This is a genomic window from Vibrio sp. THAF190c (genome assembly GCF_009363355.1).
In the GTDB taxonomy this organism is placed as follows: Bacteria; Pseudomonadota; Gammaproteobacteria; order Enterobacterales; family Vibrionaceae; genus Vibrio; species Vibrio fortis_A.
On the sequence record NZ_CP045339.1, the window covers coordinates 1,325,949 to 1,383,619 of the forward strand.

The 57,671-nt window shown below is 44.7% G+C and carries 50 protein-coding genes (2 of these 50 cut by a window edge); 27 read left to right on the top strand and 23 right to left on the bottom strand.

Going from position 1 to position 57,671, the window contains the following annotated elements; translation table 11 throughout:
- The 5 genes from FIV04_RS20965 to FIV04_RS20985 all read right to left on the bottom strand — a co-directional run.
- Positions 1-1,605 carry the 5' portion of a TonB-dependent receptor gene (locus FIV04_RS20965; protein WP_152470390.1) on the bottom strand. The gene continues 315 nt to the left of window position 1, outside the view, so the window shows 1,605 of its 1,920 coding nt (coding positions 1-1,605); it begins with the start codon at positions 1,603-1,605; its stop codon lies off the left edge, out of view.
- A 151-nt stretch (positions 1,606-1,756) separates the two neighbouring features.
- Positions 1,757-3,091 (bottom strand): sensor histidine kinase, encoded by a 1,335-nt coding sequence (locus FIV04_RS20970; protein WP_152470391.1) that lies wholly within the window; start codon positions 3,089-3,091, stop codon positions 1,757-1,759.
- Positions 3,088-3,834, bottom strand: a complete 747-nt coding sequence (locus FIV04_RS20975) for a response regulator transcription factor (protein WP_152470392.1) — start codon at positions 3,832-3,834, stop codon at positions 3,088-3,090. Before FIV04_RS20975 ends, FIV04_RS20970 begins: the two co-directional genes overlap by 4 nt.
- A 165-nt stretch (positions 3,835-3,999) precedes the next feature.
- Entirely contained in the window at positions 4,000-5,640 is a 1,641-nt protein-coding gene (locus FIV04_RS20980) for a VRR-NUC domain-containing protein (protein ID WP_152470393.1), read from the bottom strand.
- 129 nt (positions 5,641-5,769) lie between these two features.
- Positions 5,770-7,005, bottom strand: a complete 1,236-nt coding sequence (locus tag FIV04_RS20985) for an OFA family MFS transporter (RefSeq protein ID WP_032552300.1) — start codon at positions 7,003-7,005, stop codon at positions 5,770-5,772.
- 593 nt (positions 7,006-7,598) lie between these two features.
- On the opposite strand from FIV04_RS20985, the gene FIV04_RS20990 reads away from it, so the two are divergent.
- The gene (locus FIV04_RS20990; protein WP_150897323.1) at positions 7,599-7,976 is read left to right on the top strand and encodes an NADH:ubiquinone oxidoreductase; all 378 of its coding nucleotides are present in this window, start codon (positions 7,599-7,601) and stop codon (positions 7,974-7,976) included.
- 124 nt (positions 7,977-8,100) lie between these two features.
- Here the strand turns inward: FIV04_RS20990 and FIV04_RS20995 are convergent, their stop codons facing one another.
- The gene (locus tag FIV04_RS20995; protein WP_032552302.1) at positions 8,101-8,445 is read right to left on the bottom strand and encodes a YajD family HNH nuclease; all 345 of its coding nucleotides are present in this window, start codon (positions 8,443-8,445) and stop codon (positions 8,101-8,103) included.
- 311 nt (positions 8,446-8,756) lie between these two features.
- On the opposite strand from FIV04_RS20995, the gene yghU reads away from it, so the two are divergent.
- Together yghU and FIV04_RS21005 are read left to right on the top strand one after the other, a co-directional pair.
- On the top strand, positions 8,757-9,617 hold the full coding sequence (gene yghU, locus FIV04_RS21000; protein ID WP_152470394.1) for a glutathione-dependent disulfide-bond oxidoreductase: 861 nt from the start codon (positions 8,757-8,759) through the stop codon (positions 9,615-9,617).
- A gap of 151 nt (positions 9,618-9,768) precedes the next feature.
- Positions 9,769-10,092, top strand: coding sequence for a DOPA 4,5-dioxygenase family protein (locus FIV04_RS21005; protein ID WP_150868771.1), 324 nt, complete (start codon positions 9,769-9,771; stop codon positions 10,090-10,092).
- A gap of 136 nt (positions 10,093-10,228) precedes the next feature.
- Here the strand turns inward: FIV04_RS21005 and FIV04_RS27005 are convergent, their stop codons facing one another.
- From FIV04_RS27005 to FIV04_RS21025, 5 genes are all read right to left on the bottom strand, one after another.
- Positions 10,229-10,381, bottom strand: coding sequence for a hypothetical protein (locus FIV04_RS27005; protein ID WP_167332352.1), 153 nt, complete (start codon positions 10,379-10,381; stop codon positions 10,229-10,231).
- 91 nt (positions 10,382-10,472) lie between these two features.
- The gene (locus FIV04_RS21010; RefSeq protein WP_152470395.1) at positions 10,473-11,768 is read right to left on the bottom strand and encodes a HAMP domain-containing sensor histidine kinase; all 1,296 of its coding nucleotides are present in this window, start codon (positions 11,766-11,768) and stop codon (positions 10,473-10,475) included.
- Positions 11,765-12,439 carry a response regulator transcription factor gene (locus FIV04_RS21015; protein ID WP_152470396.1) on the bottom strand — a complete coding sequence of 225 codons (675 nt, stop codon included), beginning with the start codon at positions 12,437-12,439 and terminating at the stop codon, positions 11,765-11,767. Before FIV04_RS21015 ends, FIV04_RS21010 begins: the two co-directional genes overlap by 4 nt.
- Entirely contained in the window at positions 12,414-13,334 is a 921-nt protein-coding gene (locus tag FIV04_RS21020) for a sterol desaturase family protein (protein WP_152470397.1), read from the bottom strand. Before FIV04_RS21020 ends, FIV04_RS21015 begins: the two co-directional genes overlap by 26 nt.
- A 20-nt stretch (positions 13,335-13,354) precedes the next feature.
- The gene (locus tag FIV04_RS21025; protein ID WP_152470398.1) at positions 13,355-13,948 is read right to left on the bottom strand and encodes a hypothetical protein; all 594 of its coding nucleotides are present in this window, start codon (positions 13,946-13,948) and stop codon (positions 13,355-13,357) included.
- A gap of 221 nt (positions 13,949-14,169) precedes the next feature.
- Between FIV04_RS21025 and FIV04_RS21030 the strand changes: the two genes are divergently transcribed.
- From FIV04_RS21030 to FIV04_RS21045, 4 genes are all read left to right on the top strand, one after another.
- Positions 14,170-15,057 (top strand): ABC transporter six-transmembrane domain-containing protein, encoded by an 888-nt coding sequence (locus FIV04_RS21030; protein WP_152470399.1) that lies wholly within the window; start codon positions 14,170-14,172, stop codon positions 15,055-15,057.
- A complete protein-coding gene (locus FIV04_RS21035; RefSeq protein ID WP_152470400.1) occupies positions 15,047-16,237 on the top strand; it encodes an efflux RND transporter periplasmic adaptor subunit in 1,191 nt (396 codons plus the stop codon). Before FIV04_RS21030 ends, FIV04_RS21035 begins: the two co-directional genes overlap by 11 nt.
- The gene (locus FIV04_RS21040; protein WP_152470401.1) at positions 16,234-19,338 is read left to right on the top strand and encodes an efflux RND transporter permease subunit; all 3,105 of its coding nucleotides are present in this window, start codon (positions 16,234-16,236) and stop codon (positions 19,336-19,338) included. The genes FIV04_RS21035 and FIV04_RS21040 overlap by 4 nt, the downstream gene beginning before the upstream one ends.
- A 62-nt stretch (positions 19,339-19,400) precedes the next feature.
- A complete protein-coding gene (locus tag FIV04_RS21045) occupies positions 19,401-20,357 on the top strand; it encodes a helix-turn-helix transcriptional regulator (RefSeq protein ID WP_253895551.1) in 957 nt (318 codons plus the stop codon).
- Positions 20,358-20,430: 73 nt separating this feature from the next.
- Here FIV04_RS21045 and fruA read toward each other — a convergent pair whose 3' ends face one another.
- The 3 genes from fruA to fruB are packed head-to-tail and all read right to left on the bottom strand — an operon-like array spanning position 20,431 to position 24,305.
- The gene (gene fruA / locus FIV04_RS21050; protein WP_152470403.1) at positions 20,431-22,167 is read right to left on the bottom strand and encodes a PTS fructose transporter subunit IIBC; all 1,737 of its coding nucleotides are present in this window, start codon (positions 22,165-22,167) and stop codon (positions 20,431-20,433) included.
- 14 nt (positions 22,168-22,181) lie between these two features.
- Positions 22,182-23,162, bottom strand: coding sequence for a 1-phosphofructokinase (pfkB, locus tag FIV04_RS21055; RefSeq protein ID WP_152470404.1), 981 nt, complete (start codon positions 23,160-23,162; stop codon positions 22,182-22,184).
- Between the two features lie 9 nt (positions 23,163-23,171).
- The gene (gene fruB, locus FIV04_RS21060; RefSeq protein ID WP_152470405.1) at positions 23,172-24,305 is read right to left on the bottom strand and encodes a fused PTS fructose transporter subunit IIA/HPr protein; all 1,134 of its coding nucleotides are present in this window, start codon (positions 24,303-24,305) and stop codon (positions 23,172-23,174) included.
- 386 nt (positions 24,306-24,691) lie between these two features.
- On the opposite strand from fruB, the gene cra reads away from it, so the two are divergent.
- Positions 24,692-25,696 carry a catabolite repressor/activator gene (gene cra / locus FIV04_RS21065; protein WP_152470406.1) on the top strand — a complete coding sequence of 335 codons (1,005 nt, stop codon included), beginning with the start codon at positions 24,692-24,694 and terminating at the stop codon, positions 25,694-25,696.
- A 73-nt stretch (positions 25,697-25,769) separates the two neighbouring features.
- On the opposite strand, the gene FIV04_RS21070 is transcribed toward cra, so the two are convergent.
- The 4 genes from FIV04_RS21070 to nirB all read right to left on the bottom strand — a co-directional run bounded on the left by FIV04_RS21070 (position 25,770) and on the right by nirB (position 32,376).
- Positions 25,770-27,575: a bifunctional protein-serine/threonine kinase/phosphatase gene (locus tag FIV04_RS21070; protein WP_152470407.1), complete on the bottom strand. Its 1,806-nt coding sequence runs from the start codon at positions 27,573-27,575 to the stop codon at positions 25,770-25,772.
- A gap of 138 nt (positions 27,576-27,713) precedes the next feature.
- Entirely contained in the window at positions 27,714-29,183 is a 1,470-nt protein-coding gene (locus FIV04_RS21075) for a NarK family nitrate/nitrite MFS transporter (protein WP_152470408.1), read from the bottom strand.
- Positions 29,184-29,323: 140 nt separating this feature from the next.
- Positions 29,324-29,668, bottom strand: coding sequence for a nitrite reductase small subunit NirD (gene nirD / locus FIV04_RS21080; RefSeq protein WP_032552319.1), 345 nt, complete (start codon positions 29,666-29,668; stop codon positions 29,324-29,326).
- Between the two features lie 125 nt (positions 29,669-29,793).
- On the bottom strand, positions 29,794-32,376 hold the full coding sequence (gene nirB, locus FIV04_RS21085; RefSeq protein ID WP_152470409.1) for a nitrite reductase large subunit NirB: 2,583 nt from the start codon (positions 32,374-32,376) through the stop codon (positions 29,794-29,796).
- Positions 32,377-32,887: 511 nt separating this feature from the next.
- On the opposite strand from nirB, the gene FIV04_RS21090 reads away from it, so the two are divergent.
- The 18 genes from FIV04_RS21090 to FIV04_RS21185 all read left to right on the top strand — a co-directional run bounded on the left by FIV04_RS21090 (position 32,888) and on the right by FIV04_RS21185 (position 49,296).
- Positions 32,888-35,470, top strand: coding sequence for a molybdopterin oxidoreductase family protein (locus FIV04_RS21090; RefSeq protein WP_152470410.1), 2,583 nt, complete (start codon positions 32,888-32,890; stop codon positions 35,468-35,470).
- Positions 35,471-35,819: 349 nt separating this feature from the next.
- The gene (gene rarD, locus FIV04_RS21095) at positions 35,820-36,779 is read left to right on the top strand and encodes an EamA family transporter RarD (RefSeq protein WP_152470411.1); all 960 of its coding nucleotides are present in this window, start codon (positions 35,820-35,822) and stop codon (positions 36,777-36,779) included.
- A gap of 371 nt (positions 36,780-37,150) precedes the next feature.
- Positions 37,151-38,062, top strand: a complete 912-nt coding sequence (locus tag FIV04_RS21100; RefSeq protein ID WP_152470412.1) for an SIR2 family protein — start codon at positions 37,151-37,153, stop codon at positions 38,060-38,062.
- 258 nt (positions 38,063-38,320) lie between these two features.
- The gene (locus FIV04_RS21105) at positions 38,321-39,973 is read left to right on the top strand and encodes a TIGR04141 family sporadically distributed protein (RefSeq protein WP_152470413.1); all 1,653 of its coding nucleotides are present in this window, start codon (positions 38,321-38,323) and stop codon (positions 39,971-39,973) included.
- A gap of 303 nt (positions 39,974-40,276) precedes the next feature.
- Positions 40,277-40,525 (top strand): hypothetical protein, encoded by a 249-nt coding sequence (locus FIV04_RS27215; RefSeq protein WP_253895575.1) that lies wholly within the window; start codon positions 40,277-40,279, stop codon positions 40,523-40,525.
- 150 nt (positions 40,526-40,675) lie between these two features.
- On the top strand, positions 40,676-41,218 hold the full coding sequence (locus FIV04_RS21125; protein WP_152470414.1) for a hypothetical protein: 543 nt from the start codon (positions 40,676-40,678) through the stop codon (positions 41,216-41,218).
- Between the two features lie 110 nt (positions 41,219-41,328).
- Entirely contained in the window at positions 41,329-41,988 is a 660-nt protein-coding gene (locus FIV04_RS21130) for a Bax inhibitor-1 family protein (protein ID WP_152470415.1), read from the top strand.
- Positions 41,989-42,223: 235 nt separating this feature from the next.
- Positions 42,224-42,730: a hypothetical protein gene (locus tag FIV04_RS21135; RefSeq protein WP_152470416.1), complete on the top strand. Its 507-nt coding sequence runs from the start codon at positions 42,224-42,226 to the stop codon at positions 42,728-42,730.
- 82 nt (positions 42,731-42,812) lie between these two features.
- Positions 42,813-43,193, top strand: coding sequence for a nuclear transport factor 2 family protein (locus FIV04_RS21140; protein ID WP_172974295.1), 381 nt, complete (start codon positions 42,813-42,815; stop codon positions 43,191-43,193).
- A gap of 673 nt (positions 43,194-43,866) precedes the next feature.
- The gene (locus FIV04_RS21145; protein WP_152470418.1) at positions 43,867-44,238 is read left to right on the top strand and encodes a DUF4440 domain-containing protein; all 372 of its coding nucleotides are present in this window, start codon (positions 43,867-43,869) and stop codon (positions 44,236-44,238) included.
- A gap of 15 nt (positions 44,239-44,253) precedes the next feature.
- Entirely contained in the window at positions 44,254-44,550 is a 297-nt protein-coding gene (locus tag FIV04_RS21150; RefSeq protein WP_152470419.1) for an antibiotic biosynthesis monooxygenase, read from the top strand.
- Positions 44,551-44,698: 148 nt separating this feature from the next.
- Complete coding sequence (locus FIV04_RS21155) at positions 44,699-45,154, top strand: N-acetyltransferase (RefSeq protein WP_152470420.1); 456 nt, start codon at positions 44,699-44,701, stop codon at positions 45,152-45,154.
- Between the two features lie 80 nt (positions 45,155-45,234).
- Positions 45,235-45,864, top strand: a complete 630-nt coding sequence (locus FIV04_RS21160) for a DUF1349 domain-containing protein (RefSeq protein WP_152470421.1) — start codon at positions 45,235-45,237, stop codon at positions 45,862-45,864.
- 472 nt (positions 45,865-46,336) lie between these two features.
- A complete protein-coding gene (locus FIV04_RS21165) occupies positions 46,337-46,744 on the top strand; it encodes a hypothetical protein (protein ID WP_152470422.1) in 408 nt (135 codons plus the stop codon).
- Between the two features lie 220 nt (positions 46,745-46,964).
- Positions 46,965-47,231 carry a TonB family protein gene (locus FIV04_RS21170; RefSeq protein ID WP_253895459.1) on the top strand — a complete coding sequence of 89 codons (267 nt, stop codon included), beginning with the start codon at positions 46,965-46,967 and terminating at the stop codon, positions 47,229-47,231.
- Between the two features lie 142 nt (positions 47,232-47,373).
- Positions 47,374-47,625, top strand: a complete 252-nt coding sequence (locus tag FIV04_RS21175) for a hypothetical protein (protein ID WP_152470423.1) — start codon at positions 47,374-47,376, stop codon at positions 47,623-47,625.
- A gap of 10 nt (positions 47,626-47,635) precedes the next feature.
- A complete protein-coding gene (locus FIV04_RS21180; protein WP_152470424.1) occupies positions 47,636-48,097 on the top strand; it encodes a GNAT family N-acetyltransferase in 462 nt (153 codons plus the stop codon).
- A 236-nt stretch (positions 48,098-48,333) separates the two neighbouring features.
- Positions 48,334-49,296: a DUF2860 domain-containing protein gene (locus FIV04_RS21185; RefSeq protein WP_152470425.1), complete on the top strand. Its 963-nt coding sequence runs from the start codon at positions 48,334-48,336 to the stop codon at positions 49,294-49,296.
- Positions 49,297-49,334: 38 nt separating this feature from the next.
- Here the strand turns inward: FIV04_RS21185 and FIV04_RS21190 are convergent, their stop codons facing one another.
- The 5 genes from FIV04_RS21190 to FIV04_RS21210 are packed head-to-tail and all read right to left on the bottom strand — an operon-like array spanning position 49,335 to position 56,978.
- Positions 49,335-50,630, bottom strand: a complete 1,296-nt coding sequence (locus FIV04_RS21190; RefSeq protein ID WP_152470426.1) for a HAMP domain-containing sensor histidine kinase — start codon at positions 50,628-50,630, stop codon at positions 49,335-49,337.
- Positions 50,627-51,313, bottom strand: coding sequence for a response regulator transcription factor (locus FIV04_RS21195; protein ID WP_152470427.1), 687 nt, complete (start codon positions 51,311-51,313; stop codon positions 50,627-50,629). The genes FIV04_RS21190 and FIV04_RS21195 overlap by 4 nt, the downstream gene beginning before the upstream one ends.
- The gene (locus FIV04_RS21200) at positions 51,303-54,458 is read right to left on the bottom strand and encodes an efflux RND transporter permease subunit (RefSeq protein WP_152470428.1); all 3,156 of its coding nucleotides are present in this window, start codon (positions 54,456-54,458) and stop codon (positions 51,303-51,305) included. The genes FIV04_RS21195 and FIV04_RS21200 overlap by 11 nt, the downstream gene beginning before the upstream one ends.
- Entirely contained in the window at positions 54,451-55,608 is a 1,158-nt protein-coding gene (locus FIV04_RS21205; protein WP_152470429.1) for an efflux RND transporter periplasmic adaptor subunit, read from the bottom strand. Before FIV04_RS21205 ends, FIV04_RS21200 begins: the two co-directional genes overlap by 8 nt.
- A 2-nt stretch (positions 55,609-55,610) precedes the next feature.
- Positions 55,611-56,978 carry a TolC family protein gene (locus FIV04_RS21210; protein ID WP_253895462.1) on the bottom strand — a complete coding sequence of 456 codons (1,368 nt, stop codon included), beginning with the start codon at positions 56,976-56,978 and terminating at the stop codon, positions 55,611-55,613.
- 309 nt (positions 56,979-57,287) lie between these two features.
- Here FIV04_RS21210 and FIV04_RS21215 point away from each other — a divergent pair, with 309 nt between their 5' ends.
- Positions 57,288-57,671, top strand: the 5' portion of a protein-coding gene (locus FIV04_RS21215) for a LysE family translocator (RefSeq protein ID WP_152470430.1). It continues 231 nt past the right edge of the window; the window shows 384 of its 615 coding nt (coding positions 1-384); its start codon is at positions 57,288-57,290; its stop codon lies beyond the right edge, outside the window.

Genomic DNA, 57,671 nt, shown 5'->3' on the forward strand with positions numbered 1-57,671 from the left:
GGTATCACCAACTGATGTACCAATGTTCATGCTATCGTCTGATAGTGGTTCACCGTTGAGTTCCGGTCGTGACTGACTGTAGCTTAGACGAGTGCGTAGTTGCTCGAACTGATAACTGATGTACGCGTTAATGCCTTTGTTTTTCAAGTCACCAACATTGGTAATGGTGCCGTTATCACCGACAACATCTTCGATTTCGCTATAGAAAAAGGTGGCACCAATGGCGAGATCTTGTGCTTGATAAGCCATACCAAACTCGGTGTTTTGCGCTTTCTCTGGTTTGCGGTTTGGATCGTTTTCTTTGTAATCAATAATAAACAGCTCTTTGATCTGTTGGCCGCGAAACGCTTCCGCGTAGCTTGCAAATACATTGATAGAAGGGCTGAGCTTATAATCTAAACCTGCGTTTGGACTAAAGCCGCTAGAATCAAATTTCTGGTTTTTATTGTCTTCCAGTTCATACCAGTCATAACGAGCACCCGCAGTGAGTGTTAAGTCTTGGGTAATACGCCAGTCGTCTTGAACAAATAAACCATAAACCTTGCCTTTCTCTTTGCTGTTCTGCGCGCCAGAGCCTGTGTCAAAGTCTGCAGTATCATTTTTGTAGTCGATACCATAGATGACAGTATTTTCTGTCCAGTTAGAGGTGTTACTGAATTTCGCACCATAGGTATCAATTGATCCGTCGCTGGTGCCCCATGTCGGATGATTCTTGTGCGCGATGCGATTGCTCGTATTGTAGAGCGTACTCTCAACATTCAGCATATCGCTGCCAGTGTACTTATGAGACGCAGTGATTGTATGGCGGTCGGCCTCTTGGTCTAGCGGGTCGTTTTTGAAGCTTGGTTGAAAGTGTGGTCGATTTAAACGGCGGCCATCGTCTTGGCGGAAGTCGTAGCTCAAGGAGAAGTACTGACTCTCAGCAACTTGACCTGAGAGTTTAAGTAGCGCCACAGTTTGTTCTAAAGCCGTGTAAGGTTGACTATCACCGTTTCCATCTTTGATATTTTGGCCATCAACGTAACCAAATGAGGCAAGTAACCCTAAGCCTTCTGTAACCTCTCCGTACAAGCTCGTAGAAACTTTGTAGCCATCGTTGTTGGTGTAATAGCCACCTTTGACTTGCGCGCCAAAGCTATCGTTTGGATGGAGCAAATCATGTGCGTCTTTGGTCTTAAATTGAATTGCACCACCTAGTGCTCCAGGACCATTAGTCGCGCGACCAGCACCCGCACTGACATCGACCTGTTTGAGCAACTCTGGCTCAATCGAAAGTCGACCTTGGTGATGGAAAAGGCTGCCCGATTGCTCTGCACCATCAACAGAAATATTCAGCATAGTGTCTTCAAGACCACGCACATAGATCTTTTGAGATATGCCTGAAGAGCCACCCACGCTTACTTCAGCATCACCACGGAAAATGTCGTTGAGATCTTGAGCCTGACGTTTGTCCAGGTCGTCTGCGGTGATGGTCACATCGCCAGTATGAATTTGATGACCGGTTACTTCGATTACTTCAGTATCGTCTGAAGAAAAGGCGCTATGAGAAGTGAGAAGCAGAGATAAAGCAATGGGGCTTAATTTAAAAGTGGCTGGTAAATTCACCGAAACCTCCGATGTTAATGAGAATTATTATCGAGTTGGATTTTGGTGTGATTTGAGTATTGAGTAAATCAATTTTACAAATGTTACATATCGACAATTGGTATGCAGAAGAGCCGCTTCACCTTGATAACAAGTACAGGTAGCGGCCCAACTAAATCGGGAGCTCGATACTCATGCGTAAACCTTTGCCTGGAGCGTTGCGAGCGCTCACGGAGCCTTGAACCGCTTCAATGTGACGTTTGGCGAGTGCTAGTCCCACCCCAAATCCTTTTCGAGTGCCAACTTGGTTATGTGCTTTGAAGAAGGGAGTAAACATCTTGTCGTAAAGTTGCGGATCAATACCCGGTCCACTGTCGGTGAGTATGATGAAAACTTTCGATTTTTCACACTTTATATCGATTAAAAGCGGTTCACCATCTGGCGTATAACGAAGACCGTTGCGTAAGATGTTCTCTATCGCATGCCCCAAAGCTCTCTGATTAGAATTGTCGAGCGATAATGTCTCTGGAGAGTTAAGTACTATCTGTTTGTCCGTGAATTCAAATCGAGCATCCTCGACGATTGTTTCAACCAGTTCAATCAGATCGAAAGATTCTTGGCGAAGGTCGGGGTTCTCGTTCTCTAACCAAGCTAAGGTCAAAGTATCTTCAGCCAACTCACGCATGTTTTTGGTTTCGCCTTTGATTCGCTGCATCATGGCGTCAGGCTTGATGTTCTGTTCCATACAATCAATCGCGGTTTCGACACGTGCAATGGGGGTTCTGATCTCATGAGACATGTCTGAGATTAGGTTTCGATTGTGAGTGATGACGTCCGACGTTTTCTCAGCCATCGCGTTGAACGTACGTGCAATCTGGCTAAATTCGTCGTTACCTCGCGTGAGTTTTGTCGGAATGCGCGCAGAATATTTGCCCTTACTGAACTCTTGGGTAGCGCGATGAAACTGTTGCAACGGGCGCATTACGTAACGATACAAATAGATAGTCAATGCGAGAAGCATGGCAAACGGGATGATAAAGCGAAATAGCCAGAATGCGTGGGACATATAGGTTCCAGGACGCATTCTATCAGGAAGAAGAACCAAAAAATGATAGTTAGAAGGGCTGAGCGCGACCTCCATGATTGGGTTGTCAGGAAAGTCTAGATGTATTTTCCACGCAACATTGCGGCCAATTCCGTAGCCCTCCCAGAAGCGCTGATTGAGTTCATTACCTGCGACAACATCAATTCTAGACTGAACCACTGTTACCCAAGTGCTTTCCGTTTCAGAGAGTTGATCAAGCCAGATATCAAGTTCTGAAAACTGCTGATTGGCTAGGAAGTTTTGAGCAGTCTGTCCCCAAGCGAGGATCTCCTGTTGATGGTTCTTCTTGATGTAACTCATTTTCTCATTTGAGAGTATCGCGGCACTGTGCAGCAGAGAGAAGAAGATCACAACCCCACACGACAGCACGATAAACAAACGCCAAAACAGTAATCGACTCATTTTACGATGTAACCCTTGCCATGGACGGTTTGAATGCGGTCGTTGGACATACCAAATGAGAGTAGCTTTTTTCTGACTCTGGAAAGGTGCATATCTAAGCTGCGGTCATATTGGCTAAACTCCCGTTCGAGAACCGCTTGATACAAAAATGGCTTGGTCTGCACCGTACCAGCGTTTTGAACCAATACCCAAAGAAGCTTGAATTGAGTCGGAGTCAATTCAGTCGTTTGTTGTTGGCTATCGATCGTTACACTTGCGGTGTGAGCGAGTCTATCTAGGGTGAGCTCGTGATGCTGAAGACGATGTGATGGCGTGTGGCTAATGGGTTCAGGCTTGGTACGTCTTAAGACAGCCTCTACCCGTAAGCTGATTTCTGTAAAGCTACATGGCTTAGAGATATAGTCATCGGCGCCCGATTTAAAGCCTCGAATACGATGCTCCTCTGCACCATAGGCGGTCAGCATGATTACCGGTGTTTGCGAGTTTTCATGAACAAATTTGAGAATGCTGAAACCATCCACCTTAGGTAAATCAACATCCAGTAATACCAAGTCGAAGTTTTCCAGTCTTAGAAGCTCTAGTGCTTTTTCGCCACAAGCCGTGTTAGACACTTGATAACCACGATTACTCAGCAGATCGGTCAGGTGTTCATTAAGCGTGATGTCGTCCTCAACGACGAGTAGGCGCCCTAACGTCGGAGCTTTTGCTTTAGTGGGGGTAGAAGAGTAATCGAAAGACAACATAAGACACACCAATTATTGATAATGAAAACTATTATCAATAATTGGTGTGATGAATGCAACGAGCATAATGATGCCTTTGTAACCAAATGCATCAAATTGGACGCACTACGAGTTTTCATTTGGGTATCGCTTTAAAATCGCTAGTGTTGTTAGCTTTGATGAGTGTTAATGATTCACCCAGCAGACAGAGAAAGGTATGTTTAACTTCTCGAACTCTTTAATCCAGCGCCACTGATTGTCTTGGAGTTTATCGCCTGGTCCTTTCACTTCTATCCAACGAAAGCCGTTCTCATTGAAGGCAATAAGATCGGGCATGCCAGTTCGATAAATTTTGAGATCTTTAAGTAACACTCTAAACAGATCACAAAGCACGGGCAGGGGAATATGTTCTATCGCTTGCTCTAACAGATCTTTGGAAAAGTAGGCCCATTGAACAAACGGGTTGGCGACACCTTGTTTAGCCTTAAATGTATCCAATAAGATTCTCATGCCTTTGTCGTTGAGGTCATTAAAGGTTTGGTCGATCAACTCTTGTCTCTTGCCGACAAAGTCGTCATGGTAAAGGTCAAGAGGGCGATATTGATATTGGTTGATAAAGGCACCGTCAACTTCCGCAAATATTACCTTCCAAAACGCCAATCCAAACAAACCATTCAGGAAAGTATTCTCACTGAAGTAGCAATGCCAACCTTGTGTTTCCATATGTGCGCGTACGGCCTCTTCAACACGTACTTTACTCAGGTCTAATTCAAGATGTTCATTCTCGCAGGTCGGCTTTTTGGGGCGTGGTACTTTATGACCTTGAAGCCTTTGTACTCTCTGCTCTAGCTTGTACGCCACTTCTAACTCTGCAATGTCAATCGGATGTTGAATTATTTCGGTGACAACGTCACTCATTATCTCAACTTGGTTTAACTTATCATGAATACGCGCTTGTCGTTCACGACTAGGCGGTAGGTGCGATTGAGCAAAATAGTGTAGGGCGAGTTGATACTCTTCTAATCGTTCAAGATCTCTGGCAATTAAGTTGATCAGTTTCGATCGGCGACGAACTAACGCGGTGTGGTCGCTATTGGTTGGTATGCTACTCAGTAGAGTCGTGAGAGATTCCGAGTCTTTGGTCGTGAGCTCATAATATTGATGCTGGATCTTATGCAATGACAGCAGCTCATTCACCTGTTCGCGGCTTTGAAAGAATCGTGTCTCGAGAGAAATTTTCACAGGTTCGAAGGTGTTCAGCCCTAAATCACTTAAGACAAACTGGCTTAGATCTTGGTGAGTATTACCAAAAAAAAGTACGAGCAGTAGATCGATCAGTTCAGGTTGCAGCAGTTCAATACAGACAAACGGAAGTTGCTTAAAATCGTAGAACATCTCGTCTGGCAACTGTTGCAACAAAACATCCTTGCGAGCGGAACGATTTGATACGAGATCAGGGAATACTTGAAACAGCTCAGGCTTCGTTAGTAGATCTCGAGCTAGCTCTGAGCAGGAGATGCTAGGTCGCGTTTCGTTAGCCCCATTGCTTGAACGAATAAAGCCTTGTTCAGAGAGGCGTTCTATCTGCAGAGGAAAATCATCGATTTCTTGATAGTTGAGTTTATCGCTTCGAAACCAATGCCCTTTGCGGCTGAACAATCTGACAAGTGCGCAGCGAGCGGGGAAAGGGAGAGCCATAAAGCGTTGAAGCCATTCTTGCTCATGGGGATGAAGTAGGTCTAGGTACCACTGTTGAGCGTGTTCGATAAGGCGTTGAAAGTTATCGAGGTAATAAGTCGGTGGTAGTACTGGTGTGTTTTCTAGCAAGTCTTTCTCTCATCAATCCGTTATTTGAAAAGGCTTCCTTCTAACTCAACCAGTTGATAGGACGCAGATACAAAAAGAGCCTAACCCTAAGGTTAAGCTCTTTCTTTTCAAATTCAATCTTTTATCAGATTAAGCTTGAGATGCTTTTAGCTCAGCAACTTTTGCTTCAGACATTGGCTTAGTGATGATTGCAAGAACAATACATACTGCCATCATTGCTGCAGAGATAGTGTAAGCAAGGCCGTAGCTGTCGCCGTTAGTCATTGAGTAACCAACAACCGCTGTACCGATTGCACCACCGATACCCCATGCCGTGTATAGCACGCCGTAGTTTGTACCGTAGTTCTTAAGGCCGTAGAACTCTGCAGTTAGAGTTGGGAATACAGCAAGTAGAGTACCGTAACCAACCGCTGCAACCGCTGTACCGATGATTAGCGTGAACTCAGTGTTAAACGTAGCGAATAGAGCCATGTTTGCGCCTTGCAGGATGAATGCAAGTAGAAGAGTACGAACGCCACCGATCTTGTCAGCAAGCATACCAGCAGCAACACGACCGCCTGAGTTGAATACAGCAAGGATAGAAGCAAGGTAAACCGCGTTTGGTAGGTTAGCTTGTGCGCTTGCGATACTTGTGATGTTACCGATGATCATTAGACCAACAGAAGCTGCGAATGCGTACATGATCCATAGAGAGTAGAACTGAGGAGTCTTCAGCATTACTTTCCAAGATAGGTCTTCGCTCTTCTTAACAGCTTTTGGGGCTTGGCCAGCTTTTACTTTTGGTTCAGCTGGTGAGTAACCCGCTGGTGGGTTGTTGATAGTTGCTGCTAGAGGTACTGCAATCGCTAGTACACCAGCACCAAGAATCTTAAAGCTTGTTTGGATGCCCATGCTCTCGATAAGAGCCGCTGTTACTGGAGCAAGGTAAATTGCTGCTAGACCGAAGCCTGCTGCGATTAGACCGTTAACCATACCTTTCTTAGAAGGGTGGAACCACTTCATTGCAGAAGGAGAAAGACAAGCGTAACCGAAGCCGATACCAGCACCTGCTACAACACCAAATGTGATGTTTAGCATCAGTGGAGATGTCGCGAAGCCAGACGCGATCATACCAAGACCAGTTAGTGCAGTACCAAGGATAAGGATCTTACGTGGACCCATGCGGTCTTGCAGGATACCAGCAACTAGAAGACAGATAGAGAATGTGATTGTTGCAGTCGCGTATGGTGCTGATGCTTCAGCTGCAGACCATCCTTCACCTTGCAGGGCTTTGTTAAATACACTCCAAGCATACAGGATGCCAAGACAAAGGTTGATACAGAAGCCTGCTAGCAGGATACGTGTAGCTTTATCAATCTTGCTCATTTTTATTCTCGTTTCTGTCATCCATTGAGTGAAGCACTCAAAAGAAAACGGGTTATTGTGATGGTTTATTCAAAATTAGTTTGCGTTTATCAACAGATAGCGCAAAAGAGCGCGGATTATAACCAATAAAAATGTGATTGGAATCTCTTTTTACCTTTTTATCAAAATAAAACTTGAGTTGTTAAAGAACTGTTTTTTATAGGTGTTGTAGTTGTTGTTAACACCTTTCTTTTTTGTACAAAATGGTCATTCATTCCTCACTATTCATAGCCTTGAGCTAAGCCTTCTCGGTAGCACCCCTACAAAGCGTGCGATCATCACATCATTGCAATTAATTTTAAATTATTTCGATGGTTAATTTTGTGTAACAAAATAAATCAATTTGGCCAATATTCGCCACAAAGCCAGAGGGGACTTAGTTTCTTAAAAACCATAATGTTAAGTTATTGTTAACGGCTAATTTCTATGACTGTCTCGGTTACAATTTGTTCAATTCTTGGGCTTGTTTTGTGCGAAAAAAGTGGGAAAATAGTACGCAAACTGAGATTCCAAATTTGAAAGGATGCGTTTCTAGTCTACATGAGGCGAGTATTATGAAACTATTTTTAATTCTATTGATGTCGATTACGGGTGGTGTTGCAGCTGCTGATCATATTCATTCTTTCTTGTTCGGCTTCTATATTGCGGCTTTGGCTGTAGGTAGTTGCTACTGGCTGGCATTTCGCAGCACGCGTTTCCCACAATTGGCTCTAGTGCTACTGTTGTGTGGCTTCTTCGCAAAAATTGCGGTTACGGTTATCGGTGTTTCTTGGGGTATTTCGAATGATATTATCCAGTCACCGTTTATCTTCTCGTTGTCTTACTTGTTCTTCCTAGTGGTTGTGTCTTACGTATGGTTCTCTTACCGCGATAAGCTAACGCTAAAGAAACGTGAGAAGCAGATTGAAGAGGCTCGCAAGCAAGCGGCATAATTCAAAACAGATTCTAAAAAGCCTTCTTCGGAAGGCTTTTTTACGTCTGGAATAAATGAAAATACCCCCAAGAGATGAGAGTCTGTTGGGGGTATTTGCTTATCCGAGGTATTTGAAGATTAGGCTATTTCTTCATCATCTTTGCAAGATCAGCAAATGGGTTATGCGTCGCATGCTGGTGGTTATCGAGTTCTGCTTTCGCATCCACGCCATAACGTTCATGGTCAGTGTACTTAGAATGTTCGTGATCATGACAGTACAGGCATAACAGTTCCCAATTACTGCCGTCTTCGGGGTTATTGGTATGGTCGTGATCAACGTGGTGGACCGTTAACTCACGCAGGTTTGAATAAACAAACTCTCGTGCGCACTTTCCACAAACCCAAGGGTAGAGTTTCAGTGCTTTTTCACGGTAGCCACTCTCTTTTCGTGCATACGCGGCACTTGAACCATTGTAATCAGACGACATTGCTAAATTCCTAGTTATTGTATTGGCGTGATTTTATCACAGCTATCTTCAAGTCGTTGTTGAGTCACCGCAAATCATCTTTCAATTTTCAACGATGTGTTTCAAGTTCACTGGTGTAGCTCTATGTTCACTGTTGTAACTACTAGTTCATTGGTGTAGCAACCGGCTTCTCTAGATTTGGTGAACTCGGTTATTTCTTTCTGGAATAAGCCATGCTTAACAGTTTGAAAATAAATCGTATTCGGGGGTTTTAACCGAGAGTATGTGACCTAATATCAGTTTGTGAGACCCTATATCAATAAGGAAATACTATGTCAGAACAATACACTCCACCGAAAGTTTGGGTAAACAATACCGACGGCGGAAATAAATGGGCAAACATCAACAGCCCTGAATCTGGCGCGAGATTCGAACGCGAACTGCCAGTTGGCGAACACGCATTTCAGCTTTACTCGCTAGGCACTCCGAACGGTCAAAAAGTTACGATTATGCTTGAAGAGCTATTGGCACAAGGCGTGAAAGAAGCCGAGTACGATGCTTATCTGATCAACATCGGTGAGTCGGATCAATTCTCTTCTGGTTTTGTGGGTGTGAACCCGAACTCTAAGATTCCAGCATTAGTTGATAAGTCTGGCGACGAAGCGGTTAATATTTTTGAGTCGGCTTCGATTCTGATGCATTTAGCAGAGAAATTTGGTCACTTCTTACCAAAAGAGGGTGCTGCGCGTACTCAAGCGATCAACTGGTTGTTCTGGGCACAAGGCTCAGCCCCATTCTTAGGTGGCGGTTTTGGTCACTTCTACGCTTACGCTGACGAAAAGCAAGAGTACCCAATCAACCGCTTTGCGATGGAAGCAAAACGTCAGTTGGATGTACTAGATAAACAGCTAGCAAACAACGAGTTTGTCTCTGGTGACGAACTGACCATTGCTGACATCGCGATTTGGCCATGGTACGGCAATCTAGTGCTTGGCAACCTGTACGATGCGGCAGAGTTCCTACAAGTGGAGTCGTACACTAATGTTGTGCGCTGGGCGAAGCAGCTTGAAACGCGTGAAGGCTTCCAACGCGGTCGTATTATCAATCGTTCATGGGGCGAAGAGTGGGAACAAGTACCAGAGCGTCACTCGGCGGAAGATATCGATAAAGTTTTGAGACTAAAGCCTGAGTAATGCTGGCTTTGTGATCGCAGAGAAGCTTATTGAGGATGAAAGCTTTTGGTGGATTATCTTCGAAAAGTCGAACTATCAAGCGGTAAGCTTCTTTGTTCAGTCACTCAAACTTATGTAAACTACCGCCATCATATTGTTTAAGGATGGTTTTATGTACCACGGTCATGTGTATTTTGCTCTGCGAAACGCTGAACAAGCTGAAGCGCTTCGTCAGAAGATCATTACAGAGCGAAAAGATGTTCTTGAAGTTTTCCCGTTGGTTCAACGTCTTGTAGGCCCACATAAAATGCCTATGTTCGAGATGCATTTTGCTAATAAAGATTCAGGCATTGTTGAATGGCTTGAACAGGAGCGCGGCGATATGTCAGTGCTTATCCACCCTGTGACTGGCGGTGAAGAAACACTGGATCATACGGTTCGTGCTATTTGGCTTGGTCGAGAGCTGGGTGTCTTTGAAGAGACATTATCCAGCTAGTGCGTATGCCAATCTAGCTTGAAAAACACAAAACCCCGATACTCATTGAGCGTCGGGTTTTTCTTTTATGCGTTCATGGTTTGCTTTTGTCTGTTCCGAGTTTGCTAAAGCAATCAAGGTAATACAAATGATTAAGCTAACTACGCCAGCTATTACCCAACAACAAAGACACAGCAACTGAGGCGCCCAATGCAATGAGTATGTTGGTCATATTCAATCCCCAAATCGCAACACAAACCGCGACAGTCACGATTGCCCATAATAAGGTTTCTAGTATCCAAGTGCCCATTTGTTGACTCCTCTATTTCGATATAGATTTAGGATATCAGCGAGAAGGTAACCACTTGGTAACCGGGTTTCGAAAACGAATGCAGTGGTCGTTATTCCTTGCTGTCAGTGAATTGGACGCAAACTGTAAATTTATCTTGATGTTGTTGATGACTAAGCTGCCAACCTTGACTGTGACAGACGCGTTCAACCAGTTCTAGACCAATACCAAAGGATGTATCGCGGGATCCTTTACCTGACATATTAGGATCTGGTGTGGTGTTACTGATTTCAAACCCTTCTTTACCCAGCAACATAGCCACATTACCTTGACCACCATGTTGAAATGCATTGCGGACCAGATTGGTGAGCACCACTTCGACGAGCTCTTTAGGTTGGTAAATTTCGCCACAACTGACGTTTGTTTCTACCTCGACCTGTTTTTGGGAAAGCAAATATCGCTGCCCATCGACGATTTTATCGAGTAAAGCCTCTGTCTCTATTGATTCATATTGAGTGTCTAGATTGTTGTTGCGGCTCATCCATAAAAGAGTGATAACCAGGCTTTGCATACTTTGCACAGAGCGTTGGATGCGCGCCACGGCTCGTTGCGCACTTCCTGGAATTTGTTCAGATAAACGTTCCAACATGTCACCACTGGCTGAGATAGTGGTGATCGGTGTACGCAGTTCATGGCTGGCCGCACGAAGGAAAAACCTTTCTCGGTCGTTCGCACTTCGCTCTCCCTCAACACTGCGAATGAGTTGTTCGGATAGTGTATGGATCTCGTTGTAACGAACGTTCTTTAGTTTACTGACATCTTCAAGGTCGAGAGTCTGTGACCAACTGGAGAGTGCCATAATGGGTTTGGTTAATCGGTAGACCAGCAACCTTATTACCAAGAACACCAATAGAAGGAGTGCGCCAATCACCAAGAAAGCGGAGTTGAACTGGGTGACAGACTCTGGAGGACTCAACTCAAACAGAGTCAGGTAAAGCGCTTCATCGTATTCCGACACGATATATAAGATCTCGGAACTGCCGGGAACAGGGTGCTTCGCGGCATACAGATATTTGCCGTAACCTTGTTCGGAATTAGACGGTAAATACGCCTCATATATTTCATCCGCTTGGAAATCTCGCCAAACAAAGGCTTGTTGGAATTTAAGTGGGATTTGTGAAGGCTCTAAGAACACCTGAAAGGTAGGGTTGTCACTGCGAGGTGCTTCTCCTGTCGTCACGAAGTGTTGCTCAGCTGCTTTTAGTTCATAGAGGAAACCGTATTTAGCACTCTCATTGATCCCGATATGGTAGCTTTGCGAGACCATCAGCGCGTAGGCCCCGGTGAGTAGCAACAATAGCCCAAATAGATAGAGGTAGATGTCTCTTCTGATGCTGACTCGCTTCATGACTCTTCCTTTCGCAATGCTACACCAACGCCGTGAACGGTATGGATAAGTTTGGAGTCAAATGGTGCATCGACCACTTTTCTCAGCTTGAACAGTTGAGCTTTAAAGCTATCAGATGTTGGAAATTCGTCTTCCCATGCTTCCTCTAACTTCGCTCGCGTAACCACGTTGGGGCTAGTTCTAACGAGTGTCACCAACATGCGCCAGCAGACAGGAGAGAGCTTTAATGGTTTGCCGTCGCGAGTTGCTTGGTGTGTATTGAGGTCAACGGAAATGCCGTTAGCAGCAAGGGTAGAAACTCCGCCTTGCGCACGACGTATGAGTGCCATCAAACGTACTTTAAGCTCTTCCATCGCAAAAGGTTTGACGAGATAGTCATCTGACCCTACATCAAACCCTGCGATTTTGTCTTCGAGCGTATCACGCGCAGTAAGCATGAGGATTGGCGTTGTAATGCCTTGGGCTCGTAGCGATTGGCATACATCAAGTCCATCCATTTTCGGCATGTTAATGTCGGTCAGGATCAAATCATAATTGCCATCGAGGGCGAGGTTTAACCCCGCCGCACCGTTATAAGCAAAATCAAACTCGAAGCCATCGAGTTCCATATAGTCGGCGATGGCTTCAGCGAGATCACTGTCATCTTCAATTAAAAGTGCGTGAATGCTCATGGGTCTCCTTTTTTGATTCTCGTTCCCTTCTCCAAGCCCATATTGGCGGTTGTACTAAGAGTTGAAATCGATACGGCCAGTTGGGTGCATTCCATAGTTGGCTCAAGAGCTTAGCATATCCGTGGAAGTATACTTTAAGTGGATTCACAGAGTTGATTCTAGGGAATACACCATATCGCACGGTCTCTTCTTCTCTGGCGAAGGTTCCAAACATGCGATCCCAAATGATCAAAATGCCTGCGTAGTTCTTGTCGAGATACTGCTTATTGGTCGCATGGTGAACCCTATGATGTGATGGTGTATTGAACACCGCTTCGATAGGGCGCGGAAATTTCTTCACCGTTTCAGTATGTAGCAGCGTTTGATACAGCTGAACAAAAGTCTCACACATCAATACCACGAACGGATTGAACCCAAGAAGGATCAACGGCAGGTGGAAGAAGAATGGGAAAAACCAATCTAACGGCCCGAATCGGTACGCAACGGAAATGTTGAAATACGGCGAACTGTGGTGAACAGAGTGTGTACCCCATGCAAACCCATTGCTGTGAAGGAAGCGGTGCTCCCAGTAGTAAGCGAGGTCCGCCAATATCAGACAGCCGATAATTGTCCATCCAGTGATTGGCAGTTGAGTCAGGCTAAAGTTGTCGTACGCGAAGACAAACGCACCGACATATGCGAGACCAACAAAAAACACGGTCACCAACAGGAAAAACAGCGTAACAAAGTTGGTCAGGCTATCTCCTAACATGTTCCAAGATAACTTCTTCTTGAATGCGTAGCGGACGAGTTCAATGATAAACAGAGCTAAAGCAACGAGGACGAAATTGTCGTCCACCCATGTTTCGCTGAATATGATTTGGCCTTCACTGAAGACCTGAGACAGAAATTCCATGACGATTATCCTTATCGGTTCTATTTATAGTAGACATAAAGTTCGCTGGAATCGGGCAATCCATGCTGATTGAGGTAGTGGCGTTCGAGTACAGCCTCTACGTCACGTCGATAATCGATCATCTCCCAAGCGCTGGTTAGCTCCGTATCGTCATGTTTTCCTTTGTTGAGCAATGTGACCGCTTTATTAAGGCTTGAGAAGCGAGCGCTGGGTTTAACATCTGAGCTTGCCTTTTGTCGGAAACCAACCGTAACTTTTGCTTCACTGAAATCACGTGCTATCTCTTGGTAGAGAACGATCACTTCGTCGCTAACCACATTCTCGGAACTGAGATTCTTGTTTTTCCCTAATTCTACTTGTTCATAAAAGCTCGCCCAAACTTGCGGGACGGACTGCAATGTGACGGCTTGGGTAACGCCAATCACGGCACCCGGTTGGGTCATATCGAATCCTGCATCTGAGGAGGAATCTCTGGCTAAGGAAGCTTCAGCTGAAGATGTATCTGTTTTCGAGGCTAATGGTCCAATCTTTGCGATTGCAGGTTGCACTTGCAAGGCTCCCCAAATCGAAGCCGTGATAGCGGTTGTAGTGAGTAACGAAGCGAGCAATTTCATAATTTCTCTCCCTGTAGATGGTAAACCATGGACAAATTGGCCATGGGAATTGGTTAAGCACCAGTGCAAATTTGGGTGCGTTCCTGTGTTGAAACAGAAGATAACCAAGGGGAGGTAATCAAAAGGTAACCAAGGAGAAAAACGTCAATACAGCAATCTGGGACACTTTTTTCAACGTCGAATTGGTAATACTGGCGCCATAATTATTCGTGGGGTCAATAATGAGTCTCAAACAACCCATATCCTTAATCACCATTATCCAATTGAATTTGTGGAAGGTTCTGCTGACTTGGCTGATGGTACTTGTCGAAAACGTCATGCTGATCTTATTGCCACTGTTTATTGGTTTCGCTATCGACGGTGTGCTTGAACAAGATCTTCAACCGCTTTTGATGTTGGCTTTATGTCTCTTCGCGTTAGTGATCGTCAGTGTGGTTCGACGCTTCTACGACACCCGTGTTTATGGAGCTATTCGAGTAAAACTCGCTAATTTAGTTGAGCGCAACCTGCGTGGGTTAGAGCTGTCGGCTAAAGATGCGCGCTTAACCATGTCTCGTGAGCTGGTGGACTTTCTAGAAGAAGATTTACCGTCATTGATGACTGCCGTGGTGCAGTTGATTGCGACTGTGGTGATTTTGGCGACGTTCGATCAAACACTGGCGCTTTCTATGTTGGGGGCAGGTGTCGGCATGCTCATTATCTACGGCCTGTTCCATCGCACTTTCACTCGTTTAAACGGTGAGTTTAACGATCAAATCGAGCAACAAGTCTCGCTGCTTGGCGCTGCGAAGCTTTCAGCGATCAGACGTCACTTCGAACGTTTAAAGCGCTGTGAAGTAAAGCTTTCTGACACCGAAGCCATCGTCTACGGGCTGATCTTTGCGTTGCTGTTTTCAGCAGTGCTCGGAAATCTATGGTTGGTGAGCTACATGGATTCACCAACGCCGGGGCAGGTGTTCTCTATCGTGACCTATTCATTGGAGTTCGTTGAGACTGCGGTTCTGCTACCTATCACCCTACAAACCCTCTCTCGACTTGGCGAAATAAGCCAACGTCTAAATCAGAAAAATAATCGACAGGTTATCAAGGAGAAGCCTTATGAAGTTTAAAAAGTCGCTTTCCATTGTCCTCGGCTGCGTGGCGATACTCGCGGCTTTAATTCTCGTGGACGAGTTAGAACCCGATCCGGTGCTCCCAGAGTCCAAAGAGGTTGTTCTTGCGCCTGTATCCATTATTGAAGTTGAACCGAAATCCTACGAGGCGTCTCTGACCTTGTTGGCTGTGACTCAATCGCGCTGGCCAATACAGTTGAAAGCGTCAAGCAGTGCTCAATTAGCTTGGGTTAATTTGGAAAGGGAACCCGGTACTTTAGTGAAAAAGGGCGATGTGCTAGCCAAATTAGATAATAGCGCTTTGCGTTCCAATGTGGCGATGACACTGAGTCAGGTCAAACAAGCTGAGCTGAATCTTAAGCAGATAGAGCATGAACAAACTGTGGCACTCAAAATGCTCAACCCTAGTAAAAGCTCAGCGTTTGCGCGCAAAGAGCCGCAAGTAGCCGCGGCTAAAGCAGAGTTAACACAAGCAAAACAGGCTTACCAAAGTGCAACAAAACTATTGGAAGAGTCGACCATTGTTGCTCCCTTTGATGCAGTGATTATGAGCCGTCATGTGAGCCCTGGTGAATGGATAGAAGCGGGGCAAGCTACCTTTGACTTAGCAGCTAGTGATTCGATTGATGTTGCTCTTCCTGTGTCGGAATTGCATTGGGCAAGAGTGCAGCAAGCGGTGATTACTGGGCAAGAAGCTTCTCAATCAGAGATTACCGTGGTTGGTCGCTCTGGGCAGCAATGGTCTGCAGAAGTGCGTTACGTGTCTCCAAACGTTGATAGCGTTACTCGCCAAAGACAAGTGGTGCTCTCGGTTCAAAATCCGTATCAGGTGCCTCGTTTGTTCCCTAATCAACAGGTTGAGGTGAAAGTGAATCTAGGTGAGCAGAGCAATGTTAGCTCGCTTCCTATGAGCAGTTTAACGCGTGATGGTTATGTCTGGACGCTAGATAGTCATGACCAACTACAAAAAGAGCGAGTGACCTTGGTAGAAGAGACTCAAGATCAAGTGCACGTGAAGTTTGCTCACCACCAAAACAAAACTCGTTCTGTAGTTAAGTATCCGCTGTCTTCAATGTTAGCAGGTAAGCAAGTTGCGCCGATTCGTGCGGTAGATAGCTTTGAAAGTAACACGGCTATTGCTTCTAAAGCACCTCAACAAGTGGAGGTAACCCCATGAGTTGGTTAACCAAGTGGTTTATTCATAACCCTGTTGCCGCCAACCTGCTCATGATGGCGATTGTGGTGAGCGGAGTGCTCTCATTTGGGCACTTAAGAGTAGAGTCTTTTCCGCAGGTCGCTCCTTCTTCTGTGGTCATCAACGTCGCGTATCCGGGCGGTACAGCGAAGCAGATTGATGAGAGTGTTACGCAGCGAATCGAAGAATCGATAAGTGGGATTGCGGGTATTAAGCAGATCACCAGTCAATCCAGCGCTGGTGAGTCTCAAGTTGTGGTGCGTAAGACCAGTTCGACCGATCTTGATAAGTTGTTGGATGATGTGCGTAACCAAGTGAATGCCATCAACGGTTTTCCAGTTCAGGCTGAAAAACCGCAAGTCGTGCGCAATGAATTTACCAACCTAGCAGCGTTTGTGATTGTGTCTGGACCAAGGTCGGACGCTGAACTTCAGCCTATTGCTAGGCAAGTCGAGCAGGCATTAAAAAAGCATCCACAGATCTCAAAAGTATCGAACTGGGGATCTCGTAGTCCTCAATTGATTATTGAGCCTAAGCCACAAGAGCTAGAGAACTTAGGGATTACCCTAGAAGATCTCGCCGGGATGATTGAGCAGCGCTCATTTGAGTCCCGCACTGGGGAGCTGTTGAGCAGTAAAGGGCGAGTGATCATTCGTGGTGACGGCTACGCCGATGACTTACAGAAGCTTAATGATTTGGTTGTAATCGCCAATGCGAACGGCAAGGTGCGATTGGGCGATATTGCAACGCTTAGCCGAGGCTATGAGCAGAGCGGATCGATCGTGCGTAACAACGGTTCCAACGCGATTGCCTTGCTGATCAGTACCAGTCAAAGCGACAACCTATTAAAGGTAAGCGAAGCCGTACAATCGGTACTCGATGAACAGCGAGCAGTGCTACCTTCAGACATTACGCTCGACACCATGGCGGACATGGCACCCTACATTGAAGATCAGCTATTTCGTCTAGGTGATAATGCTTGGCAGGGCTTGCTGATTGTTATCGTCTTGCTCGGCTTATTTTTGGAGCTTAAGCTTGCATTCTGGGTTGCTGTTGGGATTCCAGTGGCATTAGCCGGAACTTTGGTCGCGATGCAACTTGCCAACTACAGCGTCAATGACATTACCTTGTTTGGTTTTATCTTAGTACTCGGGATCTTAGTGGATGACGCTGTGGTTGTGGGGGAAGCAATACATGAAAAACGCGCGTCAACACCAGCGGGGAAACCTATCGACCCTAAGCTCGCCGCTTGGCAAGGCGTACATTCTGTTTCGATTGCAACGGTGTTTGGTGTGCTGACGACTATAGCAGCGTTCTCACCGATGCTTTGGATTAATAATGAGTTAGCTAAAGTGCTGGCGGGTTTCTCTGCGGTGGTGATCTTTGCTCTGCTTTTCTCATTGGTAGAGAGTAAATTCATATTGCCATCGCATCTGGCGCATATCTCGGCTAAGCCAAAAGAGAACTGGATAAGTCGAATTCAGGGTATGGCTCAGAATGGCTTACAAGCGTTCAACCTCAAAGTGTACAAGCCAATTCTAGAGCATGCGTTGAAGTATAAACTGGCTTCACTGATGGGTTTCGTCGCGATGATCACCTTGGCTTACGGCATGTGGTCGAATGGCGCGATACGCAGCTCACTGTTTCCTGAAATTCCAGGGCGCTACATCACCGCCAAAATCGAATTGGAAGATGGCGCGCCAATTCCATTGCAACAACAGGCTTTGTCTCAAGTTGAGTCTGCGATGGAAAAGGTAGAGAAAAGCCTACTCGAAGACTACCCATTGAGTGAATCACCTGTCGTTAACTTGCTTGCATGGTCGGACGGGTATGGTGAGGTTGAGGTAACGGCGGAGCTTACCACCGAATCACTGACCGTTTTACCGAGCAATTTGCTGATCAACCGTTGGCGAGAAACGACGGGTGTGATTGAAGGCGCTTACTCAACCCAATTTAGCGCAGCCGAAGAGCCTGCTGGTGGAACCTTCATTACGGTGTCCGCTGATGATAGAGCACTGGCTAAGTTGGTGAGCAACCAGCTCGCACAAACGCTGGTGAACTTAAATGGTGTTTCAGATGTGTATGATGATGGGCAAGCTGGATCGCCTCAGGTTCGAATTGTAGTAAACCAATTTGGTGAGCAGTTAGGCCTGACTCAGGAGAAGCTCGCTAAACTTGTGGGGCAGGCTTACGGTGAACGTGAAGTCCATCGCCTACTTGAGAAAGGGCAGGAAACCAAAGTACTACTGCAATATGCTCGAGAGCAGCGTCAGACTCTGTCTCAACTTGAACAAGCCTTGATTCGCTTACCCGATGGAGGCTCGGTATTGCTAGGTGATGTGGCGGCCCTGCAATATGAGCAAGAACCAGAAGTGGTTTATCGCCGTAACCGTGAACAGGTGCTTAACCTATACTGGAAGCAAAACCGAGATATTCAGTCGCCAGAGCAGACGTTGAAGCAGTTAGATGAAGCTATTGCGGCGTTGGAGGTTCAATACCCAGAGGTGACGATAAAAGCTGGTGGCGAGTTTGAAGAGATTGGCGAGGTATCATCTGGCTTCAAAACCGCAATGATTCTGACCCTGCTACTGATCTATATTTTGTTGGCAGTACCTCTTAAATCTTACTGGCAACCCTTTATCATTATGGCGGTGATACCGTTTGGGTTTGCTGGTGCGATCTTCGGTCACTACATTATGGGTTTGCCAATCAGCTTGCTCTCGATGTTCGGTATGATGGCGATGACAGGCATTGTAATTAATGACTCACTGGTATTGATCACGCGCTTCAATAGTGAGTACCGAAGTGGCGTTCCTCTGCAGCAAGCTTTGGTGACGGCAGGAACGAGTCGTTTAAGGGCGATATTCCTAACCACAATTACGACAGTTTGTGGTTTGTTGCCGCTACTAAGTGAAACTGCTGAGCAAGCCCAGTACTTGAAGCCTGCGGCGGTATCCTTGGTGTTTGGTGAATTGTTCGCGACAGCTGTCACTTTGATTCTGATTCCGGTGTTACTGGGGCGGTTTTGCCGCAAAGCACCTAAAGTCGAGCGAACTGAGTTGGTATTGGAGGGGGCTTCATGAAAGTTGAAGCGCAAACAAAGCAATATAACTTAAAGAACCACATACGCCGCAACGGGAAAGATATGAGTCGTAAGGAAGAGAATGAGTTAGACAATTCGACAAGGCAGCCAGCATTTCAGTTAGTGCCGGAGGTAGCTTTGTTGAAGTCGCTTCCTGAGCACTTGCAAAAGCGCTTTACGCAAGCACTAACCATGATGCATGAAGAGTGGGCAGAGCGACGCTCGTGGGAAGAAATCGCGACCGAATCCGCAATCTCGCCTTACCATTTTCATCGCCAGTTTTCTGAGCTGTTCAATGAAACGCCAGGGCAATATCTAGCGCGAATTCGCCTGCAAACGGCGGTAGGGTTACTGCTGAATGATGAACCTTGGAGCACCATGGAAATCGCGCAATATTGCGGCTTTTCATCGTCCCAAGCTTTAGGCAAAGCGCTAAAAAGAGATCTTGGCGTGACGGCAAAACAGATCCGAAAAATGGGCTACGAAGCGACGCCACGAGAGACGGCGGATTTCCTTAAGCAGCTTGCTCACCCAAGTGGCGAGGAGTCAATGGAGAGCGAATTAGCTAAAACGATTCCGACTGAATTGAAGTGGTTTCCAGAGCGAGGTATGAAAGACCTCAAGCTGGATGATCCGGATTGGGACACGGTATTTGAACTGTATGGTAAGAAGTCGACCAAGTTGATGAGCATTACACCGCTGCATCAAATGCGAAAAACATGGGATGAAATCGACTTGTGTGTGGGGAATTGGGATGTCGCTCCTGCGCTCTATGATGTGGTGATTCCTGAAGGGCACTACTTATGTAGCGAGGTCTATTTGGTATCGGATGTCGGTTACAGCGCCGCGTTGGAATCTTTGTTTGACTGCGTTGAGCAGCAAGGGCTAGAGCTAGATCCGGAGCGCCACTTAGTTGAAATGATCTTAGGTATAGATACGACAGGAGTGGAGGGGGTGACCTTTTCTTTCCAGCTACCAGTTTTAGGTCAACACAATCTAACCGCCCAAGATAATGAGTAATAAAAAGGCTCCTCAAATGAGGAGCCTTTGTTCTGCTAACGAGCAGCTTTATAGGAGCTTAATGGAGTGGGGGTTAAGCTTCTGCAGTTACCTTTGAATCGCTCATCTTTTTAAGCGCTGCGTAACCGAAACCAGTTACCGCTGTACCCGCTGCAATCGCCACTAGGTACATAAGTACAGGAGAGATAGCACCTGGAATCAGTAGAACGAATAGACCACCGTGTGGAGCCATCAGTTGTGCGCCAAACAGCATTGATAGAGCACCAGTCAGAGCACCACCTGCCATACATGCTGGGATAACACGCATTGGGTCTTTCGCTGCGAATGGAATAGCACCTTCAGAGATGAAACATAGACCAAGAACGAATGACGCTTTACCTGCTTCACGCTCGCCCGCTTCAAACTTGTCTTTCACTAGGAAAGTCGCAAGGCCCATACCTAGAGCTGGAACCATACCTGCTGCCATGATAGCTGCCATTGGTGCGTAAGTTTGAGAAGCCAGTAGACCAACACCGAATGTGTAAGCTGCTTTGTTTACTGGACCACCAAGGTCGAAACACATCATTGCGCCTAGAATCACACCCAGAAGAATCGCGTTAGACGTACCCATGTTGTTTAGGAAGTCTGTCATCGCGCTCATTACGCCAGAAACAGGGCCACCTACGATGTACACCATCACAAGGCCAGTGAACAAGCTCGCGATAAATGGAATGATAAGAATTGGCTTCAGTGCTTCCATAGATTGTGGAAGTTGAACCTTGTCAGCAATGAATTTCGCTGAGTAACCTGCAATGAAACCTGCCGCGATACCACCTAGGAAGCCAGCGCCTGTTGAGCTAGCCAGCATACCGCCGATTAGACCCGGAGCCAGACCCGGACGGTCAGCAATTGAGAATGCAATGAAGCCAGCAAGAACCGGGATCATCAGTGCGAATGCTGAACCACCACCGATAGTCATCAGTGCTGCAGCTAGCGTACCTTCTTCTTTAAACGCTTCGATACCGAATACGAAAGAGAGTGCGATGATCAAACCACCCGCTACAACAACAGGTAGCATGTGAGATACACCTGTCATTAGGTGCTTGTATACGCCTTTCTTCTCGTCAGCAGGTGCTGCTTGTGAAGAAGAAGCTGTGTGTTGATATGGTTTTGCTTCAGCGAACGCTTTTTCAAACTCTTGAGTTGTCTTTTTAAGCGCAGGACCCGTTGTTGTTTTGTACAGTGGCTTACCATCAAAACGGTCGAGTGGGACGTCGATATCCGCAGCGATGATGACAAGATCCGCCTCTGCAATCTCTTGATCCGTCAGTTGGTTCTTAGCACCTACAGAGCCACGAGTTTCCACCTTGATTTGGTGACCAAGACGCTGGCCTTCGTTCTCTAGTGCTTCAGCCGCCATGAAAGTGTGAGCTACACCCGTCGGACATGCCGTAATCGCAACAATCTTCTTAGCGCCGCTTGCTACTACTTCAGTTGCAGCGGTCGTTACTTGTGAAGCGTCCAACCCAGTTGCGTTTGCTACTGCGCTTTCAAGAAATGCTTTTGCGTCTGCAGTACACTCAGAGATTGGCGCTTGGTAAACCTTCTTGCCAACAAAGCGCTGTGTGTCTACGTCCGTGTTTGCGGCAATAACGACAGCGTCGCTGTTTGCAATCGTTTCTTTTGAAACGGCTTCACTTGGAAGAACGCTTGACTGGCACTCAATATTGGCACTCCAACCTAGCTCTTTTGCGGCTTTCTCAAGCAGACCTGCTGCGATGATGCTGTTTGCAACGCCACTTGGGCATGCGGTGATAATGGTAATATTCATAGTAAACCTTTGTCCTATTTGCTTGACTCAAACTGGTCAGTTGGAGTGGTAAGCGCCTGTAATTGGATATTTTGTAGTACTGAGTCCAGCTCTTTTTGGCTAGTTAAACCCACGCCGACTTGAGACACAGCAAGTGCCGAAAGGGCGGTGGCAAATTTGATTAATTCTGGTTTAGGCATCTGTTGCATGTGACCCCAACATAGGCCAGCGACTAAGGTGTCGCCCGCACCAACTGTGCTCACGACTTGCATACGTGGTGGTTGTGAGTGAATCCACTCACCATTGTTTAGCCACATCACGCCATCTGCTCCCAGAGAAACAACAATGTTCTCAATGCCTTTCTCGCTCAATGCTTGGCCTGCAAGTTGGCATTGGTCACGGCTCGTTAGCTCCGCGTTGAACAGTTGAGACAGCTCTTCGTCGTTCGGCTTGATAAGCCAAGGCTGAGCATTGATACCGGCTTTTAGCGCATCGCGGCTGCTGTCGAATAATACCTTCTTACCTAGGTCGCGTAGGCGTTGTACCCAAGAAGCACAAAGTTCTGGAGATACGCCTTGAGGTAAGCTACCTGCAATTACGAAGTACTCGTGGTCTTCTGCAAGCTCTAGCAGTGTTTTTTCAAATGCGCTGATCGCATCTTGATCAACTGGTACACCTGGGAAGTTAATGTCACTAACTTGGCCGGAGGTTTCCACTAGCTTAACGTTGATGCGCGTTGCGCCGTCGACACGGATGAAGCGGTCGGTTGCACCCATTTCTGCAAACAGTTGGCAAAATGCCTCTTCATTGTTGCGACCCAAGAAACCTGTAACGGTTACTTTTGCGCCCAGCTCAGACAGCACTTTTGCTACGTTTACGCCTTTGCCCGCGGCGTGTAGCGAACCTTGGTTTACCAAGCTCACTGAACCTACGTTTAGCGTATCAACGCTACCTGTCAGGTCTAATGCTGGGTTCAGCGTTACCGTAACGGCTTTGATTTGCTTTAATTCAGTCATTGCTAATCCTTAACCTTCACCAAGGCCAGAAGCGATAGCTTTACCAATTGATTCAATAGCTTGTGCTGCATCGTCACCTTCAGCCGTGAATTGCAGCTGGTGGCCATGTTTCACGCCAAGCGCGATAACTTTCATTAGGCTTTTCGCGTTCACTTCTTTGCCGTCGCCGTCTAGGTTGGATACGCGAATTGCTGCATCGAATTTCTTCGCTTCTGCAACCAGCATTGCGCCAGGGCGAGCGTGTAAGCCGTGTGCGTTTTTGATCTTAAAGATTGCTTGGTTGTCTGAGCCTTCAGCAGCAGTGCTTGGTGCTTCACCTTTTAGTTGAGCAATCACGCCTTCGATGTCTGAATCGATCAGAGCGTTTTGCTTACCTTCAAAAACCAGTTGGCTTAGGTTTGCTAGGATGTTTTGGTGTGCGCTATTACATGCTGCGAATGCGACAAGCGCTTTCACTTGAGTGCCTTCAAACTCACAATCATTGGCTGTTGAAACGAATGACACCGCAGTGCGAGTCACGCCTTTGTCACTACCGATAAGCCACAAACCTTGGCCCAAGTGAGTTGGTGTTTTAGTCACTAGATCAGCAACGAATGCATTATCTGCACAACCTGTGTTTTTCAGTAGGCCACCTGCAACGGCAGACATTTGTACCATGTCGCTTGCTGGGAATTTAAGTTGAACCAAAGAAGCGTCTAGGTCTGATTCAAGCTGAACTTCACCGTGAAGTAGGGCGATGATTTCGTCTTCTGTTTTCGCTTGTTGCAGCTTTTGCTCAACGCCGTCAGCAGAAAGAACTTTGGTTAGCTGCTTTAGAATACCTAAGTGTTCGTCTGATTTTGCTGCAATACCGATTGCTACGTAAACACGGTTGCCATCTGCCCAGTCGATGCCTTCAGGGAAGTGGTGTACTGCAACGCCAGTCTCTTTTACTAAACCACGAGTGTCTGTTGTGCCATGAGGGATAGCGATACCGTTACCAAGGAAAGTTGAGTTTTGGTTCTCACGGTTCAGCATTCCTTCTACGTAACCTTTATCAACCAGACCTTTCTCAGTCAGTTTGCCAGCGATGTTACGAATAGCTTGGAACTTATCTTGCGCAGATTGACCAAGCGAAATGTCAGATTTAGTTAGTTTAAGCATGTTGCCTCTTTAGCTTATTGCTTTGTTTGAGCGTGTCGCTTCATTGTTGCTGTTATCCCGATTCAGGTTCTGCTTATTGAGTGCTGAACACCTTGCTGAATGTTAAGCTGAATCGGTTCAGCAAAAAGAGTAAAAAAATTCAGCAAAGCCCAGTTCTCTTGATAAAACTGATATTGCTGCTCACCGTGCCTCGTTTCCTTTTAAAGATAGTCTTAAAAGATAGTCATCAATCTCAAAGTCGCTAAAAAAAGATGATTGGAGTCACTTTTCGGATTTTGCTGAATCCTTTCAGCTTTCATACTGAATCGATTCAGCATATAATTCAACTATTCCGAGGATCAGAACTTTGGTTATATGATCCTACGCACAAAATACAGGCCCTTGATATGACACTTGATGAAATAGCGAAACTGGCGGGTGTATCTAAAACCACCGCAAGCTATGTGATTAATGGTAAAGCTCAGAAGTACCGCATCAGCGAGAAAACGCAGCAGAAGGTGATGGCCGTGGTGAACGAGCACAACTACCGTCCAGACCACGCAGCATCGTCATTGAGGGCAGGTAACAGCCGTTCATTTGGTTTGATTATTCCAGACCTAGAGAACAGCAGTTATGCACGTTTAGCTAAGTTGATTGAGCAAAACTCTCGCAAAGTGGGTTATCAGATCTTAATTGGCTGTTCGGACGACGACGCTGAAACCGAGCGAAAAGTAGCGGAAGCCCTTGTGAGTCGCCGTATTGATGCTTTGCTTGTCGCAAGCTCGATGCCGGACGCTAACGAGTTCTATCTGCAACTTCAAAAGTCAGGAACGCCAGTTATCGCCATTGACCGTCCGTTAGACGATGAGCACTTTGCCTGTGTGATCAGTGAAGATTTCGAAGCGGCGTTTGAACTGACGCACTCTATTCTTGATGACAATATTCAAAGCATTGGCTTAATTGGTGCCTTACCTGACCTAAACATCTCGCGTGAGCGTCAGTTGGGGTTTGAAGCGGCCAATAAAGCGCATACCCAACAAAACGGGCTGAAAGAGAACAAACTTACGGTTGTCGGTTATGGTGAACACTTCGATAGAGAATCAGGACGCGAAATCTTTGAAGAGTGGATTGTGAAAGGCACGATACCTGATGCGATCGTCACTATGTCCTACACCTTGTTAGAAGGGGTACTGGATGTGATGGTTGAAAAGCCTGAGTTGGTTAATCAAGTTAAGCTAGCGACTTTTGGTGACAACCGTTTGTTGGATTTCCTACCATTTAAAGTCCATTCACTGCCACAACAGTTTGAGGTTATTGCAGACAGCGCATTCGCGTTGGCATTGAACGCTTCAGCAAAACGCTACCAGTCAGGCATTGAACTGGTGCCGCGAAGCCTTGTAAAGCGTAGCTAACCTAGCCAATGCCGTTAGTGTAAGCTCTAATTTCTTATCCAAGCCTCAGCGCCATTAAAGTGCTGAGGCTTTTTTATTGAATCAACAAACCGAATTCGACCAGCGCGACAATACCTAACAATAGGGCCAGTACCTTCCAAAACTGGATTGGGTTTCTATTGAGTAGTGGTTGCTGGGTTTTACGTTTCACTAGTTTAGAGTTTGGTGTGTAGAGATCAGAGATAAAGTCACCGAGCACGGAGTAACGCTCAGTTGGCTGCTCAGCACACGCCTTTTGTAACACCAAGTCAAACCAAGCGGGTAAGTCTGAACGAAGGCGCGTAATAGGCTGATAGTGCCATTGATGATGACGAGATTGAGCCAAAGATCGCGGCGTCATTTCAGGATAAGGGAGTTGTCCTGTCAGCATTTCATAACCAATTACCGCTACCGAGAACAGATCAGAGCGCGTGGTCGCAATATTCTGCTTAATGGTTTCCGGAGCGATGTAGTTGACGGCGCCAAGCGGAACCGCATCTTCTTCAACGGGTAAACCTTCTTCGATGCCGCGAATCAATACTGCGCCAAGGTCGATGAGCTTAATATCGCCATTCGGTAGTAACATGATGTTTTCGGGCTTCAGATCGCGATGAACCATGTCAGCACGTTGAAGTACACGAATGCCCTGAATGATCTTTTCTAGAATCGTGCGCACTTCTGGCAAGCTTGGTTTGGGGTTGTCGTACATCCACTGCCTTAAGGTTACGCCCTCAACCATCTCACACACTTGATAAAGAAACTGCGAACGTTCATCAGTCGGGTAGACCTTCATAATGCGTTTGTTGTTAAGCAGCATGCCTGCCCACTGTTCGTTGTAAAACGCTTTGAGCTGCGCTGGATCGTCGTGATATTGCATTGAAGGTACTTTAATCACGAATTCAGTTTGGGTCTGGGTTTGCATCACACGATATACGTGGCTGCGGGTGCCAGAGTAGAGCACTTCCAACACCTGAAACTGGTCGATCATCTGCCCAAGTTTTAATACCGGAGGAATGACACGCGTCGCGAGCTTTTCATGAAACTCAATCAATGAGGGCTTAGGCAGTTGCGTTACCTCTATCATCAAGCAGCTGACGTTATCCTTACTGTGCATTGCTAGGGCTTTGTTGCAGATCGCCTGAGTTGCCAGTTCAAAGTCATTCTGGTTATTGCTTCCTTCGATCAGGTCTTCTTCATCAACAAACTCATGCACACCATCGGTTGTCAGAATGAAACGGTCCTTTGCCTTAATAGGCAGGGCTTGGTAATCAACGTTCAGTTGGCTATCCATACCGAGAGCGCGCGTGAGGTAGTGGGTATTCACCAAGTTTTTGCGAGTATGATCGCGGGTTAGCTGCTGAATTTTGCCATCACGCAGTAAGTAGATACGGCTGTCACCAACATGGAAGATATGAGCCGTATTAGATTTGATGATCACCGCGCTGAATGTCGAGACCATGGTGTTGTGTGCGAGCTGCTTATCGTCATCCAGTTCAGAGAAGGAGGCGTTGAACAGCCAAGAGTTCAGAGACGTCAGCACCTTCTGGGCCGAGCGTTGAATGCTCCAGCTCTCCGGTGTTGCGTAGTAGTCAGTGATAAACTGCATCACACTGGTGTGACTGGCTTTTTGCCCCTGTTCACTGCAACTCACACCATCGGCAATACATGCCACGCTGCCCTTGAACTCTTGTTCGGCACGGGTTTTAGGGTGCTTAACGATAATCGCATCCTGATTTTCGTTTCTTACTCCTTGATGTGAGTAACCACCATAGTTTAGCTTGAGTTGGTTGCTTGCCTGCGGGTGAATGCCTTGTCCCGTGTCCGGCGCTGCTGTTTGGCTTTGGCTAAATGAGAGAGTCATAACGTCCTTGCTCCTATCTACTCATTGTTTGAAAAGGAAGGGAAAGAACAAAAGCTCCGGTCATAAACAAGAGCTTTTGAACGAAGTAACCGAGTGTCGCATTCCCGGTTACTTCTCCCGATATCATTCAATGAGTGGTTAGCTCGATACGTTAATCAGCGTCACACTACCATCGTCATTTACTTCAGCAATTTGACCATTTGGCTCTTCCATAAACATCAGAGTCAGGAAGCCAAGTACCGCCGTTGCTGCAATCACAAGGAAGAACGTTTGGTAGCTCACAAATGAAAGCACTGTTAGGTAAACTACCGCACCCACGTTACCGTAAGCACCTGTCATACCCGCGATTTGACCCGTCATACGACGCTTAATCAGAGGTACTGTCGCAAATACAGCACCTTCACCTGCTTGTACGAAGAAAGAACACGCCATTGCTGCAACAACCGCTAGCCATACTGGCCATGTGCTGTCGACTTGACCCATTGCGAAGTAACCCACAGCTAGACCTGCAGTTAGGATAAGCAGCGTTGGTTTACGGCCGAATTTATCTGAAATCCAACCACCACCTGGGCGAGACATTAGGTTCATAAAGGCGTAGGCCGAAGCCACCATACCTGCAAGTACCGGCGTTAGTTCGAAGGTTTCAGAGAAGAACAGTGGCAGCATAGAAACAACAGCCAGCTCTGAACCAAATGTCGCGAAGTAAAGAACGTTAAGTACCGCAACCTGCTTAAATTTGTACTGGTGAATCTCTGGCACTTCTTCCTTGAAGACGTTCTTATTCACTTTCCAAACTTGAGATACTTCATACACATATAGTGCAGCTAGTACCGCATACACACCGTATACTGCTGAGTCTGACAGCATGCCGATACCTGATGGAGACAGTTTCCAAGCCAGTAGCGCAAGAGCCGCGTACATAGGGATCTTCATGATGAGTAGAAAGAAAAAGTCACCCTTAGACGTTACTTCCATCGCTGTAATTTGTGCAGGTTTGAAGTAAGTAGAGCCTTTTGGTGTATCCGATACGTTTTTGTAAAAGATAACTGAGAACAGAAGGCTCATTGCACCTGTCACACCTACTGCATAACGCCAGCCATCTTCGCCACCGAATACTAGTGCTAATGTAGGAAGTGTAAATGCCGCAGCTGCTGAGCCAAAGTTACCCCAACCACCGTAGATACCTTCTGCTGTACCTAGCTCGTTATGTGGGAACCACTCAGACACCAAGCGAATACCTACTACGAAACCAGCACCGATGAAGCCGAGTAGGAAACGTGCGATAGCTGCTTGCATGAACGAATCAGCGAGCGCGAACATGAAACACGGAATCGAACAGATTGCGAGTAGAGCAGAGTAGACCAATCTTGGACCATAGCGGTCGGTCAGCATACCGATGGCGACACGCGCCGGAATGGTCAACGCAACGTTTAAGATTAAGAGAGTTTTGATCTCTTCAGTGGTTAAGCCTAAAGAGGTTTTTACCATTTGCAGTAGTGGCGCAAAGTTGAACCAAACTACAAAGGTGATGAAAAAGGCAATCCAGCTAAGGTGTAAGATTTTCATCTTACCTGTAAATGAGAGCAGCGAAAATTTTGAGTTATCCATGTATTAAATCCTTTAAATATGGAAAGTGTCTAGAGTTCTTCTAGCCGTTCACATGCCAACTCCGTAGCGAGCCTAAATACTTAATTATAGGCGGCTAAGGCATGAGTTTGGGTGATTCTGAAATACGACCTAATGCGTGATTAGCTTGCTAACGCTTCGGGTGCCAGTACTTGAATATCGTTACCTTGTCTGCGCACTTCAAAGCGAGTCAGAGCGTGTTCAGGCTCTTCCAAGCAAGCTCCTGTCTCTAGATGGTAATGCTGCTTGTAAAGGGGAGAAGCGACGTACGGCTCTCCACTTAACGAGCCAATAATACCACGTGACATGACATTGGCTTTACCAATTGGGTCGAAATTTGAAAGGCCATAAATCTTGTCACTGCGCTTGCAGTAAAAGATCGCGACTTGATGATCAGCCACTTTGGCACACACACCCGCGTTGGGCGTTAGATCCTCTTGGGAGCAAACAGTGGTCCAGTTTTCCATGACAGTCTCCTTGTCAATTTGTTGAGTCTTAGATTTTGTTCAATTTCCTAAAAATGAAGGTCGTAAAGAAAGAAGGTCGCTAGCAGAGTATTGCGTAGTGAAGGGCCTGCTAACGACCAAACTGGCTACGAGACTTCCGTAATTTCAATCTGTTTAGAGCTATTCAATGCTTGAGTGCGCTCGGCATCGTGGTCAGTGTTGATACTTGGTTTCGGGAAGCGCTGTTCGCGTTCGGTAATGAACGACAGGCTCTTATCCATCTCGTCACTGTTGATGTAGTGTTGGAAGCGTTTCATCTTCACTGGATTCTCGATGGTGGTCTTCCACTCACATTGGTACTTCTCGATGTTGAGCGCGATGTCCGCTTCCAGTTCAGCCGCGACATTGAGCTTGTCTTCAATCACCACTTCTTTGAGGTAGTCCAAGCCGCCCTCTAGGTTCTCCATCCAAACAGAGGTACGTTGTAAGCGGTCAGCAGTACGGGTGTAGAACATCAATACGCGGTCGATGTATTGAATCAGTGTTTTCTCATCGAGGTCGGTTGCGAATAGGTCGGCGTGACGTGGACGCATACCGCCGTTACCACACACGTATAGGTTCCAGCCTTTGTCGGTAGCGATAACGCCAATGTCTTTTGATTGTGCTTCGGCACACTCACGAGTACAGCCAGATACGGCGAATTTGATCTTATGAGGTGAACGTAGGCCCTTGTAGCGGTTCTCGAGTTTGATTGCGAGGCCGACACTGTCGTTAACGCCGTAGCGACACCAAGTGCTGCCGACACAAGACTTCACTGTACGAACCGATTTACCGTAGGCATGGCCGGTTTCAAAGCCTGCATCAATCAGCCTTTTCCAAATAGCGGGTAGTTCGTTTAGCTGTGCCCCGAATAGGTCGACACGCTGACCGCCGGTAATTTTGGTGTAGAGGTTGTACTCTTTCGCCACTTCACCGAGCACAATCAGTCTGTCTGGGGTGATTTCTCCACCTGCGATACGTGGTACGACGGAGTAGGTGCCATCTTTTTGCATGTTACCAAGGTAGATATCGTTGGTGTCTTGTAGCTCGATGTGCTCATCTTCAAGGATGTAGTCGTTCCAGTAAGAGGCGAGAATAGAGCCAATCGCAGGCTTACACACGGTACAACCTAAGCCTTGGCCATGAGACTCCAACAGTTCATCGAAGGTCTTGATCTTGTTGACACGGATAATGTCGGTCAGCTCTTGGCGAGAGTAGGCAAAGTGCTCACAGATATCGTTAGAAACCTCAACACCTAGGTTGCTTAGTTCGCTGTCTAATACTTGTTTGGCAAGAGCAGAACAGCCACCACAACCCGTCGAAGCATTGGTCGACTCTTTCAGTGCTGCCATTGTTGTACAGCCAGCTGAAACCGCTTCTTTGATATCGCCTTTGGTTACGTCGAAACATGAACAGATCACGGCGCTGTCTGGAAGGGCTTCGACACCCATCGCGCTGCCAGAATCATCAGCGAGGTTCGGGAGAATCAGTACCGATGGGTTTTCTGGCAGTGGCATATCGTTTTGCTTGATTTGCAGCAGTGAACCGTAAGCTTCGGCATCACCCACCAACACCGCACCAACGATCTTCTTACCATCAGCTGAGATGATTAGTCGTTTGTAAACCTGTTCGATTTCATCGTTATAAGTGTAAGATTGCGCACCTTCTGTTTGACCGTGTACTTCACCGATACTGGCTACATCCACGCCTAGCAGTTTAAGTTTGGTGCTCATGTCTGCACCGGTGAAGCTGCTTTCATCTTCACCATCAGAAAGGATGTGGCTAGCCGCAACCTTCGCCATAGAGTAGCCCGGAGCCACTAAGCCGAAGATCTTGTTATCCCACAGTGCACACTCACCAATCGCGTAGACATCATCGATGTTGGTTTGGCAGTAATCATCAATCACGATACCGCCACGCTCTCCAATCGCGATATCAGAACTACGAGCCAATGCGTCTTGAGGGCGAATACCGGCAGAGAATACAATCATGTCGGTTTCAAGGTGTGTGCCGTCTGCAAAGTTCATACGGTAGCGAGCGGTTTCACCTGCCACAATCTCAGAGGTCGCTTTCTCGGTGTGAACCTGTACGCCTAAGTCTTCAATCTTACGGCGTAGTAGGGCACCGCCGCCCTCATCGAGTTGAACCGCCATTAAGCGAGGCGCGAACTCGACCACATGCGTCTCTAAGCCAAGGTTTTTCACTGCGTTAGCCGCTTCTAAACCGAGCAGGCCACCGCCGATTACCACGCCCGATTTACTTTGCTTACTCGACAGCTCAATCGCATCTAAGTCTTCAATGGTGCGGTAGACGTGACAGTGTTCTTGGTCGTTACCCGGGATTGGTGGAACGAATGGGAATGAGCCAGTAGCAAGAATCAGTTTGTCGTAGCTTTCACGATGTCCGCTGTCGGTGACTACTGCTTTGTTTTCGGTATCAAGCTCAGTCACCTTGGCATTCACTAAGTACTTAACGCCATTCTCTTGATAGTAAGCTTCGCTGGTGAGGGCTAAGTCGTCTGCTGACTTGCCGTTGAAGTAAGCAGTGAGCTGAACACGGTCGTAGGCAAGACGCGATTCCTCACTAAAGGTGATGACTTCATATTGGTCTGAGTCAGCTTGAATGATGTTGTCGATAAATTTGTGGCCAACCATGCCATTACCAACGACGACAATTTTCTTTTTGCTCATAGTAAATTCCTTTTTTGCTGGCTTCCTAGCGTTTCTAAAAACAGTCCACTCTCAATGGTGGGTAATTTGCTGTTCTTCCAATGAACTTAAAAACTGTGAATTTTGGGTTGTTGGTATTTAGGGCAGCAAGTAGGGTGCCAGATAAAAAAGGGGATCGTAAAAAATAATATTAATTAATATATTCAATGGCTTAACTAAATAACAAACGACTCAATTACCCCTAAAGTGGTAGGTTTGAAAAGTAAGAGATTTATGAAAATGAGCCTTTGTGGTGCAAAATTGATCAACATGGTGCAAATATCTCAATATTTCTTCGGTTGGATTTAATTAACCTCAAGCTTTGTAATTGTATTGATTTTAAGTTGTTGTAATTTAATTAGTTTTTTATTGTCTTGCGTTAGGTTAAATAGTGGTGCGCAAATTGCTTTATTAAAAAAGAGAAATTTTCACTACTGAGAGAGAGCTGAAAATGGCTTTCTGAATACTCTGGTGGAAGAGATAAAAAAGAACATTGCACGAGGGAAGAGTGATGAGTTCAAACAAGGATTGGATCAAATCAACGTGTGCTTACTGTGGCGTAGGTTGTGGCATTGAAGTAAGGCCGACTGCTTCAGGTAAATTGGAAGTGCGTGGCGACAAAGAGCACCCATCGAACTATGGCAAGCTATGTACTAAAGGCGCAGCACTGGGCGATACCGTCACGCCGATAGGCCGCTTAACCCAACCGATGAAAAGAGTCGCAAGCGGACAGCAGCTGTTACCCTGGGGCGAAGCGTCGCAGCTGGTGGCAGACAAGTTCAAACAAGCCATAGAAGAGCACGGCCCAGACTCGGTCGCCTTTTATGTATCAGGCCAACTTCTGACTGAAGATTATTATGTTGCCAACAAACTGATGAAAGGCTTTATTGGTAGCGCCAACATCGACAGTAACTCACGCCTTTGTATGGCTTCGAGTGTGGTAGGGCATAAACGTGCATTCGGCAGCGATACCGTTCCAGTCTGTTATGAAGATCTTGAACAAGCGGAAGTGGTGGTGATCACCGGCTCAAACCTCGCTTGGTGTCATCCTGTTCTCTTTCAACGCCTGCGTGCGGCTAAGCAAGCTAACCCAGCAATGAAAGTGATCGTGATTGACCCGCGCTATACCGACACCTGTGAAATTGCCGACATCCACTTGGCATTAGAATCGGGCTCTGACGTTGCACTGTTTAATGGCTTGTTAGCTTATCTCGATGACCACGATAACCTCGACCAAGACTACATTGATAAGCACACCCAAGGCTTTACCGAAGCGATTCGAGCAGCGACGCGATATCGCTATACCGAAAATGGTTGGGGTGACAAGAGCGTTTCAGAGCTGACAGGATTAACTGAAGTGCAGCTCACGCAGTTCTACTCTCTGTTTGCATCCAACGACAAGGTGCTCACCATCTATTCTCAAGGTGTAAACCAATCTACCCAAGGGTGCGACAAGGTCAACGCGATTCTCAACTGCCATTTGGCGACAGGCAAAATCGGTAAGGCAGGTATGGGGCCATTTTCGGTAACAGGCCAGCCGAACGCCATGGGTGGTCGTGAAGTAGGTGGCTTAGCCAATACCTTAGCGGCGCACTTTGAATTTGGCGATCCGCAATCACACCAAACCGTGAGCGAGTTTTGGCAGACCGACAACTTAGCAACCCATGCGGGTTTAAAGGCCATTGACCTATTCGATGCAATGAACGACGGCAAGATCAAAGCGGTATGGGTCATGGCGACCAACCCTGTGGTGAGCCTGCCTGATAGCGAAAAAATCAAAACCGCATTAGAGAAGTGCCCATTTGTTGTGGTGTCGGACTGCATTGCCGATACAGAAACTACACGCTTGGCTGATGTGGTGTTGCCTGCCCAAGGTTGGAGCGAAAAGTCGGGTACCGTAACCAACTCTGAACGCAGAATTTCGCGCCAGCGCCGAATATTGCCAAGCCCAGGGGAAGCCAAGCCAGACTGGTGGATACTAAAGGAAGTGGCGCAAAAGATGGGATTCCAAGACCAGTTTGATTACCGACACGAAGGTGAGATCTTCAAAGAGTATTGCGAGATGACTGCACTCGGTAATGAAACGGGCAAAGCGCGCGACTTGTGCTTAATTGGATTAACCAAACTCGATGAGAAGGGCTATGGCGAACTCACCCCGCAGCAGTGGCCGGTACTTGAGTACCAACCAGAGATCATCGAGCAACGCATGTTCACCGACGGCGAGTTCTTTACCGAATCGGGCAAAGCGCAGTTTATCGCGGTGGAGCACGACAAACCCATTGCTGATACCAGTGTCGAGTTCCCTCTTATCATGAACACTGGCCGTATCCGCGACCAGTGGCACACGATGAGCCGCACGGGTTTGGCTGCTGGCTTGGGCGAACACACACCAGAGCCGTTTGTTGCCATGCACCCAGACACGGTTGCTGAATTGAACCTTGATGAGTTTGGCTTAGATGCTTTCAACCACGCGACCGTCAATCCAGTGGTGAAAGTACGTAGCGCACAAGGAGAATGTCAAGCGCGTTTAGTGGTCACCAAAGAGATGCGCCGCGAACAAGTGTTTATGCCTATTCACTGGAACGCGCCAACCGCCAAAGACAGCAAGCCGTGCGATCTGATTCTGCCTCATACCGATGCCGCATCTGGTCAGCCGGAATTCAAACATACGCCAGTCATGGTAGAAGCGTGTGGCTATCGCAGTGAAGCTGCCTTGGTGAGTGACAAGGTAATGGATTGCAGCGGGTTTGATTACTGGGTAAGACAAAGAGTGGAGGGCGGCTTTTTGTATCGCATATCTTCATCTAAGAACCCAATGGAGCTGGTGATTCAGCTAGCTAACACCCTTGATGCACTACCAGAACCTGACGCCGATTCGATTAAGTCGCTTCACTACCACGGCAATAAATCATTCAAGAACTATGGCTCTGCCAAGTTGGATCAATTCGGCGTGAAGCAGGCTTTTGTGGTCAACAGCAAGCTCGACCATGACAGTATCGACTGGCTGGTGGCGTGCTTAACTCGTGAAGCTGATGAAGAATTTGAAGCAGAGTTCTTGAGTACGTTAGCCAAATAGTCGATGCGATGAATGATCTCTAGCACGTAATATTGGCCTGATAAATCAATGATTAGTGAGCTTTTACAACGGAAAATATTGATTATTAACTTACTAATGAGTTGAAAAGTAGAGGAATCTTCTATTTGTAGTGATCTTGTGAACAACCTTTGTTAAATCTTAGGCAGTTAGATATCTAATGATTGCATTCTTTAATGAGCGGTGATATTCAATGCGCTGAACCAATTAAAGAATCAGACTTATCCTAAACTGATATTGATTGGATACTGAGAAGCGCTGTTGAACCATGACAGCGCTTTTTTTGTTGTTGTCTTGCTGCTTGTAAGCGCAGTTACGATAGGTAGAGTTCATGAGTCAGTTAAAGGCTTTATTCCATAAATACACCCACTTGATGTCTGATCAATCAAAAGGGGTGGCAGCATCGATACTTTGTTCAATGCTGTTTGCTTGCATTCCTGCCTATGTACAAATCCAACCGGATATGGGGCCAAGTTTAATTTCAGGTGGCGAGAGTCATTGGCTGGCTACGCAGCGTATTATTTGGAGTACGATGCTGTTCTTTATCTTGCTGTTCTTCACCAAGCGACTGCCGCTGTTGTGGAATGCATTGAAGCAGTGGCGTAAGTGGCCAAAATACATAACTTCAGCTGTGCTTGTCGCGCCGCAGTATTGGATATTCGTCTGGGCTCCGGCCAATGGAGAAACCCTCAACCTAGCGCTAGGCTATTTCACCATGCCTATCGTGATGGTGCTGATTGGTTGCTTCTATTACAAAGACAGCCTCACAAAGCTACAAAAAGTGGCGTGTTACTTCGCTTTGGCAGGGACTATTTATACCTATGTGTTGGCATCGGGCCTGTCTTGGGTGGTACTGGTAGTTGCGCTCGGCTATCCGGTCTACTTTATGTTTCGTAAAACCAACCCAATGCCGACTGATATCGGTTTGACCGTAGACCACATTATGATGCTCCCTTTGGCTATCTTTGGAATGTTCTATCTCTACCCAGCCGATTATTTTATGAACCTGCCAGCCACGTCATACTTGTATTACCTTGGCCTAGCGGTAGTATCGGTTACACCAATGCTTCTCTACCTATTCGCCTACTCAAAGTTACCAGTGTCTCTGTTCGGTTTAATGGGTTACGTAGAGCCAACCTTCATTTTTATTGTCGGGCTACTCATTGGCGACAACATTGCGTTGCACGAAGTACCAACCTACCTGTTAATCTCGTTCGCCTTAATCGCCCTAGTGATGGATGGCTACAAACGAATGAAAGCCAGCAGACTCGCCAAACAAGAGCGTTCTTAACCAGCTAGCTCTTAACAACGGAGCTGAAACCCTTCTACACATTAACGCCGACGATCCTGTCGGCGTTTTTCTTTTTAAGTATCAAATACTGATTCGTAAACCACTATTTTACCAACTGGTATCTAGCCTAAATGCCTAGGTTGTGGCGAGCAAACAAGCCAAAAGTATGATAAGTAACCGGTATATTTATAATTTTTCTGTATTTTTATGAAACCATATGAAATATTTCTGATTTTCGTCACATTAGGGACAGGGAGAAGTAGGTAAGGTTCTGTTATTAAAGAGGTTAGTTAGACAGAGCTTGAACTGTTTCAAGGACAAAAATACAGAATTATTCTGTTTAAAAGAGCTGTTAAGTGTATAGAGGAAATATGAGAGATTATGTTGTACTAGTCGGCAATGACATTAATAACATTGTCGCTGGAAAATCTTGGGAAGATTTGCTCAATGAACTTACAAGTCATTTGTCGATCTCAGTAGATTTTCCTCAAGATAAGCCCTTTCCTTTGGCTTATGAAGAAATTTATTTCAAAGGTTTAGATACTAGCGGCTCATTTGACGAACGCGCAGTCAAAAAATTTGTTGCTACCCATGTTAGTGATATCGAATATAGCAGCATCCATGAACGTTTGATGACATTAGGTTGTGAGAATATCCTCACGACTAACTACGACTTGTCCCTTGAATCTACAGAGTCCTCAAACACTAAGTCGCTCAAGAATAGTGGTTTCATAAAAGAATCGCTATATAGTATGTTTCGCTACCACGAAGTTGGGCATAAGAAAGTTTGGCATATTCATGGTTCTGCCAATGCTTATCAATCTATAACATTAGGCTATGAGCACTATAGCGGATACCTACAGCATATGCGTAGCTATGTTGTAACGGGAACTAAAGACACATACAAGCGTCGGTCTTTCCCTCCTTTAACTAAACGGTTCAAAGACGATAAAGTTGAGCACTTATCGTGGGTAGATATGTTCTTTACTAAAGACGTTCACATTCTTGGGTTATCTTTGGATTTTAATGAGACTGATCTATGGTGGTTGCTCACTTTCAGGCAGAAATCTAAGCACACTAAGCGGTTACTGATATTTAACCAAATTTATTATTATATCCCCAAAACCTATGTTGAGAGCTCGAAAAGTAAATTAGACTTGCTCCAAAGTGTTGGTGTTCAAATCGTAGAAATAGATGATAGTCAATTAGATAAACTTGGTTACTACAACTGTGTTATTGACCAGATCTCTGAAAAATACACTCAACAAGCTGTTCATGGTTGATTCATAACGCGTGGCATTTTAAATATGTATTGGTTTGAGTAATTAACGTTTTATGCGGCGGTTCCGGAATTACGTTGCTCACCCCTTAACAGAGTGTTATGCCACCCGCTCTAAATCAGCTTGTGATCGATAGTGGATAATGAAATTAAGTAATAATTCACGAATTGAACAACTTTATTTACATCGATACTGAAAGTTAGCGCTATTTATGTTCTTTTCAAAATAATCAACTTCGAGTCAAATTTATTAAGGTTTCCAATGCCTGACACTGCTAAATACCAACACTTGAATGTGTTCTTAGTTCATGAAGATCATAAATCTTCATCATTTCATAAGCTATTGAAAGCTAATGCTGACTATGAAACTTATGAGCTAAAACCTTCGCTAGAGATATCAGGAGTTTTGTACGTCAAGACTCCGAAAGCTAAGCCACCTAGCTGGGCTAAGTTTGCTGAGTCTTTAACAACAATATCTATTGATGAGCTACAAAATAGGTCTAGCTCTGCAGTTTTAATGATCAGAGCAAGTGAAGCAACGATGGCAATCACTTTTGGTTATGGTAGACATTTATTAGACATGGGATGCTTTGTTACAGATTTTGGTATTAAAACCGCTCTTAATACACTAAATCACGACACGCTCCGCAGTATTGATGTCGTTACACTTGACGAGCAAGGCGTTCAGAAGAAATCCCAAGCCTCACGTTCGACTAGTGTCGATGTGTTTGGCATTGATATTTCCAAGGATTTACTAAGAGGTGTTACAGGGGCGCCTAAAGTTAATGTTGGACTATTTAATATATCAGGGAGTGGAACCACATTTTCTTTTGGCAAAGAAATTGAAATCAAAGATATGCCTTCTTTGGTAAATAAAATTTATACTTATTACAAAAGCTCAGACTACAAAGACTCATTTGCTTGGGTGGACAACATTAGGCGCTTAGAAGAGAAAAAAGATATTGAGCCTTTGAACCAAAAGTTGATTGATGAGCTTAAGAAACCTTGTCCAAATGTAGTAATTTCGATACCTGAAATGTTGGACTGGGACTTAATTAGTGGTTTTAGCTTTACTCGGTGTAAAGCAAATGTTAAGCCAACCATTGAGAGTGGAAATTATTTCGAAAATTTAGATACTGTAAACCTGTCAATCGACTCTCTAAAAAGAGACCGATTATTTGTCTTTGACTCGAAAGAAGAAGATACAGAATATAAAGTTTATGATTGTGTTTATTTTGAAATCAAAGATTCGAAGAAAACATATATATTATTTTCTGGTGTATGGTACGAAATCGCGGATAGTTTTGTAGATTCAATTGATAAGACTCTTGCAAATATTAAAACAACATCTCTTGATTTTCCCAAAGTTTATACTTGGGAAGAAACCCCTACAAAAGGCAAGAACAAAGGTAAGGTTGTTGAAAAAATTGAGACAGAGGGTGACTACAATGAACGGGCTGCAAGTGAAAAAGGGTATTTTGTGTTAGATAAGAAGTTGGTTAAAAGTGGAAGAACTACTACCTCGATTGAGCTATGTGACTTACTCACAGAAGACAGCCAATTTATTCATGTAAAACACCGAAAAGGCGGCTCCGCAGGTTTAAGTCATTTATTTGCACAAGGCAATGTTGCAGCAGAAATAATGTTAGGGGACCGTGAGTTCAGGAAAGCTGCTCGTTCTGTTATCCGGAATAAAGTCTCTCCAAAAGTTGTTGAGACAGTACCTTTGGAAAAATTAGAAAGTTCAGGTGTTGAAGTTGTATTTTTAATCCTAGGTGAAGACTCTAGTGGTTTGAAAGAAAACTTGCCATTCTTTAGTAAAGTCAATCTTACGAAAACTTTTGAAAATCTATCTCAGAAAGGTTTTAAAGTTACTGTCGCCGGAGTAGATAAAGAGGCAAAGCCAACCTCGTAACTGCATAATAAATGCTTGAAAATCGATTCGCAATGCGTGGCACTTTTACTACCCGTCGAATTTGATGATCAAGATCGTATACATTGGCATTAGTATTGCGTTGCTCTCACCTTAACAGGCCGTTAGTTGGCAGGAGGTCATATGGAAATTAATACTGACTTTGAGAAGATGAACTTTCATGATGTATCTATCGAAGATGTTTACAGAACGAAATCCAAGATTGTCATCGTTCTTAGCGGTATTTTTATTAGCAAAGAGCACCCAAGTACAAATTGAAGCATTCTAATTGTTCAAAATGGGGTGATGACTCTATACAACCTATCCAATGAAAAAAGTATTACTTGGTTAAATAATGGTGCAGTAGTCAGCCACAAAACACCAGAGTACCCGATTGATGAAATCATGAACGCGAAGTTTGATGGAAGCATATTTCACTTTAATTGCTTTAAGGAAACGATGCCTTGGCATGAGTGGTTTATTCAGGCAACAAGTTTAAATTTGGTCGCTTTCGGTGTTGTAGAGGTAACCAGCAAACAAATTTTTCAAAAGTAATTAGCAACGCGTGGCATTTTTACTATGCGTTGGTTTTAGCGTTTAAGGCGGCTATGTGGCGGCTTTTTTATAGTGCTGCTCACCCCTGAACAGGGCACTAGCTTTTACGAATTTTAATCGACCACTGGTCATAATTAAGGAAACAAAAATATGAAAATTAGGACACTAAGTGCAATTGGAGTAGCGGTAATACTTACAGGGTGTTCAAGTGCACCTATTACTCTAAATTACGCGCCTAGTAGTACAATGAGTGTGGAGGGAGAGGTTAAAGTAGGTGATTTCAAATACTTGCCAGGAGAAAATAACAAGAACATAAAACCTAATCAAATTAGAAATACCGCAATGGGTTCAATTTTATTAGAAAAAAACGTTGATGAGTACTTTGAAACGGCACTTTTTACTGAATCTAGATTTGTTGGTCTCGATGTCAAAGAGTCCGAAAATCAACTTACAGGAGAGATCATTGAATTTTTAATTGATGATCTTGGTTATAGCATTGATTGGACTCTAGAAGTCAATTACGTTTTGAAAAAATCTGATGGCAGTGATTGTTATAATAAAATACACACAATAGCAAAAAATACGGCAAAATTTGCGAACCCTTTTGGTACGCTGAATGAAGTTATGAAACTTAATATTGAAGAAGCTCTTAAGGATGAAGAATTTGTTGGTTGTATAGCTAAAAAAAGCTAACAAGGCGCTCGAGTAGGGAAATACAGTTGGTTTGCGCTTCGCGCGGTTTAGCCAACTGTATTTTTCCCTCATAGATTGGTGTTGTGTGAATAAGGAGAGGAGTACGAAGTATGATGGAATCGAATGTTTTTGAACGCACTAACAACGGAGAACAAGAAGTAAGCTCTCGACTGTATAATTTCACTATTGGAGCTGTGCTGTGCTGGGGTTTTTGGATTAATTGGTTAATGGTTGGGAACATTCCGGTTGAGTCAATTACAGCTATTAATCCTTGGGTCTTTTTCATCGCCTATTTTGCGAGCTGCTTCTTTGGAGTCTACTTATTCAGTAAATCTTCGAACCCATTGGTTAGTTTTGTTGGCTACAACTTTGTAGTTGTCCCTTTTGGATTAATCATCAACTTGGTTGTATCACACTATGACCCATCTTTGGTTCTAAGTGCCATTAAGGTTACAGGTCTAGTGACTGGCATGATGATGCTACTGGGAACAATTTTCCCTGCATTTTTTCAAAGAATCGTTGGTGCATTAACTATTGCGTTAGTAGTTGTACTAGTGGTCGAGCTCTTTCAAATATTTGTACTTGGAATCCATCAAGAATGGATAGACTGGGCTGTTGTTATCCTTTTCTGTGGTTACATTGGTTATGACTGGGGACGAGCAAATCAAATTCCCAAAACAATAGACAATGCAGTAGATAGCGCAGCAGCGCTATACATGGATATCATTAACCTGTTCTTGAGAATACTTAGAATTATGGGACGCAAATAATAGAAGTCAGATAGCAAGTATTAAAGTTGATTCTCAACACTTGGCATCTTCGGGGGCATAGAGCTTGAGTGCGCTGGTATTCACCCTGAGCTAGATGCATAACAAACTGATTGAGGTTGATTCATAAAGCGTGGCATTTTTAATGTGTGTCCTGTTTAGAGGTTAAGGTCGCATGGGAATATAAGTGTTACGTTGCTCATTACTTAACGGGCCTCTAACTCATGGAAGGTTTTCAATGAAGAGAGTTTTATTAGGTTTACTACTTTTGGTGTTGAGTGTTTATACAAATGCGCAGGAATTGGAAAGTACAGGCATAAAATTTGAACTGCCGGATGGATATGTTCTATTAAGCAAGAATGAAATAGAGCGGAACTGGCGCTTTGTGAATGGGATCATGAAGGCCTATGGTAATAAAGATTCAAATTCGGCAATATCTATGAAGTTGGAAAGTATTGATCTTTCTAATTTCAAGCTTGAAGAGGTACGAGAGGCATATCAGGAATATTATGATTCTATGATGCCATATATCGACTGGAAAGAAAGTTCGGTTAAAGACATTAACGGAGTGCAATGGGTATACCTGGAGCTTCTTTTCAATTACGAAAATACAAATGTACTCAACGCATTTTTGATCCGTCCATACGAGAAATCCGTCGCAGTCATTAACTTCAATTCGACTAGTGAAACGACGGTTCCAAATGCAGATGATTTCACTAAGTTTATGAGCTCTGTAAGACAATGAGTTAACAAGTGTTTGAGCTATAACTATTCGGTTCGGTGGTTCGTTTACACACCCTCCATCATGACAACTCATGGAAGATACAATGAATTCAAAAGAAGTCGTCCTAGCTTTCTGGGATGCGATGAAAACTAATGATTTTGCCAAAGCCAGCGAATGGCTTAGTCCTGATTTTGAGGGTTTTTGGCCGCAATCAGGTGAACTTACAGTTGGTCGAGCAAACTTCACAGCGATTAATTCCTATTATCCTGCAAATGGTGTTTGGGAATTTGAAATTCATTCGCTGGTCTGTGATGGAACAACGGTTGTAACGGATGTTTCAATAACAGATAGTGTACAAAAAGCTCGTGCCATTACCTTTCATACCGTTGAAAATGGTTTAATCGTGAAGCAAAAGGAATTCTGGCCTGACCCTATGGAAGCGCAGGAGTGGCGAGCCAAGTGGGTAAAAGTCGTCTCTGAATAAGATATACGCCTCGCAACTTGTGAATGATTCATGTTAGCGTCGGCGCCACTGATTATTTTTGTTCTCGGTACATTTAATCCATCAGCTATAAGTGAGCCTCGGAAGGCTCAATCTATCTAGTTTATAAGCATAAAGGACACATTTAATGAGACTAAAATACGAGACGATAATCCCAGTGATAATGGGTTTACTATCGTTTCCCATTTTTTATGTAAGGGCTGCAACAAACGCGTTAGACGACAGTGACTTTGTCGGACTAACAGCGTTCAAATTTCCTTTTTATACCGCCTACTTGTGCCTTATGGTTCTTCTGTTGGTTGCTAGCGTTTATGGGTTCTACTCGAAAGTTAGTTTTAAACGAGAAGTCCCTTTAATTTACCTTTCATCAATAGCCATTTTAGTCTCTTGCAGCATAGCCATGTTGCTTGGACAGTTACCATGTCTATACGAAAGTTATGATCACCAAACTATTGATACTGTGTTGAAAAACTCTTTTCTATGTCCTAGTTATTCTATTCGTTCATACACGGGTAATCTGCTGACTATGTTAGTAGTTTTGATAGGTGTTCTATCGAGTAAAAATCTATCTCAGATTAGGCTTCTTCGCACACACTGAAGAAGTTTTTAGAAGGGAACGGTTAGTGTGCGAACAGTTCGATTAAAAGGAGAAACAATGGAAGTTCTCATTGAACAGGAAATCGCCTTGCATCAGTATGAAATTAGGCAGAACCTAAATGAAGTGCAAAGATTACTTCATTCGAGTTTTAAAGAAGTAGGCCGTTCTGGGAGTAGCTTTGATTATGCTGCCATTATAGAAATGCTTCAAAGTGAGGAACCAACCGACGGGCATATTCATTCCCAAGAGTTTGAGTGTATTGCTTTGGAGGCATCTGTTCAGTTACTCCTTTATAAATCTGCATGGGTATCGAAGACCGGAGGCATTAGCGCGTATACAAAGCGTTCATCGATTTGGGTTTTTACCGGCCAATGCTGGCAGATGAAATATCATCAAGGTACTCCATGTGAAGCATTTGAACTTCAGTAACAACAAGGAGCGTTTATGTTTAGAGTAATCTACGAGTGGCGAGTCCCACTTGATAAAATGGAAGAATTTCAAAGTGTGTGGCGCTCTGCGACTGAATCCATTCACGAATCGGTAGAGGGTGCATTCGGTAGCTTTATGCTTCAATCGTCGGACACGCTAGACAAGGTATTAACCATTGCAAAGTGGAGAAGCCGAGAAGATTGGGAGCTGTTTTGGGGAAACCGAAACCCAGAAAAAATGCAAAAGATGCGTGATATCGCCGAACGCATTTCAGTAGAAGCGTTCGATGAAATTGAAGACAGAACCAAATAGAACGCTTTATTCACCTCATTAAGATTGAATCACAACGCTTGGTATTTAAGCTGTGGCGTAGTTTGATGTTTACGTTAGCTCATCATGGTATAAACAATGGGTTCTTTCGCCTTATTAGGGCGTGATTTAATCGGAGACATACCTGGCTATGAAGTTCAGACCATATCAACCAAGTGACAAGCAAGCCGTCGTTGATATCTTGCTCTCAAACTGTCCTAAGTACTTTATTGAAAGTGACCAGTCGGACTTGGTCGATTTTCTAGACAATTACGCAGATGAAAACTATCTGGTTGTTGAAGCGGCCGACCGCGTTATTGGTTGTGGAGGGCACTACACCAAAGGTAATGCACATGGCATCGCTTGGGTAATGTTCGAACAAGGTTCTCTTGGGCATAGGAACTTGCTAATAACAGCAGACAAGTTTTATTACGAGATTGAACGTCGCATTAAAGCAGAGGGGAACCTCTTCGATATCCATATCTCGACCACTCAGTTAATGGAAAATCTATTCAATCGCTATGGTTTTAGAACGGTTGCAGTAGTGGAAGATGGTTTCGGTCAAGGATTGCACCAATATGACATGATAAAGTATTTCGTGCGTTAAAACTGGTATGCAAAGGTTTTGAGCCAATAGTTTAAGGCTGGAACCTATACCCAAATCGACAGGATACGAGAGATTATAACATGGTGAACTTTACAGTTGGTCAATGGCTTTTCGAGCCTAAGGTAAGCGAAGTTACAAATGAATTTGTTTCGATAACAACCGAGCCGGAAACCGACTTTTGGCAGCGCTCATACTATGGATTTCGAAATGATAATGCGCCTGCATTACAGATTGAATCTGAGGAAAATTTCACGTTTACAACCAAGGTTAGTTTTGAGTATCAAGCTCAGTTTGACCAATGTGGCCTGATTATATATTTAGACAGTGATAACTGGTTCAAAGCCTCGATTGAGTATGAGAATGAAGAGTTTTCAAGGCTAGGAAGCGTAGTGACCAACCTAGGGTATTCAGACTGGGCGACATCGGACATCCCATTGCCAGATTCAATTTGGTATCGTCTTAGCCGCCGTGGTCCAGATTTCTTAATCGAGTCATCGTTTGATGGAATCCACTTTAAGCAAATGCGAATTTTCCACCTGCATAAGCTCGGTGAAACAACAGCGGAAATGGGCAAATGCAACCCACCAATGCCAGCTAAGAATACAGTGAGCTTTGGTGTCTATGCGTGCAGCCCGCTTAAATCATCGTTCACTGCGAAATTCACTGATTTCTCTCTAGAACCATGTAAGTGGCTGGCGCACGAAGCCTAAATTTAGATAGTAAGAGTCTGTGGCGTCCACAGTTGAATGTTGGCGCCACCTTCGCCCCGTATTACTTCTTTTTTGTTGTCTAATTCAGTTAAAACCAACCCTCTCAATCCGGAAGTCATTGATACTTTTCCTATCTCCCTGTTGTAATTGGATTTTTATAAACAACTTTGAAACTTATAGAGTCTAATAGTGTGCACAGTTACACATTTCATCATCTATACGCATGATGGTCATTCCTATTATTGTTTCTGTGAATTTATTGCGTGTGGTTAACGTATAACGTATGGCATTACATTTACTTTACAGCATTAAGCTAAACAGGCTTTCGGCTAAGTTAATACCCAAAAAAATATAGACAAATAGACATTGTGCCTCCACTGAGCGGAATTAAACGCAACCTTTGCAGACGCTCGTTGTGGAAAATCAATGTCATTCGTTTGCTCACCATATTCAAAAACATTAGGTCAAATAAGTGGATAAATTAAAAATGGACGTTGGTATTCCTGAGGGCATGACTATTAACTCAAGCTTTGATGGGATGAAAATTGAACGTAGATGGTTTTCAAATCAAACGTTGTTTATGACGGTGTTTGTTGTTGTCTGGGATAGTTTTCTTTTTTACTGGTATAGCAATGCTCTAAGTTCGGGCGGGTTTACGAAAGAGAATGCTGTGACATTAGCGTTCCCGCTAATACATCTTGCAATAGGAATATTTCTGACTTACTACGTTATTGCTTGTTATCTAAATAAAACCACTGTTTCTGTCAGCCATAGTTTTGTTGAGTCTAAGATATCACCAGTACCATTTGGTTTTAAAAAACTCATACCTTCATCATCGATCGAACAAGTTTACTGTAAAGAGGTTGTCAAGAAGTCATAAGACGGCTCAAGTGTAACGTTCGAGGTACGAGTCATATTAAAAGATCGTAAAAATATACGTTTGGTATCTGGATTGGAATTAAGTGAACAAGCGTTGTTTCTTGAACACGAGATTGAATCGTACCTCGGTATCAAAGATGTCGAAGTGAAAGGCGAGTTGAGCTGATATAAAACCACTGCGTCAGTTGCTGAATTCTGGCGCTGTAAAATCTGAGGTGGATGTGAAATTTATATCACTGTTTATGGCGGTATTGTTGTCTGGCTGCGCTGGATTGATGGAAGGAATCGACTTCACCGCTTATGAAGACCTTAAGGTGAGAGAGCAAACCAACCCTAGGTACCCTAAAGTCGCGGTCGAGAATGGGCTATCGGGCTATGTTGAGATGACATTTAACGTAACCAGCCAAGGGGATGTAAGGAATGTAGTCGTTGTAAAATCTTTCCCTAAAGGGCTGTTCGACGAAGTAGCTGTCCGAGCTCTAACCTAATGGAAATATGAGCCCTTCGAAAGTGTAGAATCAGTTCCTCAACAAATTCGTTTCGATTTTAAAGCTAACCCAACATAGGGTTGAGAAATAACATAGAGGCTAGAGGGTCTACTTTGTTTATAGATAGATAAGGAAATTATCAATGCAGGTCATTATTAACGGACGAAAAATAGAAAACCCTTTCGCAATTGCATTGGTTATGCTGTTTGTATTGTCAGCGATTGGTGGAGTCGTTGCGTTGTTTTTGTTTGTGTTTCTTCCACTAATTGGTGTTTTTGTGTCTGGAGTCATCGGGTTGATATTGGTAGTCGCTGTGCCAATAATTCTATGGTTTATAGTGCCTGTGCTGTTTCTCTCAATGATCAACTGGGTGTTTGGCAAAATACTAAAGTAGATGTCACCCAATGATAGAGCGACTGCCGAGTACTGATCCGTCCCTCATAGCATTCTCGAAGACGGTGTTTGCCGAATTACGAAGTATCTATCGCCCAACGATGCTGGCTCAACAGAACAAAATGGCGTCAACGGGTGATTGGACCTACTTCGGCTATTATTTGGAACAGCGATTGGTTGCGGTTGTAAGCGTTAAGCTCAGTGGGGATACTCTCCATTTGAGCGCACTTGCCGTATCATCCACTTCGCGCCGAAAAGGAGTTGCTCGACATCTGATCTCGGAAGTTCAGCAAATGTTCCCTCATGCTAATCAAATATCGGTTTGGTGCGTTGAACAAACCGGTAACGTTAATGTTTTTGAGTCACTTGGCTTTAAAGTGGTAGAGAGAATAGAGTCCGACGACTTTGAATTGACGAATACTTCAGGCGAAAAAGCCATAGAAGTACGACTTGAGCGTAAACTTGTGAAGTAAAAGCAGCCCATCAGTAATCGCTTGTTTTTCATACCACACCATTAATGATGACTCTGTAAATAATTCTATATCAACTTTTGAAAATTGCTTTGCGAGCATCACATGTCTATGTCTATCGATGTTCGTTCAACCTTTTATTGTTATCTCCTTTATTCATCAAGCTCCCCTGTCGATTTCACCTCTGGTTTACCTATAGGTATGGAGAATAGTCTGAGTATTAAAAAGGAGATACATCAATGAATTATCGTATGTTATTGCCTCTCGGGCTTCTTTTGAGCACTAACGCCTTCGCTGAACTTGGCCGAGGTGGGTTTGAAGGGGAAGTGAGCCTACTGGTTGGTTACGGAAGTGAAACGAGCGACTCAGACAAGACGAGGAAAGGTAGCCTTAATAGCAAGGGTGAAACGGAGTCGAGTGCAGTGTTTGCGCCTTTAGGGCAATTAAGATACACATTTGGCCAAGAGAACGATCAGCAAGTTTTCCTTGGTACTTCCAGAGGAGATATCATTGAAGGTATTTTCGCATTGGAAGTTGGATATATGGTTGAATATGGCGATGAATCCTCGGTGGCTTTCTCATATTTACCTACGATTGCGAATGGAGAAGTTTGGGAAGACCCATTCATTGCCAACTCTCCACGAAAGAAGACGGATATCTCAGGTGATACTTTCCGAATTCAGCTTGACGGTTTTTTGAACCTACCTTTGACTGGTGATTTTGCTTACTATCAGCAGGATATTAAGAATGAAAAGTCGGGTGAATTCTTAGCTGTTCCTACAAAAGAACTTAATCGAGACGCAAAAGGTTACTATGCGAGTTTCGGTATGGGCATACCTCTTAGCAGTTCCACTTTTATTGAGCCCTCGTTTTCTTATCAAAGACATTTAGCTGATGGTAAAGCTGTTTCCTTTTCGCGTTATTCTGGGTCGCTAACCTATCTTAAAAGATTTGGTGACCATGGCTTATCGCTGAATGGCGACTATTCCGTGACTTCATATGACGCGTCGAACCCTGTATTTGGAAAGACGCGAGAAGATAATGGCTATAGCTTTAACCTTGGTTATGAATACCAAGGCATTCCAGGTTGGGAAGATTGGGGCTTTAATGCTTTAGCTGGCTACTCAAATAATGATTCCAACATCTCGTTTTATGACACGAGCGGCTACTTTGTCGGTGTCGGTTTAAGCTATCATTTTTAACATGCGCTTTAAGGATTGGTTCGTTCCAATCCTTAATTTTATTGCATATCTACTAGGGGCAAGTGTAATTTCGCGATGAAACGACCTTGTGACTCATCTGTCTCTAGCTGCCAGCCAAGTTTGGTGCATATTTTTCCATTCAGGTCTTGTCCAAGGCCAAAGCCGTCATCAAATTGGCTACCAATCTCTTGTGAATTATAGTTCTCAACGACAATACAGTTGTCCTCGTATCGAATGCTTATCTGCCCGATGTAGGTGTACTGAAAGGCATTCCGAACCAAATTTCCAATAACGATTTCAAAAGGGCCTTTAGGCAAGGGAACGGTTGGGGCATGCGCGTAATCTTGAGTAATAGAGACGTCGTCGGCGTTGATTAAGTACATCGAACTCTCTATCACGTTATCTAGCATAGATGGGATGGATACCTTTTTTACTGCAGGCGCCATGTTGCTCTTTCGAGCTAGCCATAGCATTGTCTCTACGATTTGCTGCATGTTTTTGCTTGCTCTATCAATTCGTTGGATCGATCTCATCGAGTTACTGGGTAAATCAACGCGTTCCAGGATCTCCATATTGGCTCGAACAATGGCAATGGGTGTGCGAAGTTCATGGCTGGCATGAGATAAGAAACGCTTTTCCCTTTCAGCTAGCCTTGCATTTCGTCGCAATGCCTTTTCTAGAAACAACGCGACACGATTGTATTCATCGAACTTGAAGTTGGGTACTGGGTTTGAAGTGAGATCGTTTGATACCTTGCCTGCCCAGTCGACCAGTTGTTCTGTTCTTTTGCCTATTTTGTAGCTGAAAAAAGAGAGTGCTGCAAGAATGATAAAAACGTAGGCAGAAGCTATGAGCAAGATAATGTTGAAGCGACTGTCGAACCAAACATCGATTGTATCGCTAATGAGTCGATAGTCGTATTTTACGACTGCATAGACTGCGCGGCCATTGGGCTTCTCAAATTTATAGATGCCAACCGTGATGTCATCTTCGATATTATTATCCAAGACTTCATCGACATCGATCACTTTGAACTCTTCATTTTCCATCTCTATGTTCTCAAAAACATTGAAGTCGTTGACGATCATTGGAGGTAAGTTGTCATAGTGGAACGACACCACATACGAACTTGGAAGAGGTAGTGTGTTGTCCTTTTCGTAGGCTTCGGAATAAGCTCGCCATTCGGTCAGCATTCTCATTTTCACCGAGTCTTCGATTCCATACTCAAAGTATCGAATAAGAAGCTCACCAAATAGGAAAGCACTGATGATTGAAATCGTCAGGAAAAAATAAGTTAAGTGTCTTCTTAAAGAGATCGCGCGTTTTAATTTCATACTTCGCTCTTAATTCGTATGCCTTGACCGATTTTGGTTTCTATCATGTTGAACGAGTAGGGCTTGTCTATCTTCTGTCTCAGTTGGTATAGCTGGACTTTTAGGTTGTTACTTTCTGGGCTATCGTCTGGCCACAGATATTGTTCTATCTCTTCGCGGGATACGATATTCGGGCTGCGGCGCATGAGAAGCTGTAACAGTTTTAGGTTCAGTCGGTTGAGCTCAATATGCTGTGATTCGCGAGTTACTTGTTGGGTCTGCAAGTCGTAGATGAGGTCACCCACGACTAGCTTCTTGGATTGCGCACTTCTGCGTTTGGAAAGGGCTTTAATTCTCAAGGCGAGCTCTTTCATGGCAAAGGGTTTAACCAGATAGTCATCGGTACCGGAATGAAAGCCAGCTTCTTTATCTTCCAAGGTGTCTTTTGCCGTTAGCATCAGGATTGGCGTGTCTGAACCTTCTTCTCGGAGCTTTTGACATACGGTTAGGCCATCAATTTTAGGCAGCATTAGATCAAGCAGTATCACATCGTAATAGTTTTGATTCGCGAGCGTGTAACCACCTAATCCGTTGTAGGCATGATCGCAGTGTATGTTCTCATACTGTAAATACTCAGCGACCGAGGCGGCTAGGTCTTTATCGTCTTCAACTAATAGAACACTAATCAAAGGTTCAGATTTCATGTTGTTGCGCCTCTTGGCCATTGTTAAATAGATAAATCATCAGTTTACTTCCAATTTGTTTCGCGTCTTCTTGGATCATGACTAGTGCAGGTACCAAAATAAGGGTTATGGCCGTCGCAAATAATATCCCGTAACCCATAGACGTTGCTGCGGGAATAAGGAACTGAGACTGAGGAGAGGTCTCAGAGAGTAGGGGAACCAAGCCAAAATAAGTGGTTGCAGAGGTAAGTATGATAGCTCTTAGTCTGCCGGTTCCTGCTTCAATGATGGCTTGGCGACTATCAAAGTTTTCCGCTCGCATTGTATTGAAACGAGAAATTAGTAGCAGGCTGTCGTTAACCACAACTCCTGTCAGTGCGAGCATTCCAAACAGCGACAAAATACTCATTGGTATTCCTTGAATCAAATGTCCAAGCAGCGCGCCGATAATACCAAATGGAATGGTACACATGATCAAAACGGGCTGAAAGTATGACTTCAATGGGATGGCAAGCAGTGCATAGATCCCGATGAGAGCAATGGTGAACACGCTGTAAAAAGAGTTGGAAATCTCCTCCTGCTCTTTCTGCTGGCCTGAGATGACTATCTGAAGGTTGCGATAGTTGTCTTCCAGCTCTTTAAACACAGTGTTCTCAAGCCTCGAGAATACTAGATCAGGAGACGTTGTTTCTTTATCTACGTCAGCAGTGATCACATTCACTCGCTCGCCATCGATACGCTTAATATTTTTGGAAACATAACGGGTGGAGATATCTGCCACAGAAGTAAGAGGGACAACCTTACCATCGCTCAGTCGGATTTTTGCGTAGTTAAGGTCCGCGATGGATTTGCGCCTCTCTTCTGGGTATTGAATTTTAACTTTTACCTCATGTTCACCTTTTTGAAAGCTCTGTACTTCATATCCTTGATAAGCGAAATTTAGCTGTTGAAGTAGGTTCGATGTGGTTAAACCAAGAGACTGCCCCAATGGGTTTACATTGATATCTATTTGAGTCTGCGCTTGTGAAAGTGTTCCTTTAATGCTAAATACTCCATCTATGTTGCTCAGATAGTTGGTGAGAGTGCGTCCTGCTTGCTCTATTGTCTCTTTATCTTTGCTGCGTAATTCAATGCTTATTGCTTTGTCTGTAATCATATCCGCTGCGAAGATCGCGCTCTCGATCCCTTCGAGCGTTGGAACTAAGGATTGCCATTCTTTAGCAACATAAGCTCCTGAAAAGGGTCTTTCATCGTTGCTAGAAAGCCCGATGATAAGCTGCGCACTTTGCTCCGATACATCGGTGAGTACACTTTGGATTGGGGCGTTTAACAACCCAAACTCTTCCGTTAATTGTTGGCTTAATTGATTGGCAATCGATTCGACTTTAGCTGTTTCTGATAGCACTAGGCCGAAGCCAGTATCTTCTTGAAAAGCCAGATCGATCGTAATGTTGTCGGTTGATATTTCGGGGAAAAATACGGTTTTCAGTTTGCCTGTTACCAAAGTGCCTGCAATCAGAACAAATAGCGAAAGGAAAACGCACACCACGGCATATCGATAATCTAAGACCTTTTTCAAACAAGGTTTGTAGATATGAAAAGTGAAATATCTCAGCATTGAAAGCACTCGTTGCTGAAGCTTATTCCACAGCAGAGGCAGTCCGGATTTAGCTCGTGAATCCATACGTACATGTGCTAGGTGGGCTGGCAGTATCAGCTTTGACTCTACTAATGAGAAGAAGAGACAGAAAGCCGCAGCAAGGGCAAATTGTGCGAATATCTTACCGAGTTCTCCCTCAATCAGGCTCATCGACATAAATGCCACCATTGTCGTTAACACACCAAACGTCGTGGGTGTGGCGACTTTTTGTGCGCCAGCAATTGTCGATTGCAAGCTTGGGCCATGTTTCTCTCTATGTTCGTAGATACTTTCGCCAATGACTACTGCATCATCGACCACAATGCCAAGTGCCATAATAAAACCGAAGGTGGTGAGTTCATTGAGTGTGAGTCCCCAAAACGAATCTCCCATGAGCACCATGGCTCCGCTAAAGGTAACAGGTAGGCCAATTCCAACCCAAAATGCGACGCGAATGTTGAGAAACAGTGCAAGCAGCAGAATCACTAAAAAGATGCCTTGTAAGCTGTTATCAAGCAGCAGCGATAGGCGACTTTTGATCGGCTCACTTTGATCGTTCCAAAGGGTGATTTGGATATCGGGTGGAAGTGTGGCTTGGTAGGTATTCGTTATATCACGTACGGTACGTGCAACATCATTGATGTTTGACTTGCCATACATTTTAACCGTCAAACCTGTAGAAGCGTGGCCTTCATAGTATGTACGCGCATTATTATCTGCATACTGTTCTTTCACTTCTGCTATGTCTGATAGCAGTAACACACGACCATTGGTCATGTGTTTGATTGGCAGGTTGGCGTATTGGTGAGCGCTGTATTTTTGCTGCTCCGCTTTCAAGATGAGTGTGCCTTGAGTGCTTTTGAGCTGGCCTCCGGTTTGGTTTAGCGACTCTGCAGCAATATGATTGGCGATTGCTTCTAAGGTTAACTGGTGCTCGATTAGTTTACCTTCATCAACTTCGATGACGATTTCTTCATCTCTTCTACCTATATAGTCAACCTTCTGTATTTTGGGTGAAGCCAGAAGTTTCAACCTTAGGTCATCGGTGTAGTTTTGGATGGTGCCTTGGTCGATATCGCCATACAGGTTGATTGAAATAACATCTTCAAGCTCGAGTTGGCGGGTTATTACCGGTTTTTTCGCGCTAGAGGGGAGATCACTGATCGAATCAACCTTTGTTTTCACGTCTTGATAGAGAGCATCCAGTGTATAATTACTCAGTTTTGTTATGGTGACGGTCACATCATCACCCGTAGAGGTGCTCGATAGGCTCTTGATACCTTCCACGCCTTGCAGGGCGTTTTCGATTTTCAGAGCGATTCCTTCTTCCGCTGAACTGGCAGAGCCACTGTCATAACTTACACTAACGGTGATAGATGTTGGTGGAATGCTCGGGAAACTCTCGATCCTCGCGTGGTAAACCGAAAAGGCACCGGCGACAAGGATTAAGATCATTAATAGGTTGGCAGCGACGGGGTTACAAGCAAACCAAGCGATCACGCCTTTGGCTTGAGTATTATTATTCATTGTTTGGCTCCGGCAGGTGTACCACTGACGCGACTTTCATTCCGTCTACAAACTGAGATAGAGGTTTTAAAACCAGCGCTATGTCTGTTTCCATTGAGCCTTTTTCTATGCCAATGCTGTCGGTTGAACTGAAAATAAGATTGGGTTGAAAGTGCTTGAGCTCGCCATTTTTCACATACCAGAGCGCACCGTCGGCAGTGAGTGACGATGATGAGATTACAAAGCTGTTTTGGTACGGTTTCCCTTTGATTTCGACGGCAACAAAGCTGCCGAAAAGCAGTGCGGGGGATTGTGTTAGCGGAGACTTAACCCTAAGTGTCAGTGTTCTCATTCTTGTTATCGGATCGACAAGCTCTGACAGTTGCATTGCTCGAGCCGACCAAGTATGAGCATGGTTGCTTTGAGATCGCATCAGAACCTTGGTTGATTCCAGCTCAGAAGGTAGTTGAGTCCATTCGTTCTCTGATAAGGAAACTTGGATTTCCGCAAACTCCGTTGATTGTATCCGGCCTAGCGTTGAACCGGTCGAAATATAGCTTCCTTTTGTTATCGCGGCTTCGCTGACAACTGCATCAAATGGCGTGATGACTTGGGTGCGCGCTAAGTTAACGCTAGCTTCTTCGACGGCTTCTTTTGCTGCGATGTGATTTGCTCTCGCGATCTCAAGTTGAGGTTCGCGTAACACAAGAGGGTTCGGCTCTTGGTTAATACCAGATTTCTTCCACTCTTTTAGAGCGCGGCTCTGTTTTCTTTGCTCTTGAAGTAGCGCGAGATGTGCTTCAGCGAGCACCTTCTTAGCGTTTGCAAGTGCAACTCGATATGTTGTGTCTTCAATCTTTAGTAATACATCCCCTTGTTTCACAAGGTGCCCAACTTTAAAGTTTGGAGACTTCCAGGTCACTTCGCCAGAGACCTGTCCAATTAGCGACAGCTGTTCGTCAGAGGTGACGTTGCCAAAGGTTCTTATGGTGGGAGTGTGAGTGCCGGCCGTGAGGGTGACTGTGGTGACTTTCACCTCATTTTCTATCTGTTGAACGAGTGTATCGCTAAAGTCGTCAGGCTGCGACCCCAACACGTAGTAAACGCTTAAAGGCAATGAGAGAACGCCACAAAGGGAGATCCAGAGGGTACTTTTCTTTGCGAATTTCATCTTTACACTCCCATACCAAGTGCCAGACCCAACGAGACTCTATTCGAGAAACGAGCTTGTTGAGTTTGCAAAAGCTGGATGGTTGACTGATAGACCGATTGCTTAGCAACCAGTAACGCAATGATGTCACTGGCCCCTTCTTGATATAGGCTTTCGTAATTTTTCATACTGGAATTCGAATATTCTTTGGCATCTTTATAGTGCTGCTCTTGGAGTGTTAAGTAGTACTCCTTATCGAGTGCGGTACTCACCTCAGTGATCGCAGAGACAAGCTTTTTTTCGTAATTGATGAAGGACTCTTGTGCCTTTAGTGCTGTGACTTTGGCGTTAGTTTCGATTGAATTTTGATTAAAAATGGGAGCCGTAATCCCTCCCACTAAATTCCAAAGTGATGGGTTCTGGCTTAACGCGTTCGGTGACTCCCCTGAGCGATACAATGAAGCGCTTAAGGTGATTTTGGGTAACAGTTCTTTGTAAGCTACCGATGTCTCTGCATCTGCGGCCAACAAGGTCTGATAGGCAGCCAGTAAATCTGGTCGAGAGCCCACCATCTCACCCGGTAATTTCAATATCGGTGTAGGGACGGTTGGTAAAGAATGGGATGAAATTTGATGGTCTTTACTGATATTACCTCGCAGTGCGTTTAGATCTCGGATCGCGGCAAGCTGTTGCTGCTGTCGAGAAACTAACCCTGCTTTCACTCTTTCAGTTGCTGCTCTTGCTGTATCAAGGTCTGCGTGTTCTTTAGAGCCGTCGAGCACTTGAGATGTAATTACCTCTTCGGTATCTAAAAGGCTTACTATCCATTGTTTTTCAACATTAATGATTTCGGCTCGGTATTGAATATCAAGCCAGGCCTGAATCACTCTTGCTGCAAGAGAGTTCCTAGCATAAAGATAATCTAGCTGCGCGTTCTGTGCTCTTGATGATGCTGCGCTAGACTTGTCGGCAAGCCTACCCCAAACGTCCAATTCCCAGCTTAAATCCAAGGAGAGTTTATGGTTGTTATTGATTGTCGGGCTTTTGTCATGTGACGCTTGGTAGCTGGTGGACAGACTAGGTTGAAGGTAATTACTGCTTTGTGAAGCGAGTAAGTCAGCCTGCTGCAATCGCAAGGCTGTTTGTCTTAGGTCGTAGTTGCTCTCTAACGTCTCGAGCACTAGCGCTGATAACTCATCGTTATTCACCAGCTCTAAAAGCTGGGTTGAAAAGTCGGAGTTAACATAAGGTTGGGCGTTGTCCCATTGAGTGGGAACAAGAGGGTTTAGGTTACCCTCAGAGTGGCTAGGTGGGTTTAACGAGGAACAGCCTGACATGAAAGCCAGACTGCAAAGTGTCGTCAATCCAAGAGGGCTCATTTTTATTAACATCGTATCTAACTCCGGTATCAATGGGGTAGATATAACGTGTGAGAAGTAAATTGGAGGTGAAATTGAACTACTTGTGCGGTTAAGTTGTTAATCAATCGACTTTTTTCGGTCAATCTTTGTTCAAGTTCTAAGACTATAAAGGTCAAGGTCTCATTCTATTTATTCATTATTTGATTTTATAAATTTGAAGAAACCAACAAATACGAACAATGGCTAATGCGTGTCTTATGAAACTTGTTACTCTTTGTTTTTGATTGAATTGTTTTCAGCGATCGCTTTAACAGGCGTGAAGATCATTAAGGAAAAGTAGTGGAAATCTGGAAGTTACTATTTTTTATCCCTACGTGTTTTGCTCTGAATATGACGCCTGGCCCGAATAATTTGCTGTCGATGAATAATGCGCGTTGTTATGGCTTTAAGTCTGCCTTTATGGCTGGTCTCGGTCGAATTGCGGCGTTTGCCGTCATGATTGGGTTGGCGGCTTCAGGGTTAGCTGTGGTTTTGTATGCATCTCAAACGCTGTTTCTCACCATTAAAGTTGTAGGTGCTGGCTACCTGTTGTGGATTGCCTTTAATCTCTGGCGTTCTGAAGCAAGCCCTATATCCGATATCGATACTGTGCAGAGCCGTTTAGGTTTAGCCAAACAAGAGTTTTTACTGGCAGCCGGTAACCCGAAAGCAATTCTTATCTTT

What these genes read in the sequence shown, in the direction of transcription:
- FIV04_RS20970 (WP_152470391.1), bottom strand. Translation starts at nt 3,091, where the DNA reads ATGAGTCGATTACTGTTTTGGCGTTTGTTTATCGTGCTGTCGTGTGGG.
- FIV04_RS20975 (WP_152470392.1), bottom strand. Translation starts at nt 3,834, where the DNA reads ATGTTGTCTTTCGATTACTCTTCTACCCCCACTAAAGCAAAAGCTCCG.
- FIV04_RS20985 (WP_032552300.1), bottom strand. Translation starts at nt 7,005, where the DNA reads ATGAGCAAGATTGATAAAGCTACACGTATCCTGCTAGCAGGCTTCTGT.
- FIV04_RS20990 (WP_150897323.1), top strand. Translation starts at nt 7,599, where the DNA reads ATGAAACTATTTTTAATTCTATTGATGTCGATTACGGGTGGTGTTGCA.
- FIV04_RS20995 (WP_032552302.1), bottom strand. Translation starts at nt 8,445, where the DNA reads ATGTCGTCTGATTACAATGGTTCAAGTGCCGCGTATGCACGAAAAGAG.
- yghU (WP_152470394.1), top strand. Translation starts at nt 8,757, where the DNA reads ATGTCAGAACAATACACTCCACCGAAAGTTTGGGTAAACAATACCGAC.
- FIV04_RS21005 (WP_150868771.1), top strand. Translation starts at nt 9,769, where the DNA reads ATGTACCACGGTCATGTGTATTTTGCTCTGCGAAACGCTGAACAAGCT.
- FIV04_RS27005 (WP_167332352.1), bottom strand. Translation starts at nt 10,381, where the DNA reads ATGGGCACTTGGATACTAGAAACCTTATTATGGGCAATCGTGACTGTC.
- FIV04_RS21010 (WP_152470395.1), bottom strand. Translation starts at nt 11,768, where the DNA reads ATGAAGCGAGTCAGCATCAGAAGAGACATCTACCTCTATCTATTTGGG.
- FIV04_RS21015 (WP_152470396.1), bottom strand. Translation starts at nt 12,439, where the DNA reads ATGAGCATTCACGCACTTTTAATTGAAGATGACAGTGATCTCGCTGAA.
- FIV04_RS21020 (WP_152470397.1), bottom strand. Translation starts at nt 13,334, where the DNA reads ATGGAATTTCTGTCTCAGGTCTTCAGTGAAGGCCAAATCATATTCAGC.
- FIV04_RS21025 (WP_152470398.1), bottom strand. Translation starts at nt 13,948, where the DNA reads ATGAAATTGCTCGCTTCGTTACTCACTACAACCGCTATCACGGCTTCG.
- FIV04_RS21030 (WP_152470399.1), top strand. Translation starts at nt 14,170, where the DNA reads ATGAGTCTCAAACAACCCATATCCTTAATCACCATTATCCAATTGAAT.
- FIV04_RS21035 (WP_152470400.1), top strand. Translation starts at nt 15,047, where the DNA reads ATGAAGTTTAAAAAGTCGCTTTCCATTGTCCTCGGCTGCGTGGCGATA.
- FIV04_RS21040 (WP_152470401.1), top strand. Translation starts at nt 16,234, where the DNA reads ATGAGTTGGTTAACCAAGTGGTTTATTCATAACCCTGTTGCCGCCAAC.
- FIV04_RS21045 (WP_253895551.1), top strand. Translation starts at nt 19,401, where the DNA reads ATGAGTCGTAAGGAAGAGAATGAGTTAGACAATTCGACAAGGCAGCCA.
- fruA (WP_152470403.1), bottom strand. Translation starts at nt 22,167, where the DNA reads ATGAATATTACCATTATCACCGCATGCCCAAGTGGCGTTGCAAACAGC.
- pfkB (WP_152470404.1), bottom strand. Translation starts at nt 23,162, where the DNA reads ATGACTGAATTAAAGCAAATCAAAGCCGTTACGGTAACGCTGAACCCA.
- fruB (WP_152470405.1), bottom strand. Translation starts at nt 24,305, where the DNA reads ATGCTTAAACTAACTAAATCTGACATTTCGCTTGGTCAATCTGCGCAA.
- cra (WP_152470406.1), top strand. Translation starts at nt 24,692, where the DNA reads ATGACACTTGATGAAATAGCGAAACTGGCGGGTGTATCTAAAACCACC.
- FIV04_RS21070 (WP_152470407.1), bottom strand. Translation starts at nt 27,575, where the DNA reads ATGACTCTCTCATTTAGCCAAAGCCAAACAGCAGCGCCGGACACGGGA.
- FIV04_RS21075 (WP_152470408.1), bottom strand. Translation starts at nt 29,183, where the DNA reads ATGGATAACTCAAAATTTTCGCTGCTCTCATTTACAGGTAAGATGAAA.
- nirD (WP_032552319.1), bottom strand. Translation starts at nt 29,668, where the DNA reads ATGGAAAACTGGACCACTGTTTGCTCCCAAGAGGATCTAACGCCCAAC.
- nirB (WP_152470409.1), bottom strand. Translation starts at nt 32,376, where the DNA reads ATGAGCAAAAAGAAAATTGTCGTCGTTGGTAATGGCATGGTTGGCCAC.
- rarD (WP_152470411.1), top strand. Translation starts at nt 35,820, where the DNA reads ATGAGTCAGTTAAAGGCTTTATTCCATAAATACACCCACTTGATGTCT.
- FIV04_RS21100 (WP_152470412.1), top strand. Translation starts at nt 37,151, where the DNA reads ATGAGAGATTATGTTGTACTAGTCGGCAATGACATTAATAACATTGTC.
- FIV04_RS21105 (WP_152470413.1), top strand. Translation starts at nt 38,321, where the DNA reads ATGCCTGACACTGCTAAATACCAACACTTGAATGTGTTCTTAGTTCAT.
- FIV04_RS27215 (WP_253895575.1), top strand. Translation starts at nt 40,277, where the DNA reads ATGACTCTATACAACCTATCCAATGAAAAAAGTATTACTTGGTTAAAT.
- FIV04_RS21125 (WP_152470414.1), top strand. Translation starts at nt 40,676, where the DNA reads ATGAAAATTAGGACACTAAGTGCAATTGGAGTAGCGGTAATACTTACA.
- FIV04_RS21130 (WP_152470415.1), top strand. Translation starts at nt 41,329, where the DNA reads ATGATGGAATCGAATGTTTTTGAACGCACTAACAACGGAGAACAAGAA.
- FIV04_RS21135 (WP_152470416.1), top strand. Translation starts at nt 42,224, where the DNA reads ATGAAGAGAGTTTTATTAGGTTTACTACTTTTGGTGTTGAGTGTTTAT.
- FIV04_RS21140 (WP_172974295.1), top strand. Translation starts at nt 42,813, where the DNA reads ATGAATTCAAAAGAAGTCGTCCTAGCTTTCTGGGATGCGATGAAAACT.
- FIV04_RS21145 (WP_152470418.1), top strand. Translation starts at nt 43,867, where the DNA reads ATGGAAGTTCTCATTGAACAGGAAATCGCCTTGCATCAGTATGAAATT.
- FIV04_RS21150 (WP_152470419.1), top strand. Translation starts at nt 44,254, where the DNA reads ATGTTTAGAGTAATCTACGAGTGGCGAGTCCCACTTGATAAAATGGAA.
- FIV04_RS21155 (WP_152470420.1), top strand. Translation starts at nt 44,699, where the DNA reads ATGAAGTTCAGACCATATCAACCAAGTGACAAGCAAGCCGTCGTTGAT.
- FIV04_RS21160 (WP_152470421.1), top strand. Translation starts at nt 45,235, where the DNA reads ATGGTGAACTTTACAGTTGGTCAATGGCTTTTCGAGCCTAAGGTAAGC.
- FIV04_RS21175 (WP_152470423.1), top strand. Translation starts at nt 47,374, where the DNA reads ATGCAGGTCATTATTAACGGACGAAAAATAGAAAACCCTTTCGCAATT.
- FIV04_RS21180 (WP_152470424.1), top strand. Translation starts at nt 47,636, where the DNA reads ATGATAGAGCGACTGCCGAGTACTGATCCGTCCCTCATAGCATTCTCG.
- FIV04_RS21185 (WP_152470425.1), top strand. Translation starts at nt 48,334, where the DNA reads ATGAATTATCGTATGTTATTGCCTCTCGGGCTTCTTTTGAGCACTAAC.
- FIV04_RS21190 (WP_152470426.1), bottom strand. Translation starts at nt 50,630, where the DNA reads ATGAAATTAAAACGCGCGATCTCTTTAAGAAGACACTTAACTTATTTT.
- FIV04_RS21195 (WP_152470427.1), bottom strand. Translation starts at nt 51,313, where the DNA reads ATGAAATCTGAACCTTTGATTAGTGTTCTATTAGTTGAAGACGATAAA.
- FIV04_RS21200 (WP_152470428.1), bottom strand. Translation starts at nt 54,458, where the DNA reads ATGAATAATAATACTCAAGCCAAAGGCGTGATCGCTTGGTTTGCTTGT.
- FIV04_RS21205 (WP_152470429.1), bottom strand. Translation starts at nt 55,608, where the DNA reads ATGAAATTCGCAAAGAAAAGTACCCTCTGGATCTCCCTTTGTGGCGTT.
- FIV04_RS21210 (WP_253895462.1), bottom strand. Translation starts at nt 56,978, where the DNA reads ATGTTAATAAAAATGAGCCCTCTTGGATTGACGACACTTTGCAGTCTG.